Below are 57,671 nucleotides of genomic sequence, written 5' to 3'. Positions count from 1 at the left end.
TTATTTTTGTAAAATATAACCATTTTTAATTTTCTTGATGGAGAAAATAATGAGTAAGCAGTTCCTCTACACGATGTCGTATACGCGGATTAAAGTATTTATGCTTTTCTTCATAGCCATTCATGATAAATAAATACGTCGTAAACCCTTCATCGTGTTCAATTTGCTGTACCTTCATTTTTTCTTTACGTAAATGCTGCTTCAGCTGATAAAGTGCTTTTTGAGCTTCCTGTAATGCAGAGGTGACAAGCCGAATATATGGTTCATTTAGTTTAAATGTTTGATGTTCTTTTAAGTGTGTCAAATCACGATTGAGGATGGAGATGACCATTGGAAGAAAGATGGCCTGTTCCATCATCTGAAGCTGTATTGTTGATAGCCTTGTCATGTCCATACCTGCTTTCTTTATGAATAGAACATTTGTTCTTGTTTATTATATCGAATGAGTCAAAGAATCTCAAGGGGGGGATGGAGAGGGGATTCATTTGTATATTTTTATGTTTTCCATGTAAAATGAAAAGTAGACAAACCTTGAAGGAGTCAAACAAGTTGCCATCATTTCTTTCTATCTTTACTCATGAAAATATCACATCATTTTTTGAGAGCTACAAGGCCTTTGGACCAATTGTGGCTATATTGCTCCCTTTAATAGAAGCATTTCTACCGTTTTTACCTCTTGTTGCGTTTGCTGTGGCAAATGCAAATGCGTTCGGCCTTTGGGAAGGCTTTTTATTGACCTGGATCGGTGCAAGCGCAGGGTCTATCCTTGTCTTTGTACTGATCAGAAAATTTGGGCAGATGAGAATGCTGAACTTTATCAGCAGACACCCTTCCATTAAGAAATTGATGCTTTGGGTGGAAAAGCGGGGATTTGGTCCGTTATTTATTTTACTCTGCTTTCCTTTCACACCTTCTGCTGCCGTTAATGTAGTAGCAGGTCTATCAAGAATTAGCATCTGGCAATTTTCATTAGCTGCTTTATCAGGTAAGTGTGTCATGCTCTTTATCATTAGTTTTATTGGCTATGATCTTTCTGCTTTAGTAAAGAATCCGTTAAGAAGTGTTTTTGCGGTTCTAGTTATCGCTTTATTATGGTATGTTGGAAAGAGAGTAGAAAATAGGTTGAATATTCGAATGAGCAAGCGTGAGGACAAAGGAGGCTCTTAATGAAAAAGAAGCCATTACTATGGTTGATGATGATTACATCCATCGTCTTATTGTTCCAAGTAAAGAATTTCATGTTTGTCACGTACAAAGTAGAAGGGGTTAGTATGGACCCGACATTTACAGATGGAACAGAATTATTAATCAATAAGTTCTCGCCAAAACTCACGAAAATTAACCGGTTTGATTACGTTTTATTTCACGGGCCTAAAAATCAAATTTTGATCAAACGGGTCATTGGGCTTCCAGGAGAAAAGATCAAGTATGAAGATGATCAGCTATTTGTCAACGGAGCAAAGTGGAAAGAACCGTACTTAAAAGAACAGAAAAAACATAAAATGGGGAACGTCCTGACAGGAGATTTTCAGCTGAAAGCCATCACAGGACACGATAAAATACAAAAAAATCATTACTTCGTGGTCGGAGATAACCGAATACATAGCTTTGACAGCCGGCATTTTGGGACCATCTCAAAGGACCAAGTAGTCGGTGTAAAGAGGAATAACGATGAATAAAAAAGAGGCGCTCTGCTCATGCAAAGCGTCTCTTTTTTATTTTGCAGCTTTATAATCAGTCTGTCTTTTTGCCCAGAAATGATGTAAGAATCGAAAAAACGGTGGCAGCATGGCAATCACAAGAATGATTCTGACGACTTGTACAGCGACAACAAAGGTAGAGTCCTCGTGAAGGGTGACTGCTGTTGTCGCCATTTCTGCAATACCCCCAGGCGAAAAAGCAAGAATGGCTGTAATGACAGAAATACCTGTGATTTCTGCAATGGCAATTGAACTGAGAACAGTCGCAGCAATCAGCCCGGCTGAACTGACGACGGCCACAATGAAGGTGTTTTTTAGCCCAACAAACATCTGCTTATTCATTTTTGAACCGATGGTGGCACCTAGAAATACCTGTGAAGCAATATTCGTTTGTGCTGGCCAATAAGGAATCAAATCATGACCTGTGAGCGCACCTGCACCTACTTGAAGAGCTGCGACCCCTAACATGCTGCCGATCAGCCAAGGGGCAGGAAAGTGAAGCCGAACCGCTAGGCGTGACATGAGCCACGCCCCTAAAATGAGCGCGGCGGTCCAAGAGATGTTTGACAGTGTGAAAACGCCTGATGAGAAGGCACTGCCCTGTGCTGCTATAACCGCATCAGATTGATTTTTTGTATTTAAATAGAACACCGTAAATGGGATGGTGAGTACAACCATTAATACACGTATCGTTTGTACGAGACTCACAACAGCTGTATTTGCTCCAACCTCTTGGGCAATCCCCGGCATTGCGGATAGGCCGCCTGGTGCAGTTCCGACAAAGCTGGTCAGCATATCTGTTTTGCTCAGCTTCCATAAGAGAAAGCCGGAGAGCATCGCTAGTAGTATAGAAAAGACGAGCATGAAACTCACTGGGAGCCAATTGTCAGCGAAAATGTGAATGACTTTCATGTTCATTTTCTGTCCAAGTTCGATTCCGAGAATGAATTGACCAAGGAGTAGCCATCTGCTGTGAATACGTATGGTGTTGTTTCCTTTACGCTGAAACAGGGTGGGGCGGCGCATGGCAATAAATGCAGCTGTGATTAACGTACCGACCATCCAGCCAATAGACATTCCTGTTAAAGACAAAAGAAATCCACCTAAACCGCTTATCGCGATCAGAATCAGATCGGCTCGAAGGCTGTTTCCTTGTTTCATCACATGTAAACCTTCTTCCTATATGTTTGTTCAGTAAGTGAAATGTTGTTATATTCACTATAATACAAAAGTCTCTATAAATAAAATACGAATTTTTTCACCATTTTCATAAGATTATCTTATCGTTAATACGCTCTATTTATCTTCATGTAATATAAAGATATCATTTTTACCAAAAGCAACAACAACACACAACGATTTTCCCCTATTTTTGTTATCAGTTGACTATCATTTTCAATTACACTACAATGCTTAGTGTGGGGTGATGACATGAAAATTCCTTCTTTTAAATATAACGAAAAGGGATTGAATCGTTTTTTTGGTCCTTTAGAGGGAAGGATTATGGAGATTCTTTATCAAGGCGAGGATATGCCGATTAAAGAGGTACAGCAGAAGCTGTCAGATGAGAAGCCGATTAATTTCAACACGGTGATGACTGTGCTGAATCGCTTAACCGAAAAAGGAATTGTGGAAAAGAAAACAAAAGGGCGTTCATCTATTTATAATCCCATTTTAACAAAAGAAGAATTTCTAAATGAGCAAACAAAGTGGATTACGCAAGGGCTGATGGATGATTTCGGTCCACTGGCAGTGAATCATATGGTAGATGCGATTGAAAGTGCTGATCCTGAATTACTCAAAGTACTTGAAGCAAGGCTTGCATCAAAAAAAGAGGAGCAGCAAAATGAATAAAATGAAGTCGAGTCTGCTTTTTTTAGGCGGTATATTGATTGGTTTAGCGATTTTTTATCAGATGGGGTATTATGTGCTCTCAAGCTTTTTCGGGTGGAATCAAGCATATAACCTGATCCATGTATGCCAGTCTGTTCTCGAATTCTACGGATTCACTCCTTTAAAATATTTTCTGGATGCTTTAGTTCTCTACACATTGGGATTTGCGGTTTTCTATATGACGAAGCAAATCAGAAAGTACATCCAATTCAAAGGAAATATGATGATGGCAGTCGATCAGGAAACGACCGATTTTCTATCAGAGAAATATGCAAACGACATCATTGTTTTTCATTGTCATGAACCACTTGCTTTTGCAATGGGGATGCTTCATCCAAAGGTTTACTTATCAACGGCACTTATGGACATGCTTGATGAAGGGGAGATTGATGCTGTTGTTCATCATGAATTGCATCACAAATACAGCTATGACCCTTTAAAGGCTTTCGCTTTTTCAATGCTCACAAAAGTGATTTGGTACATTCCAGTGTTAAAGCATATGAGACAAAGTTACTCCGTTTTTCGTGAAGTGATTGCAGATGACTATGCTATTCGGCAGACAGGCACGGAGCTTGGAGTGGGGCAGGCCCTCTTGAAACTCATTAAAAAGAGAACCCAGTTTCAAAAACAAACGAAGTTTGCGGTGTCCTTTGGAGATCGGGCGTTAAATTTAAGAATACAAAAGATCTTAAACCCAACATACAATATTCCTTTCAATGTACCGCTCATTCCAATCGTGACATCAGCCATCCTCATGGTGGTCTTAATGATTATGCTCAACCTAAATTACTAATTTTTTTACTTATTCACATTACATTATGTAGTGTAAAAACAGGAGGAAATCACTATATGAAAACGAATCAAGAAATAGGAACACTTTTCGTACGCGTTATCCTAGGTATTATTTTCTTTTTACACGGGCTTCAGGCTTATCAAGGAGGGCTAGGGGGCACAGCTGCATTCTTTGGTCAAATCGGTGTGCCGGAATTTATGGCCTATATTGTGAAGACAATTGAGCTGGTCGGTGGAATTGCCCTGATTTTAGGTCTAGGAACACGTATTTTCGCAGCTTTATTTGTGCCAATTATGGCTGTGGCGATTATAACAGTTAGTTTTTCCAAAGGATTTGTTGGCGGTTATGAATTTGAACTTTCTTTATTGGTCATGGCGCTTTATTTGACACTTAGCGGCAGTAAGATACTGTCAATTGATGGGTTGTTAAAACATCAGCAGCAAAACAATGAAGCAAAATTTCATTAAAATATCATGAAAAACTCCTCCTGCTTTTTGTAGCAGAGGAGTTTTTTTTGGTCAAATCGCCTTTTTCTCGTTTGAAAAAGTGAAAGAGATGAGAGGTTTTGTTGATGATAGCAGTTTATTTCACATGTTGAACGAAGAAAAAGGGATTTTCATTTTTTGACGGAACGTATGATCTCCTATTAAAATGAGACTACCTAGGAAACATGGTGCGTTAAAAGATATAAAAACCACACCGCATGCTGCTGTTCATCTGAAGCGATACGTTTCATTAATTCTTTTGTTCCTTGATCCCGGACATAGTCTGATATCGATAAGTAAAAATCGACCGTTTTTTGTTCGTCTTTAAAGGCGAAAACAAGGCCTTCTCTGAATTGATCTGGACAAGTTTCTGTCATGCTTGGTTTGTGGTTTTTACCAGTTAAAGAATAGTATAGCTTTGAAAACAGTTGATAGTGTCTGACTTCATCCTGGCGTATTTCTTGAATGATTTTTTTCGCCTCAGGATTATTTGCTTTTTGGGCAAGTTTTTCGTAGCATTGGATCGCAGAATATTCACCATTAAGAGCCTTCTCAAGGTCTGAAATGATTCTTGTGTTTTGGCGAATGTCATAGGGCGAGTAGTCATAGTAACCGTAATACATGATATTGCCAGCTCCTTTTAGATCATGATGGTTTATGATATGAAAAGAGCTAGGAAAGGTGCCTATTTCTTTTCAATGAAGAAGGAGAAAGGGAATATGATAGGAAAATAGCTATTTACCCTTATTTTCGCTAGAATATGAGTACATAAGAAAGGTGTTGTGGAACGTGGAAATTCAGTTTTTAGCAGGCAGATCGGGGAGTGGAAAAACGACTGCAATCTTAGAGGAGATAAAAGAACAGCTTCGGCTTGATCCGTTGGGTCCGCCAATCATTTTTTTAGTCCCGGATCAAATGACATTTTTAATGGAATACGAGCTTGCAAAAACGTCTGAAGCTGGCGGAATGATTAGGGCCAAAGTATTTAGTTTTACTCGTCTTGCTTGGTCTATTTTACAGCAGACTGGCGGAGCGAACCGGCAATTTGTCACAAGCACAGGGATTCAAATGCTTTTAAGAAAAGTGATTGAAGAGCAGAAAGAAAAGTTTAAAGTATTCAAAAAAGCGAGTGATAAGCCGGGGTTTGTTGAGCAAATAGAAAAAACGATGGCTGAATTCAAAAGGTACTGCATGCTGCCGGAGGATATTGAAAAAATTTCAGCGTCCAGCATGCATTCAGAGTATACAGAAGAAAGACGGGCAGCAGAAAAACTGCATGATCTGCATGTTCTTTATCAGCAGATGGAGCAGCATTTACAAGATGAATATGTGCACTCAGAAGATTATTTGACACTTCTTACGCAGCAAATTCCTTTATCTGATGAACTAAAAGGAGCGCATATTTATATAGATGGTTTTTATCAGTTTACCCCGCAGCAGCTTCTCGTCATTGAGCAGCTCCTGCTGCATGCCACAAAAGTAACCGCTGCTTTCACAGTGGATCGTTCATATCATGACACGCAGCCAAATGAACTTGATCTATTTCGCATGACAGGCAAAACGTATTTTCAACTCTATCAGCTTGCCAAAGAGTGCGGAGCGGACATTTCTGAGAACATTTTGGAGAGAAATAAACGGCATCTTCATACACCAGACCTAGCTTATTTAGAAAATCAATATGAGCAGAGACCGCTGCAGCCGTATCAAGAAGAAACGCCTCATCTCACAGTATCTAAAAGTGCAAACAAACGAGCTGAGATTGAGGGAGTAGCGAGAGACATTCTTGATTTAGTGAGAGAGGACGGCTTCAGGTTACGAGATATTTCGGTTGTTGCAAGGCATGTAGACGACTATAAAGATACGTTAAAAGAGGTTTTTCGAGATTACGATATTCCTTTTTTTATTGATGGAAATGAATCGATGCAGTATCATCCGCTCATTGAATTGATTCGTTCGAGCTTGGACGTCATAAAAGGGAACTGGCGGTATGAAGCAGTGTTTCGCTGTGTGAAAACAGAGTTCCTATTTCCGCTAGAACTCGCTAAGAACAAAGCGAGAGAACAGGCAGATCAGCTCGAAAACTATTGTATTGCTTATGGTGTAAAAGGGGAACGCTGGACAAACGGCTCCCGTTTTCATTACAGGCGATTCCAATCATTAGATGAAGATTTTGGACAAACAGATCAAGAAATTGAAATGGAACAAATGCTGAATGACGTGAAAGAATGGATTGTTCCCCCTCTTTTTCAATTGCAAAAAAGATTGAAAAAAGCACAAAAGGTGAGGGATATGGTAGAGGCCATCTATGTCTTTCTAGAGGAAATACAAGTGCCGGATAAGCTTGAAAAGGCAAGGCTTGAGGCTGAAGAAACAGGTAGATTAGCTGAAGCGATGCAGCATGGACAAGTATGGGATGCTGTTATTCAATTAATGGATGAATTTGTTGAAATGCTCGGAGAAGAGGAGCTCTCATTTCCTTTATTCCAACAGATGATGGATACAGGTCTAGCATCTCTAAAGTTTGCTTTGATTCCGCCTTCACTTGACCAAGTATTTATCGGAAGTATGGATCTATCTAGAATGTATCAAGTGAAGTGCACGTTTATCATTGGTGTAAATGATGGCGTTATTCCAGCGCGTCCTTCTGATGAAAGTGTATTGTCTGAGGATGACCGGGAATGGTTAAAGCGAGCAGGAGCAGAGCTGGCAGAGACAGGGAAGGAACGGCTGCTAGATGAGCAATTTTTAATTTACCAAGCGTTATCAAGTCCATCCCGTCATTTGTATCTATCCTATTCGGCTTCAGATGAAGAAGGACGTTCTCTATTGCCTTCGACTTTCATCAAGTATTGCCAAGAGCTTATGCCAAATCACCAGCATGCTCTTTATGTGTTAGATCCAGAACAGCTGGATGACGAGGATCAATTAAAATTTATAGCGAATGAGCATGTCTCGTTATCCTATACCGTCTCGCAGCTGCAGCAATGGCTCAATCAATATCCCATCAGCGATGTATGGTGGAGTGTATATAATGATTTAATGACGTCACCCAATCGGGATGTTTCAAAAAAGATCATGTCAAGTTTGTTTTTTACAAATAGAGCGAAGCGTTTAAAGCCAAATGTCACAAAAGAGCTTTACGGTGATCATATTCAAGGCAGTGTTTCAAGGATGGAGAAATTCAATGCGTGTGCATTTTCTCACTTTGCTTCTCACGGGTTAAAACTAAAGGATCGACAATTTTACAAATTGGAAGCACCCGATATCGGTCAGCTGTTTCACTCAGCTTTAAAACATATTTCAGATACGCTCATTGAACAAAAAAAGGATTGGAAGAACTTAACGAAGGAAGATTGTGTCACCTACTCAAGACATGCGATTGAACAGCTTGCTCCGCGTCTGCAAAAGGAAATTTTATTAAGCTCTAATCGGCATGCTTATATTAAAGAAAAACTTCAGAAGATCCTGATTCGCGTCTCTTCTATATTAAGTGAACATGCCAAAGTGAGTGGATTTTCTCCAGTTGGACTTGAATTAGGTTTTGGAGGTCAAGGGCCTCTGCCGCCGTTTACTTTTCAATTGAAAAATGGCTGTACGATGGAGCTTGTCGGAAGAATAGACCGAGTGGATAAAGCAGAAGGTTCAAAAGGGCTGCTTTTGAGAATTGTCGACTATAAGTCCAGCGAGAAAGGGCTGGATTTAGCAGAGGTATACTATGGCTTGGCCTTGCAAATGCTCACTTACTTAGACCTGACAATTACTTATTCTAAAGAATGGCTAGGCATGGAGGCGACTCCTGCTGGAATTTTATATTTCCATATTCATGATCCTCTCATTCAAGCGCCTATTCCGCTCGCAGAGGATGAAATTGAGCAGGAAATATTCAAGAAATTTAAAATGAAGGGTCTGCTGCTTGAAGATGTAGAAGCAGTAAAACTAATGGATCAAACGCTTGAGTCAGGATTATCCCAAGTCATTCAAGCGGGCTTGAAAAAGGATGGATCTTTCCGTTCGGATTCTGCAGTTTTAAGTGAAGATCATTTCCACATACTCACCAAACACGTTCGGCGCACTTTTGAAGAGGCAGGAGAAAGAATTACGAACGGTGAGGTAGAAATTAATCCATATAAATTGAAGGATCAAACACCTTGCCGCTTTTGTTCATTCAAGTCTATTTGCCAGTTTGATGAATCAATAGAGGACAATGAATTTAGAGTGCTCACATCAGAGAAAGATGATGTCATGATAGACCGGATCAAAAAAGAAGGAGATCAGTATGCAAATACCAAAACCGAATAACAGTACTTGGACGGATGACCAATGGGAAGCCATCGTTTCAGAAGGACAGGATATCCTTGTTGCTGCTGCGGCGGGGTCAGGTAAAACAGCTGTCTTGGTTGAACGGCTGATTCGAAAAATGACCCGGCCTGAGGATCCAGTTGACGTAGACCGTCTGCTCGTTGTGACTTTTACAAATGCATCTGCGGCAGAAATGAAGCACCGGATCACTGAAGCACTTGAAAAAGAGTTATCCAAAAACCCAGGGTCACTTCATATGAGAAGACAGCTGTCCCTCATGAATCGAGCCAATATTTCTACCTTGCACTCCTTTTGCTTGCAAGTTCTACGCACCTTTTATTATGAGATTGATCTTGATCCAGGCTTTCGTTTGGCTGATCAAACAGAAGGAGAATTATTAGGAGATGAAGTGTTAGATGAGCTGTTTGAAGATGAATATAAGGCTGGAAAGCAAGCATTCTTTGAACTGGTTGATCGTTACACATCGGATCGGCATGACTTAGATTTGCAATGGCTCGTGAAAAGAATTTATGAATTTTCTAGGTCTCATCCTTCTCCGGAGCAATGGATGCGGGCATTCCTTTCTCTTTATGATGTGGATGCACAAACAAAAGTAGAAAAATTACCATTTTATCCATATATAAGAGAGGATCTTTCTCTCGTTTTCCGGAGCTGTCAGGAGCTGCTCGAACGAGCTCTTACCCTATCAAAAGAGCCGGGTGGTCCAGCACCGAGAGCAGAGAATTTTATAGATGATTTAGAGCAAGTACATGAATTAATCAGGCATCAAGATGATTTTGAGAAGCTTTATGAGCTCTTACCGAACATCAATTTTAAAAGGCTAAAGACGTGCAAAGGGGACGAATACGACCCTGTTCTGTTAGAAAAAGCCACAGATGCACGCAATCAAGCGAAAAAACAATTAGAAAAGCTAAAAGATGAATACTTTATGCGCAGTCCTGCACAGCATTTAAATAGCTTGGCTGAAATGAAGCCAGTTGTTGGGACCCTTGTGGAGCTTGTCATCCAATTTGGAGAACGTTTCGAAAGAGCAAAACAAGAAAAATCAATCGTAGACTTTTCAGATTTAGAGCATTATTGCTTACGCATTTTAGCGAAGCAGGACGCGGAAGGAAATTTGATCGAAACAGAAGCAGCTAAATACTATCAACAGCAATTTGAAGAAGTGCTCGTTGATGAATACCAGGATACAAACCTTGTACAAGAAACGATTTTAAAGCTTGTGTCTAAAGGGGAACATCCTGCAGAAGGCAACCTTTTTATGGTTGGTGATGTAAAGCAGTCCATTTATCGGTTTAGACTGGCTGAGCCAATGCTCTTTTTAAACAAATATAAACACTTTAAAACAGACGGCAATGAAACAGGTAAGAGAATTGATTTAAATAAAAACTTCCGTAGCCGTTCTGATGTTTTAGACTGTACGAACTTTTTGTTCAAACAGCTGATGGGGGAAACAGTTGGAGAAATTGAATATGATGAACAAGCTGAATTAAAGCTTGGGGCGAGTTATCCGCAAAGCAAAGATACAACGACAGAAATGCTCCTTGTCCATCTAGATCAACATGAAGCGGAAAGCGACGAAGAACGAGAAGAACTAGAGACCGTGCAATTTGAGGCGAGGGTCATTGCAAAGAAAATAAAAGAATTGGTTGAACAGCCTTTTCAAGTGTACGATGCAAAACAGCAAATGACCCGCAACTTGCAATATCGAGATATCGTGATTTTGCTTCGTTCTATGCCGTGGGCCCCGCAAATGATGGAGGAATTGAAGAAGCAGGGAATCCCTGTGTATGCGAATCTTTCGTCAGGCTATTTCGAAGCAACAGAGGTGTCTGTGATTCTTTCTCTGTTAAAAGTAATCGATAATCCATATCAGGATATCCCGCTTGCAGCTGTTTTAAGATCACCTATTGTTCATTTAGACGAAAATGAAATGGCACTTATGAGAACGAGTGATAAAAAAGGCACTTATTATGATGCTGTGAAGGCATTCATGAGTGTAACCCATTCTGATCACCCTACATGCAAAAAACTAGAGAGATTCTTCCGATTTCTGCGTAAGTGGCGTGATTTCTCCATGAATCATTCGGTAGCAGAATTGATTTGGGAAGTGTACCGCGATACCCAGTATGTAGATTATGTTGGCGGGATGCCTGGCGGGAAGCAGAGGCAGGCAAATCTTCGTGCTCTTTATGATCGAGCAAAGCAGTATGAAAAGGCTGCCTTTAGAGGACTGTTTCGATTCCTTCGTTTTATTGAAAGAATGCAAGAGCGTGGAGATGATCTTGGAGCAGCGAAAACGTTCAGTGAAACAGAGGACGTTGTTCGCATGATGACGATTCACAGCAGTAAAGGTTTAGAATTTCCCGTTGTCTTTACCGCAGGACTCGGCAGGAACTTTAATATGATGGACTTAAACCAGTCCTACTTGCTCGATAAAGAACTAGGCTTTGGAAGCAAATATATTCATCCAGAGCTGAGAATTAGTTATGCGACATTACCGCTTGTGGCGATGAAAAAAAAGATGAGAAAAGAGTTATTATCTGAAGAGCTGAGGGTTCTATACGTGGCGCTTACAAGGGCCAAGGAAAAATTATTCCTTGTTGGCTCCGTCAAAAATCAGGTGAAAGCATTAAGTAAATGGCAAAATGCCGCAAATGGAGAAGAGTGGCTCCTCCCTGATTTTGAACGATACCAAGCCAAAACTTACTTAGATTTTATAGGACCTGCTCTCATCCGTCATCAAGCGATGTCATCCATTTTAGAAGAAGCAGGCGATGTTGTTCTCTCGCATCCATCATCATTCACCATCTCATTTACTCAAGCCTCAGATCTTCTAAAAGAAGATGTGTCACTTGAAAAGAAGCAGCATGACGAAGTGGTACAAGCATTAATGGAAGGTCTTCCTGTTGAAGGACGTGGTGATTATGAAGAGGAGGTTGCCGAGAGACTCTCATGGAAATACCCATATGTAGCGGCCTCGCAAGTCGGTACAAAGCAGTCTGTCTCAGAGATAAAAAGGATGAAAGAAGTACAGGATGAGTACAGTGTTCCTGCTTCTATTCGAAAAGCTCGTGCAACCTTGTATGACCGGCCGGCTTTTATGAAGAAAAAAACACTCACTGCCGCAGAACAAGGTACTGCGATGCATACAGTCATGCAGCACATTCCGCTTCCTTCAGAAGAGCCTTATGATGAATCTCGTATAGAGCAGCTGCTCGATTCCTTACAGCAGCGAGACTTACTAACAGATGAGCAAATCCTGTCTATTGATCGAGAAGGGATCATGGCCTTCTTTTCTACTTCTATTGGTCAAAAACTGCGGAAAGCGGACTGGGTGAAACGAGAAGTGTCATTTAGTATGATTTTACCTGTCAAAGAGGTGTACAGCCATATTGATGCAGAGGATGAACCTGTGCTTATTCAAGGAATGATTGATTGTTTGTTTGAAGTAGATGGAAAGCTTTATTTACTTGATTATAAAACAGATAGAGTGCAAGGCAGATATTCTGGCGGACTAGAGGCTGCCGAACCGATTTTGAAAAAGCGCTATGAAACCCAATTAGCGTTATACGCAGCAGCAGTAGAACGTTTAACAAACAGATCATTAGAGGGGAAAATTCTCTATTTCTTCGATGGGAATTTAGAAATTTCTTTATAAAAATAACGGAATGAGAGGTGAATCACATGAGGATTCTGCATACAGCGGATTGGCATCTCGGTAAAACCCTTGAAGGCCGAAGCCGGCTTGACGAGCAAGCTCAGTTTTTAGATGAACTGTATCAAATCGTCAAAGACGAACAAATTGATGTCATTGTGATGGCTGGTGATGCCTTTGATACAGTGAACCCACCAGCTAGAGCAGAGCAGCTTTTTTATGAAAGTCTGTCTGCATTATCTGATAAAGGAAAGCGTCAGGTTGTGGTCATCTCAGGCAACCATGATAATCCAGATCGCTTATCAGCCGCATCTCCTTTAACAAATGATCAGGGGATTCATTTAATTGGCTATCCGACAAATGACATGATCCGCGTCAATGTTCCTTCTTCAAGTGAACGTCTATCCATTGCAGCACTCGCTTATCCGTCCGAGGCGAGGCTAAACGAGGTGCTGGCTGAAACATTTGAAGAGAAACTGCTTCGTGATCATTACAATTTAAAAATACAACAAGCGTTTCAACATTTAAGTGCTCAATTCCAAGCTGATACCGTCAATATCGCAACGAGCCATATTTATGTGGCAGGAGGAAGTCAAACAGATTCAGAAAGACCGATTGAAGTAGGAGGTGCATATACCGTTGCGGCTGAAAGTCTTCCCGAAGCCGCATGTTATGTCGCACTTGGTCATTTGCATCGTCCGCAAACTATCAAACGTGCCAAAACGATTGCCCGCTATTCTGGATCACCGCTTGCTTATAGCTTTTCAGAGTCAGGCTATGCCAAATCAGTCACCATTGTAGATGCAAAGCCTAATGAAAAAGCAAGCTGGAAAGAAGTGTTTTTATCAAGCGGTAAACCACTTGTGAAGTGGAAGGCGACTGAGGGGCTGAGTCAAGTACACGAGTGGCTAGATGAGAAACGGGATCTTCATGCCTGGATTGATTTAGAGATTCATTTAACAGATCAACTGTCAATTGAAGAGATCCATCAGCTCCGAAAGCAGCATAGTGGTTTTGTCCACATTAGACCAAAGTTCAAAGAATTAGAGAAAATAGAAGAAGAAAAACAAGTGGAAAAGCTCTCAATCGAAGAGCGATTCGTGAAATTTTATGAACGCCAGACAGGTGGCGGTCTGCCTGATGAAAAAACAGTCAAGCTGTTTTTAGAGCTTGCCAATGACATGCAAGAGGAGGAAGCGACTTGAAGCCGATCACGCTAACCATTAAAGGACTTCATAGCTTCAGAGAAGAACAAATCATTGACTTTAGCTCTTTATGTGATGCAGGTGTGTTCGGCATCTTTGGACCGACAGGAAGCGGAAAGTCATCCATATTAGATGCCATGACACTAGCACTCTATGGCAAAGTTGAACGTGCGTTAAATAATACACATGGTATTTTGAACCAAGCTGAAGAAAAACTGTCGGTTTCCTTTACATTCGCTTTGCAAAAGGAGCATCACATTTCTTATAAAGTCGAACGTGCTTTCAAGCGAGCAGATGAAATGAAGGTCAGAACGACATTATGCCGGCTGATTGAAATCAGTGATACGCAGACAGTTCTTGCAGATAAAGCGAGTGAGGTCAATCGTAAAATAGAAGAATTACTTGGATTAACAATTGATGATTTTACGAGAGCGGTTGTCTTACCACAAGGAAAGTTTGCAGAATTCCTTTCATTGAAAGGAGCCGACAGACGCCAAATGCTTCAGCGTTTGTTTAATCTAGAAAAGTATGGTGATCAGCTCGTCAAGCGTTTGCGGGCAAAGGCTCAGAACCAGTATGGGCAGAAAAATGAACTGCTGGCTGAACTGAATGGCTTAGGAGAAGCTGGCCCAGAGGCATTAGCGCAAGCGAAGGAAGCCGCAAAGCAGGCAAAGGCCATTTTTCATGAGAAAAAACAAATGCGGGACGAAGCGTTAACTGCTTTTACAAAGGCGCAAGCGATTTGGCAGTATCAAAAAGAACTAGAGGCATATGAGACTGAACAAAACAAGCTCAACCTGTTGGCACCAACGATGGAAGAGAAAAAAACTCAACTCAACATCGCGGAGCAAGCAGAGACATTAAAGCCCTATGCGGATGCATTAACAAAGGCTGAAAAGCAGCTTTCTCAAGCGTCAAAAGAGAAGCAAGAAGCAGAAAAACAGTTACTTCATCAACGAACGATCTATGAACAAATGACGCAGGAGTATGAGCGAGCCCGGCAGACAAAAATAGAGACTGAGCCAGCGCTTCTTCAAAAGAAAGAACAGCTGATTCAGTTAAAGGAAATTGAACGTAAAAAAGAGGCGGCTCTTCAGGAAAAGACGGGGCTAGAGCAGCAAAAAAATGAAAAAGCGCAGCAATTGATACAAAAAAAAGCAGAAGCAGAGAATCTCCAATCTCTATTAGAGCGTGCACTGACGAAACAAACACAGCTGAAGCGTGAGCTGGAGCCATTACAAGTCTCTGTAAAAGAGCGGAAAAGTGTACAGGAGGCTTTGCGTTTAAGTGAAAATGTTCAAAGAATCAATCAGAACATTCAAAAGGAAGAACAAAAGATTGGGGAGCTAAAAAAGCGATCCTCACAGGCTGCAGAAGCTTATGAAAAGCTTCAAAAACAGCAAAAAGACCATCATGAAAAAATAGACCAGTCGTTTCAAGCGATTGAACAACTCTATTTTTATGTATGTGAATTTGAGCGAGCTCTTACAGAATGGAGTAAGAGAGAACAAAATCAGAAGCTCGAAAAATTAAAACAGCGTGATGCTGTAAGGGCAGCAGAATTAAGAAAAGAATTAGCGGCAGAGCTTGTAGATGGTGAGCCATGTCCCGTTTGTGGGTCGATTCATCATGATCCAAAAGCTGCGATAGCCAATGACCATGAAGAAACTGTTACTCAAATCGATGAAGTCATTCAAAGAATAGACAAAGAGCTCAAGCAAGCAGAGGAATATGCTAGAGACATGTATGCCGCAAAGCAGCTGCTAGAAACGTATGCCAATCAATTAGTAAAGCAGTTCGCCTTTTTATCTCAAAAAGCCCCCGGTGCGGAGGTAGCTGCAGCAGTAGAAGCAGTGCAAAATCCGCAGTCCTTGCAGCATCTGATTCAAGAATGGAAAGCCATGAAACAAGATATTCAAGAAGTTGAACGTAAACGTGCTCGTTTAATGGATGAAACCCGTGATCAGGCAGCAGAGATGAACAAAATGGAAGATCAATTGACATTTGAACAGCAGCGTATTCAAGAATTAGAGGTACTGATCAAGGAGCTTCAATCTGAGCTTTCAGAGCAAACAACACAATTTGAGCAGGCCTTCCCGCACTTTATATTGAGCCAAGTGCAAGAGATGCAAAAGCAAATCGATGAAAAGGACCAACAAGCAGAAGGCTATAAAGAGCGTATTGAGAAAAGTATTTCGTTTTTAGAAGAAAAACAGCAGATAAAAGAGCAGCTGCAAACAACCACATACGATTTAGAGAAGGAGCTTGATAAACTAGCGCATCAGCTAGAAAGTCAGCAGCAGCTCATCCATCAATATGAAACAGATATAGGGCGATATCCATTAAAAGCTGCCTCTATTTCTGATGAACTGATCGAGGTTGAACAGTCTCTTAGTCATCTAAATGAAAAAGAACAGCAATCGTACCAGCAATTAAAGCATACGCAGCAACTGTTTAGTGAGGCGCAAAGCCATTTTTCAAGCAGTGAGCGTCAACTCCAAGAGGCTAACCAGCGAAAACAAGAAGCAGAAGCAGCATGGCAAAAAGAAACAGAGACTTCTCCTTTTCATAAGCCGCAGGAGATTGAGTCTGCTTTCATGGATCGAGCAGTACGTCATACGGTCAAACAGGAAATTGAAGAATTTGAGGATAAAAGAAAGCAGTGTGCTGCAAACTTAAAGCGAATTTCTGAACTGCTGAAAGAGGAGTCTCTAGATGAAGAGCAGTGGACAGAGGTTCAATTAAGAAAAGAAGCGGCAGAAAAGGCACTTGAAGAAACAACAGTGATGAGCGGGTCTGCACATGAACACCTGCGTGTGATTGAAGAAAATCATCAGCGCTTTGCAAGTATTCATGAACGCTTGGAAGGACTACAGCAAGAAATTGATCGGCTCGATAAGCTGCAAACTGTTTTTAAAGGGAATACATTTGTTGAGTTCCTAGCAGAAGAACAGTTAGAAAGTGTCAGCCGTGATGCATCAGCCCGTCTAGGCATTTTGACGAGACAAAGGTATGCGATTGAAGTCGACTCAGAAGGCGGTTTTGTGATGCGTGATGATGCCAATGGCGGCGTTAGACGCCCAGTGTCCAGCTTGTCTGGCGGAGAAACCTTCCTGACGTCATTGGCGCTTGCGCTTGCTCTTTCAGCGCAAATCCAGCTGAGAGGTGAGTTCCCGCTGCAATTCTTCTTCCTTGATGAAGGGTTCGGTACACTCGATCAAGACTTGTTGGATACGGTGATTACTGCACTAGAGAAACTACAGTCTCAAAATTTAGCAGTTGGTGTGATCAGCCATGTGGAAGAATTGAAGATGAGACTGCCGAAGAAACTGATTGTCCACCCAGCAGATCCAAGCGGGAAAGGGACAACGGTATCAATGGAATTAATGTAAATGTTGAGGTGATGACAGGGTGGCAAAGCAAACAATTGGATTATGTGAGCTGTGCGGAAGACAAGATGTCCTGCTCACGGAACATCACTTAACGCCAAGAGAAGAAGGTGGGGCATTTTTACCGACTGCCTTCCTGTGCATCCCTTGCCATAAACAAGTGCATGCCCTTTTTACAAACCAGGAGCTTGCCGCACGTTTGAACACGCTTGATGCGCTAAGACAAGATGAAAACCTTGTTCCGTACATCAAATGGATTCGAAAACAGCCGGCAAGCAAGCTGGTCAAAACAAAAAAATCGAGACAACGCAGAAAGAAATAAGCATAAAAAAGCACTCCTCTAAATGAAATGAGCGTAGAGGAGTCGCTTTATGCATTGCCTACCATATTCTGATCATTTAAGTCAGGATCCACATAGTTGGTGGCGCTAATGCCATTATTTAATATCAAGAAATCTCCGGTATTCCCCGCTCCAGAGCCTAAAGCAGATTTTGACGAACTTTTAGGCGAAAGGTAAAATGAGTCACCGACGTTTACGACGCCTCCAGAAATAGAGTTAATGTAAATGGGTCCGACAATTGCTGGCATAATCGACATCCTTTATTCGAAGTCATATCATCATCATATGCGCAGGTAGGTCCACTTGTGAGTTTGGCGGACTTTCGTCGTTGCTAAATACTAAATAATTGTCGAATATGCTTCACTCGCGCAACGCCATTCATTCTACACGTAGAGCCAATTTGAAATACAGAGGATGACGACACCCCTTCTACATGTATCGAAGAAACTTTAATAACCGGCTTTTCATGGTGAAATGCCGTTCTAACTGATCGTTCTGGCAGCATCAATGGAATGGGCTCATAATACACTTCAAATTCTTTTGCATCTAAGTTTTCTGCTTCATTCCCATAAAACAAACTAATCGTTCGTTGAACAGCCAGCACCTTGACCTTCGGGCATAGCTCCTGTGTATCACCAATTTGAACCACACTCGAAATCCCGACAGAATTCACCTTCGTGAACTTCACTTGAGATGTGCGCTTCATCATTATTGAGGTGACAGAGGAACAAACGGGCCGATAATAAGAGATTCTGGCGGTGTATCGAAAATCGAGGATAATTGTACATGGTCTGTGTCCCCGATGATAAATAGAGAAGAGGACGATACCCCAACTACTTTAATGCTTCCGGTCTCGATGTTGCGGTTGACAACTGTGAAATTCATCCGTTTTCCTCTCCTTTCGTTTCACTTGGAATATGGGCTAAAAAATGCTCAATCGCCCGCTTCACATCATGTTTCACATATTCAGCAATTTGCTCTGAACGCTGCAGCGGGGTCATATCTTCCCGTTGTGGCAGCTGTCCCGCATAGTATTTGATTCTGCTGTCAATTTGTTTTCGAATGTCCTCAATGATATGGTGTTTATTGCTTTCATCAAGAGAGCCTTCATATCGCTCCTCTAGTTCTTCAAGAAGTTCTGGTGCTTCTTCATTTAAAAATGCATCGACAAGCTGGCGTGTTTGATTGAAAAATTGATCAGCCATTTCTTGCTGCATCATTCCAATTCCCGGGGTTGTTGTTTGGCCTACTTCAAAATTTTGAACACTGTTTGGATCAGATGGATTGAGGCCAATATTCAATGTACCTTCCAGCCGCTCGATTTTCAGTTGATCAAATTGATAATCAATCCGTTCAATATTCGTTGTCGGTTTATCTTTGATCATTTGTATTTCCTGCTGAAGCTCGTTAAGCTTTTTTTCAAGCATCATGATTTGTTGTGTTTGCTTTTGAATGATGCCATACACTTGTGAAGCGTTGCTTTGATAGTCATACATTTACATACACCTCCGGGGATTGCAGATGAACTTAAGTTGTTGGTGACTGAAGCGGTACAAAAGGTACTGTGCTTGCGCCTTGAGATTCTTCAATTCCTTGTGAGCCTGCTGCGGCAGGTGCTGATTCTACGTAGCTGCCTGTGTTATACAGGTTGGAAAGCGCCTTGATTGATCCAGCACTCCCAATTTGCAGAACAGATGAGTTACTCACAGACTCCACACGTAAATAATTAATTTGTATCGCTTGATTAATATAGAAGTTCAACGGATTCTCACTCCTTACAAGTTACCAACAAGCGGTTGATCAATGACATCACTGTCGTACGTATTTGTCACACTTTTATAGTTGCTAATGCGCAATTGATCACCAGTGTTAAAACTGCCTGCGCCAGCAAACGTTTTAACCTGACTATTTGGAGAAATGGTGATGCAGTCTCCAACATGAACGACTCCGCTCGTTCCGACGGCATTTACTTTAAAGGCTCCAACAATAGCCGGCATAGCGGTGCACATCCTTTATAAAATTAGTGCGCTTTGATTTTGGGCGTTTCACCATAGCTTATGATGGGTCTTTTAATGTGTGATTGTCTTTTTAAAAGCTTTTGATGAGAGGAATTAGGTGTATGGTTTACCCTTTATTCGAGCATTCTTTAGAGGTGTATTTGCTGCCTTTATTTAAGAGTGTGTCAAGCTCTTGACTGCACCTGATGGTTTCTTCAGCATTCATACCGAATTTTTTTGCAGTCTCAATTAAATGTAATCTTTTTTGTTCAATTTCATAATTGATCATAACGGACGCCAACTCTCACATTTTTTATCAAATAGAAGGATATGGTTAGTATACTCTATTTTTCTATAAAAAAAGCTGTTTCGTCAATATGAGTAATAAAGTGACAAAATTCGAAAAAGTTCTTACGTGCCAGAGGTCTCTTTTCTAATCTTAGCTTGTAAATAACGTCGTCTTTTGTTGATATACTGCCGAATTAACTCTCGCTCTGACTGTAGTACTTCTTTTCGATCTTTCGTATATGGGTCGTCTGCGATTCGGTGCTCAATAGAGTCATGCCATTTCTCGATCATTGGACAGAGGCGGTCCTGTGAAAAATGTGTATCTAGTACATGCTGGAAAAGAGCATAATAGGCTCTCTTGAACGAAGGAATATCTAGTAATCTAGCGGTTAATGTATTAAATCCGCTTACTGGAATATAATCGAACGCCATTTCTTCTCCATGAATGTCACGGCCCCATGTCGCATCATAATCCCAAGGAAGCACTTGAAACCGCCCTTGTTCATTCACATAAAGAGCGTAGTTATGAACAAAGCCATCAAAATTTTGGGTGCACACTACACCAATGAGCCAGCGGAAATATTGATTGACATCAAGGTATTGCTCAATCTTTTCTGCAAAAATGTCGTCTGTTGCTGTATTCAGAAAGTAAATAAATTCGCTCAGTTGCTCGTCATGTCTTGATGTACCCGTTTTTTTCTCGTACCCGAGAAGAAGGTGTTTTTTGGGCTTTTTATCAAATGAACTTAAAAGGGAGAAATTGGCGTCGTCATCTACTGCATAATAAATACCGCCTCCTGATAGTTGCCGTTTTTGAAGAAATAGCTCATCCACGGATTCTATTTTTAAATAAATGCCTTCTTTTCTTCCATTGATGGTCAAGAATACATGAGAAGCGGCAGGGCTTAGCACCCCCATCTGTTCGAAGAAATAAAAGGACAGCCTGTTTCGAATAAAAGAAGGGTCATTGTACTCTGCATTTAAATGAAAGATGGCTTCGCCTTGTCTTTTTTTGGGTTTTCTATATTCAATTTGATAGGACTTTTTCTTGAGCTTTCTAATGTGTGATCCGCGGTAGGAAGCATAAATATGTGATTTGGTCTTGCCGGTTTTAAGAATGGCCTCAACAGGTTCATCGTTCCAGACGTCTTTTCTTAATTCAATAAGATCCTTTGGGTGAATCCAAATATCAAGTTGCTTTAAAGGTTCTGTGGTCATGTGTTCATCAGCCTCCTATGATCTTCTTTACTATATGAAAATGAAGGAATGTCCTGTACCCCTGCTGATAGGTAATCATGGAGTTTTGAAAGAAAGAGGCATTCGCCAAGAACACTTGTCTACCCAGTCTCGTAACATAAAGCAGAGAAGATAAACAGTTTTGTCTGTTTGTTTTGTCAAAGCATAGACTGGGGAGGGGAATTGTTCGTGAGCACATTTGATCATTCACATATTGAACATGCAGTTGATTCACTTCGAAGTGAGGGACGTGATCATCACTTAGATCGTGAACCAGAATCGAGACATTCGCACAAATCAGATCGTTCTCGTCATTCAAAACGCCGTCATTGGTTCTTTGGTGGAGGCGGCTGCCGTAAGTCACACCGCAGTAAAAAAAGCCACAAAAGCTATCGCTCTAAAAAAAGCCGCTGTTCAAAGAAAAGCGTGAAGAGTGAGAAGCCATGCAAAAGTAAAAAGTCGTGTAAAAGTAAAAAATCATGCCGAAGCAAAAAGAGTGAACCGAAAAAATCATGCCGTAGCAAACACAGATCCCATCATAAGAAAAGCTGCCGCAAGTCACACCGCAGCCATCGATCTAAACGTTCTCATCATCACAGACGAAGTCATTCTTGCCGAAGATGCGGAAAGAAAAAGCATCATTCTCGAAGCAGAGGAAATGTTGATCGTAAATGGGATCAAGGGAATATGTGGGAGTATCGACGCTACCGCTAAACATGAGGTCATCATTTTTGAAACCCTTTTTAAAAGAGAGTATGATAAAAAAGGGTTTTTTTTATTTCGTAGAGAAATAAAATGAGACATCATAACTTAGCGAATGAAGATTGTGAGGGGAAGACATGAAGTTTTTTACAGGTGAGATACATCACAGGATGTTTATTGGGGTAGTCATTGATGATGAATGGGTGATGGACGTTAAAAAGGCCGAGGCTAAATTATTTGAGCTGGAGACACTGCCAAACTCTTTAGCTGAATGCATCAACATGGGGGACAAGTTTGTCGAACACGTCAAACAGCTTCTTGATTGGGCTGAGAAAAAAGAGGAAGACCGCGGCTCTTATGTATATCCGCTTTCTGACGTCAAACTCCATGCACCGATTCCAAAACCAGCTAAAAACATCATGTGTGTTGGAAAGAATTATCAAGATCATGTCATGGAGATGGGAAGTGCGGCAGATATTCCTAAAGACGTGATGATTTTTACAAAGGCGCCTACTTCAGTGATTGGACACGAAGCGGATATTCTTCTTCATGAAGGTGTGACAAGTGAATTGGATTACGAAGGTGAGCTTGCCATCGTCATAGGCAAATCAGGGAAGAATATTGCACCTGAACAGGCACGCGATTATATCTTCGGTTACACCATTTTAAATGATGTAACGGCAAGAGATTTGCAGAAAAAACATAAACAATTTTTCATAGGCAAAAGCTTAGATACATCCTGTCCGGTGGGGCCTTATATCGTTCATAAGTCAGTGATCGAGGATCATGGAGCGCTCCATGTGGAAACAAAGGTAAACGGAGAAGTTCGTCAGTCTGCCAGTACGGAACTAATGATCTTTCCGATTGAGGACATTGTTTCAACTCTTTCAAAAGGGATGACGCTAGAAGCAGGTGATATCATTGCAACGGGTACACCTTCTGGGGTTGGCAAAGGCTTTGAACCGCCAAAGTTTTTAGCTTCAGGAGATCATATTGACATCACGATTGAACCGATTGGGACGTTATCGAATCGCGTCAAATAAAGGGCATGTTGACACAGGATTGTCGCTTTGTGTTCGACTTATTTCGTGGTACGATGAGATGGTACTTGTTCTGATAAAGGGGGAAATAACAAATGGGAACACATTTACATATTACAGCGTGGGTACTAGGGATTATTTTATTCTTCGTAGCCTTTGCTCTAGCAGGTAAAAACGACAAAGGTGCTAAAATTGTGCACATGATCGTCAGACTATTCTACTTGCTCATTATCGCAACAGGCGTAGAGCTGTATGTCCGCACAGGAATGAAAATTCCAAGTTTCGGGGGCGAGTATATCGGCAAAATGGTACTCGGTATCCTTGTGATCGGTTTCATGGAAATGGTTCTTGTACGCAAGAAAAAAGGAAAATCAGTGACGGGTGTGTTGATTGGTTTTATCGTGTTTGCGATTGTGACCATTCTTCTTGGTTTACGTCTGCCGATCGGTTTCCATATCTTTTAATATAAAAAGGGCATTGCTTATATGAAGCAGTGCCCTTTTTTATGTGACATCAAACTTGGAAACCGACCGGTGACCGTCAGAAGTGGTCCATTCAAAACGAATTTGACCGGCGGCAGGCTCATGGTGACATTGTAGTGCTAGCGATTGTGTATCTGCTGAAAACTGAAAGAAAGAGACGCATTGAAAAGGATGAAAGGAAGAGAAGACACAATCGTAGACGGAAAAGCCAAACTGTTCTACTTGTTCAATGATTTGATAAAAAACGTTTTCAGGTACGAACATGAGTAAGTCAAGCCACCCTTTGGCAAGAGATGCTGTATATTGAATCATTTCACCGCCTTGTACTTCCAGCAACTGCCCGTTTTCATGAAGAATCATAGACCCGAGCAATTCTCCTTTTGTCCATCGGTCATTCTCTTCCAAACAGATCATAGAGCTTTGAAGACTTTCTGGCAGCATGATCTCTCCTTCTTCATCTTCGATTAAACAATGCCCGTTTTCAATCAGTAAATACCCGTTACACCACCTTCGGCTGCAGCGCTCGAGATGCTTCATTCGTTTCTCCATTTGCAAAAGCTCCTTTCCTCTTTCTTTTCTTACCAAATGATGCTTGTCCTATACGCCGGAAAAAAAGGACAAATCAACTATCAAGGAGACGATGCATAAACTAAGAAAGGCTGAAAGAGAACACTTGATGAAAAACGGATGGGAGCTGATGATGATGTGTGGAATAACAGGCTGGGCAGACTTTAAAAAGCAGCTCATCCAACAGGATCATGTAATCAATCAAATGACAGAGACATTATCTAAAAGAGGGCCAGATGATACAAATACGTGGAAAAGTGAGCATGTGCTTTTCGGGCATAAAAGGTTAGCGGTTGTAGATGTAGAAGGCGGAAAGCAGCCGATGACATATACACATCAAAACCATGATTATACGGTTGTATACAATGGAGAGCTCTATAACACGGAGGATATAAGAAAAGAATTATTAAAAAAGGGGCACCGCTTTCTTGGGCATTCTGATACAGAGGTTCTTCTTCACGCTTACACAGAATGGAAGGAAGAGTGTGTCACCCATTTTAATGGTATTTTTGCATTTGTGATCTGGGATAGTGAGCGTGAATTATTATTTGCAGGGAGAGACCGGCTTGGTGTCAAGCCATTTTTCTATACAGAACGTCATCATTCCTTTTTATTTGGTTCAGAGATCAAAGCACTTCTTGCTCACCCTGATATGAAAGCAAAAGTCGATCATGAGGGGTTATCAGAGATCTTTGGCTTAGGACCGTCTAGAACACCAGGGCAAGGGGTATTTAAAGGTGTAAAAGAGCTGAGACCTGCACATGCTTTGACCTTTTCAAAAGATGGCCTGCGTGTGTGGAGGTACTGGAATGTCAAAAGCGAGCAGCATACAGACTCACTTGATGACACCGCTCAGCACGTCAAACATCTCTTTACAGATGCTGTCACAAGACAGCTCGTCTCTGATGTGCCTGTTTGTACATTTCTATCTGGTGGCGTTGATTCTAGTGCCATAACCGCTATTGCCGCCAAGCACTTTGAGAAAATAGGGAAAGCGCCGCTTCATACGTATTCCATTGACTACGAAGGAAATGATCAATTCTTTGAGGCAAGTCAATTCCAGCCGAATGCTGACGGCCCTTGGATTGATCAAATGACCAAAGCATTTCAAACGAATCACCACAGCTGTGTCATCGGCCAAAAGGAACTGGCTTCTTATTTGAAGGAAGCAGTTGAAGTTCGAGATTTACCGGGCATGGCAGATATTGATTCATCCTTACTTTGGTTCTGCCGAGAAATGAAAAAGGATTTCGTTGTCGGCCTTTCAGGTGAATGTGCTGATGAAATATTTGGAGGCTATCCGTGGTTTCATATGGCAAATGAAACGAATGGTTTTCCTTGGATGAGATCGACTGAAGCCCGCACGCAGCTTCTTCAAGACTCGTGGCAAAAGAAACTATCACTGAAGGAATATGCGCACAGCAAATATGAAGAAACCGTGGCAGAAACACCTCTTTTAGATGGAGAAACTGGAGTAGATAAAGCCCGGAGAGAACTTTTTTACTTAAATATGATCTGGTTCATGACAACGCTGCTAGATCGAAAAGATCGAATGAGTATGGGCGCGAGCCTTGAGGTGCGTGTGCCATTTGCAGATCATCGCCTTGTCGAATATGTTTGGAATATTCCTTGGGAAATGAAAATGCATGGAAATCGTGAAAAAGGGGTTTTGCGAAAAGCATTAGAGGGAATTTTACCGAATGAAGTGCTTTATCGCAAGAAGAGTCCTTACCCGAAAACGCATCATCCAGCCTATACCCAGGCTGTGAAAGAGATGTTAACAGATTGCCTTGCGCAAAAAGATTCTGTGCTTCATGAATTTTTAGATCCACACCAATTGAAACAGCTGATTGAAACCGAAGGGGCTTCCTTTCAAGTGCCTTGGTATGGCCAGCTCATGAAAGGTCCGCAGCTAATCGCCCATCTGGCGCAGATTCATCATTGGTTTGAAACATATCGAATTGATATAGACGCGTAATAAAGGGTCGGCTTTCTTGCACTTGTTGAAAGGAAGCCGGCTTTTTTGATACATAGCAAGAGACTTTTAGAGCACATCGAAAGTTGATCTAACCTTTCTAATTTGTATAATTAACTTAAAGTGAATTAATTTGGAGGAAAAAGGATAATGAAAATCATTGTGATCGGAGCAGGACCAGGGGGACTTGCGGCAGCTATGATGCTGCAAAGCAAAGGACATGACGTTCATGTATACGAAAAACAGCCCTTTGTTGGCGGACGTAACTCTAAGTTTCAACTTGGTGATTTCACGTTTGATACAGGTCCTACCTTTCTCAGCATGATTCATATTGCAGAGGAGCTGTTCACCTTTGCTGGCAAAAATCTTTATGACTATATCGATGTCATTGAATTAAAAGAAATGTATAGACTAATCTTTCAAGACGAGCAGCTTGATATGATTCGAGATCGAGACGAGATGTACAAACGGTTAGAAGCCTTTGCACGTGGTGAGGGCGAAGGGTATGTACGCTTTATGAACGATACAAAGCGCAAAATGGACCGCCTTACGCCAATTTTACAAAGTAAAATGGACCGTTTTCATCACTATTTGCGTCCGAAGGTGATAAGAGCACTTCCACAGCTTTCGTTAAATAAGAGTTTATATGATGTGCTCTCAGACTATTTCTCGAATGAATCGGTGAAATACGCATTTACGTTTCAATCAAAGTATTTAGGAATGTCACCTTGGGAATGCCCTGGAGCGTTCTCGATCCTTTCGTTTATGGAGCATGATACAGGCGTTTTCCATCCGAAAGGCGGCGTGAATCAGCTGTCAGAAGCGATGGCAAAGGCGGCAATTGAATCTGGAGCAGCTATTCATCTGTCATCTGGCGTCGAAAAGCTGCTCACTAAAGGCAGGAAAGTAAAGGGCATTCGCTTAGAATCTGGGGAAGAAGTACAGGCAGATGAGGTTGTCGTAAATGGAGACTTTGCACATGTGATGACAAAGCTGGTAGAGCCAGGTCTCTTAAAGAAATATAGTGAGAAAAAATTGAAAAAGAAAAAATTCTCATGCTCCACCTTTATGCTTTATTTAGGATTAGATACAATTTATGATGAGCCGCATCATACCATTGTTTTTTCCGATGATTACGCTAAATTCGTCAAAGGAATTACGAAAACGTATGAGCTGCCAGATGACCCGTCCATTTATATTCAAAATGCAAGTATAACAGATGACTCGCTTGCGCCAAAAGGAAAGTCAGCTCTGTATGTGCTGGCACCCGTTGCCAATAATCAAAGCGGTATTGACTGGGAAGCGCATCAAGATGAATTCAGAGAACTTGTGCTGGACACACTGGAGCGGAAAACCGGCTTTAACAATATTAGACAGCATATAGAAGTCGAGCGGATGATCACCCCGAAGCATTGGGAGGAAGACCTTTACGTATATGAAGGAGCTACATTTAACCTTGGCCATCAGCTTACGCAAATGATGGTGCTAAGGCCGCACAATGAATTTGACGAATTGAAGCACTGCTGGCTCGTTGGAGGTGGAACGCACCCAGGAAGCGGCTTGCCGACCATTTTAGAATCAGCACGCATCACGACGAATGCGATTCTTTCAAAAGAGAAACATACGCACAAAACGATACCTCATCACGAAAAGGGGAGCGCCTCATGAAGAAACATATATTGATTGCAGGTGGCGGTATTGGCGGAATGATCTCAGCGCTCTATTTAAAAAAAGCTGGACATGATGTCACCCTTGTCGAAAAAAATGAACGGCTTGGCGGGAGACTTGCTTTTGTACGTGAGAAAGGATATAAAGTAGATGAAGGTCCGACCATTGTCCTACTTCCTGATATGTTAAAAGGCATTTTACATGAGGTAGGAATTGACGAAACATCTCTTGATCTCTTGCAGCTTGATCCGCTGTACACGATCCAATATCAGGATGGAACCTCCTACACGAAGTACTCTGATTCACTGCGCCAGTTAGATGAAATCAGACGTGTATTTCCAAAGGAAGATCAAGGGTTTCTGAAATTTATGGAAGACATGACGAATCGGTTTCAAGAAGGGCAGCAAGCTTTTCTAGAAAAATCGTTTCATGAAAAACGCACATTTTTTACAAAAGCAAATATGAAGATTTTAATGAAATTAAAAGCGTACCGTACGGTTCAAAGCGCTCTAAAAAAATATTTCTCAGATGAACGCCTGCGAGATGCATACGCACTTCAAACCCTCTATGTCGGAGGAAATCCGTATGAAGCATCTGCTATTTATTCGCTTGTTTCATATAGTGAGCACGCCCACGGAATCTACTATTTAAAAGGCGGATATGCCAGTTTAGTAGATATATTGGAGAGACAACTCATAGAGAAGGGTGTGCATGTAAGACGAAATGAAGAAGTAGCGCAATTGGAGTTTGAGGGGAAACAGGCGGTCAAGGCAAAAGTAAATGATGAAAACATAGCAGCTGATGCCTTTGTAATCAACGGGGATTATCCAGCGGCGTTAAAAAAGCTTGGGTTAGATGAGCAAGACCGGCGTAAATACGTTCCATCCTCTGGCTGCGTGATGGTGTATCTCGGTTTAAATAAGGTGTACCATGAAGCACCTGTTCATCAATTTTTTATGGGAGAACACTTTGATCAGCATATGAAAGAGGTCTTTCAAACGAAAACAGTCCCTCAAGACCCGTCATTTTATACATTTAATCCATCCATCATTGATCCATCTCTTGCCCCAGCAGGCTGCAGCGTTTTGTATATGCTCATTCCTGTTCCTTCAGGAGATCACATCAATTGGGAAGAGGAGACAGACTTTGTGGAAAACATGCTGAAACGTCTTGAGAAAAGAGGCTTTCCGCAATTGCGAGAGTCGATTGTATGGAAAAAGGTAAGAACACCAAATGATTCAATGCGAGAAGGATTGTTTGAGGGAGGCAGCTTTGGACTTGCGCCTAATTTGTTTCAATCAGGCGTCTTTCGCCCGCAAGTGAAGGTGGCAGAGACAGACAATCTTTATGCGGTAGGTGCCTCCATCCATCCTGGCGGCGGGGTACCGATCGTCATGCAAAGTGCGAAGCTCATGGCTTCTGTGCTACTAAAAGATTTGAACGACAGAAAGGAAGTGAAGCTAAGTGGTTGATGTGCAAACAGCATTGAAAGTATGTGAGGAGACCATTCAAACCCATTCAAAAACGTTTTATCGCGCCTTTTCTATGCTGCCTAAAAAGAAAAGACAGGCAGTTTGGGCTGTTTATTCCTTTTGCCGGAAAGCGGATGACATTGTAGATGAGTCTCCTTCACCAAAAGAGGAGTTAACATCCTTTCGGGAGGCGTTTGATCGATTCTTACATGGTGAGGTAGACCGGAATGATCCGATATGGGTGGCGCTAGAGCATACATTTCAAGAATTTCGTATGGATGAAGCCCCGTTCCGTGACCTGCTCCAAGGACAGGAGATGGATTTAGAGCAGCATAGATATGAAACGTTAGATGAACTGCTCATCTATTCCTATCATGTAGCGAGTACAGTTGGACTCATGCTGCTTCCGATTATTGCGCCGCGTAAAAAGGAACAACTAAAAGAAGCAGCCATTTCGTTAGGGATTGGCATGCAGCTCACCAACATCCTTCGTGATATTGGTGAGGATGCAGCTGAAAGAAATCGCATTTATTTGCCTAAGCAAGTGATGGAACAATTTGGGTATACAGAGCAAGAATTGCAAGAAGGTGTGATCAATCAAGCATTCAAGCACGTATGGGAGTACATTGCCTTTGAGGCAGAGGCGTATTACGAGGAATTTTTTGACCATCTTCATGAATTTCCGCTTTATTCACGTATGCCGGTGAAAGCAGCTGCTCACTTTTATAAAGCCATTTTAGATAAAACTAGAGAAAATGAATACCGCGTCTTTACGCAGCGATCATTTCTTTCAAATCAGGAAAAAGCACTTATTTTAGAAGATATTACGTAATGGAAAAAGGACTGCACCCGCAGTCCTTTTAGCGTGTAGACAAAGACAAACCCCCGCATTCTGTGTCAGGTCTACGCTCCGGTGCTCACGCATGTCAAAATCGCTCCGCTCCGTTACTTGTTAAAGGTTTTCTATCACGCTGAAAAGAAGACAAAGAGCTAAAATAAAGATCATTTTAGCTCTTTGTCAACAATCTGAATGGACTGCACCCACAGTCCTTTTTATGTGGAAGAAAAACGATACTCCGTCCATACCTTTGAACGCCACCGCCTATACATGAAGATGCCTCTTACCCATTCATCCACGATAAAAGAAATCCAAACCCCAATCAGGCCCATCTCAAGCTGAATGCCTAATATATAAGCGATCGGAAGCCCGATCCCCCACATTGAAATCATCGCCATATACACAGGAAACTTCGCGTCACCAGCAGCCCGCAAGGAGTTAATGATGACCATATTAAAAGAACGTCCAGGTTCTAAAATGATCGTCAATAGGAGGAGTAGGCCGGCGATTTGAATGATCTCGCTGTTGCTAGTGAAAAAAGCAAGCAAATGCGTCGATGATAAAGATAAAGCAATGGAAGAAAGAAGGGAGACGGCAATGGCCCAGTATAAACTTTTCATGCACCTGCGATAGGCAGCATCGAATTCTTTCGCCCCAATATGGCGTCCGATTAAAATTTGAGTCCCTTGGCTAATGGCTGCACCAAACAACATAATGAACATCATCAAGTTCTGAGTATATACTTTTGCTGCTAGTGCCTGCGTTCCCATAAATGTAATAAACAGCGTAATGACCATCTGAGAACCGTTATAAGAGAGCTGCTCGCCAGCAGAAGGAATCCCGATTTTTAGCAGCTTTTTTAAATGCGTCCGCTGGATGTGAAACATGTTCTTCAGTGAAAACCGTAACCCAATTCGGCGGCGAACAATCAGGATCATCGCTATTAATCCGATGAACCGAGCAAGTGAGGTTGAAAGGGCAACACCCATCACGCCTAACACTGGGAAGCCAAACGGACCGAAAATGACGAAATAATTACCGGCAACGTTTAACAAGTTCATTCCGATGGTGACATACATCGTGTCTCTTGTATATCCATAGCTTTTTAAAATAGCACTATAGGTCATAATGAGCGCTTGAATAAAAGAAAGCAGGCCGACAATTTGTAAAAAGACCGTTGCATCTGGCATCAGCTCACTTGATAACCCCACCATGTGTAAGATTGGAACAGCTAACACAAACATGAGGAGACTAATGACAAAGCTAATCAGGAAGTTGGTTCCTAGTGAAACATAGGCGACTTGAGCCGCTTCCTGCTCGCGGCTCGCTCCTAAAAGCTGAGCAATTACAATCGTCGTACCTGTTGTAATGAAGCTGAACATGACAATCAATAAATTTAGCAGCTGGTTGCTTACACCTACTGCGGCAACGCTGTTATCGGAGTATTGGCTCAGCATGAGTGTATCCGCACTTCCCATGAGCATATATAAAGAGATTTCGATAAAAATAGGCCAAGTTAACGCAAATAATGAAGGGTGGGATCTTTCACTTTTGGCTTGAATCTTTTGAAATGACAGTGCTTGAGGTTTCATCACATAGCCCCCTTTCGTATAAATCCGATTTATAGTGTACCTTGCTTCGACTATAATAAGAAGAGATGAAACCGAAACTTATTGGAGAAATCCGACTTCATAAGGGGATGAATATGGATCTATTTATTACATTTACTGTACCGCCGTTTCCGGTTTATATTGCTTCAGGCAAAGGCGTATTTCATCAAGGAGAAAGACATATCTCTAGAATCTTCACTGTATTTGATCTTCTCTATGTCACAAAAGGTAAACTATGGATAACAGAGGATGAGGCGGCTCATCACGTAAAAGAAGGAGAATATATCATTCTATCACCCGGCCTGTCTCACGGTGGACATCTGCCATGCGAAGAAGAAACCCATTATGAGTGGCTGCATTTCTCAATTGATCCATTTGAGTTTACGAACCGGCCGAGAGAACACTGGTTTGATATGAAACAAAATCAAGCCACCTTTGAAAAACCCGCAAAATATGAATTTAGCCTGCCACGTCAAGGAAAAGTGAAAGGAAGAAGCGTGTTAGAGAAGCACCTTTCAGCTATGAGGGCATTGAATGATGACGCGTCTGAACTTCCGTTAAAAAAACAGCTTCAATTTGAGGAGCTGCTCATTCATTTACAAAAAGAAGCATTTCATATTCCAAGTGCAAAGGAGACCGTCGCATCAGAAGTGGTTCACTATCTCGAGCGCCATTTTATGAAAAAATTACAAATGGAGCAGCTGGCAGAGAAGCTTCATTATCATCCTGATTACATCACACGATGCATGCAGACGGTGTATGGACTGACTCCTAACCAGTACATCAATCGTCTCAAAATCGAAAAAGCCAAAAGCCTGCTTGCCTCAACGAATGAAAAAATAGCGGCCATTGCAGAACGTGTAGGTATTGACGACCCTACTTATTTTTCTAAGCTGTTTCGGCAAAATGAAGGCATGCCGCCTATCCAATACCGTCATCTAGCAAGAAGAACGACAAAGTAAAGGAACGTGAAATGATGAAAGGGAGAAAAGAGGAGTTTGTGAGCATACGCCCATTAGAAGAAACTGATTTAGAGGTCGTGTGGCATTTAAAGTTTAAAGCATCAGACCAGTCCTATCGAAAGTGGAATGCACCTTATTTTCATGAACACGAGATACCGCTTGCTGCATTTAAGAAACGATATGTACAGGATGATGCCATTCCGCCAAAGCTATATGGCATTGTCATAGGTGGCGAAATGAAAGGCACCGTTTCTTATTATTGGGAGAATGAACGAACACGCTGGCTTGAATGCGGGATTCTTATTTATGACTCACGCTTTTGGAATGGAGGAGTTGGAACAAAGGCGTTAAGTCTATGGATAGATGAGCTATTTTCATACATTGATATCCCGCGAATCGGTCTCACCACCTGGTCTGGTAATGAACGGATGATGCGGTGCGCGGAGAAATGCGGGTTTACCCTTGAGGGAAGACTGCGAAAGGTCCGTTACTACCAAGGAGAGTATTATGATTCTATGCGTTACGGGATGCTGAGAGAGGAATGGCAAAGCCTCCCGCGCCATACCACTGAATAATTATTTTTATTTTTAGGACAAAAGTAGCGTATAATTGAATAAACTAAAAAAGAAGGGTGGCGAATGAGTTGCGCTGGATGACCGGATGGTTTGTGTCGATTATAGTGGCCATTTATCTATTTGTAGATGCGCCTAAACATGGGAAGAATAAATGGCTTTGGGCGGTTTTAGGTCTTTTATTCGGGCTCTTTACACTTGGAGTATACCTCATCAAAACAGGAAGAAAAGGGTTGGGCTGGACGGTTCTGATCGTGTCCATTATCATCTATTCTATTTTCATTCTAGTCTATGTCTTTTACTTCTTATTGCTGATCATTGGATACTCAAATGCATAATAGAGAGCACGCGTGTACATAAGGGGGAGTTTGATCTTGAGAATTACGGGTTTATTCGTATCACTTGCTGTTGCCATTTATTTATGGTTTGATGCGCCAAAGCATGGCAAAGACAAATGGCTGTGGGCCATTTTAGGCGTGCTATTTAGTACAATCGTTCTTGGTATTTACTTGATCAAGACAGAAAGGAAGGGACTCGGCTGGACGATTCTCATTTTAACCATCTTGTTTTACCTCATGCTGCTGATCTCTGTTTTGATCGGTATGATTCTTTTTTATCAGAGTCCTTCATGAAGAAGGGCTTTTTTCTTTTACCTTTTGAGCAGGCACACCTGCAATGATCATCTGCTCTTCATGAAAGGAACGATTCACCACTGCATTTGCTCCAATTGAAATATGATTCGCAATATAGATGTTTCCAAACAGCTTAGCACCAGGGCCAATCCATACATGATCTCCGATGGTTGGGACATCATTTTCATGATGGTTTTGACCGATATTCACCCCTTGATGAATATCACAAAATGCCCCGATTTTTGCATGCTTGTTCACAATCAAAAGACCAGTATGATTGATTCTGAGCCCAGGGCCAAAGACGCCAATCGGAATATCAAAGCCAAGCTGCATGCCTTTCTTTTTATGTAAATAGCGGTAAAACCATTTGCGTAATGTGGCTCCGCTATTTGTATAGTATTCATATTTTCGTAAATACCTCTGATATTTCCATATATCATCCCCAAACCACTTTGGTCTTCTGTGCGTGATGGCTAATGCTTTCTTATCCTGTGCCAAGTAGTGGTGAAGATCATGCTTCGTTACAATCATCAGATCTCCCTCGATTCCCTTTCGTTTCAGAGAAATTATACCATTAAAACCATTTATATCAATAAAAATTGTGTTATTGCTTTTTTTCTACATTCATTTCATCCAGCTTTCTGTATAAAATAAGCACTCAGTGACGAGTAGAACAAAAGAACCAGGAAGAATGATTTGTCATTTTTTTCAACATTTTCACGATCAAGCGTTCATCTCCTTACGGCAGTAGATGTTTGTAAAAGATACACGAAAATACTCGTAAAAAAGAAAATATTGCATTCATATGATTTTCGAATCATCTTTTTGAATACAATTGACTTTCATATCGCATATCCTCTAGTCTAGTAAATGAAAATGATAATCTTTATCAATTGGAGGAGTGTTTTATTATGTCCATCAAAACCGTTTCTAAAAATCAGCAGTTTTTAGAGCAGCAAAATCAAAGAGAATCTAATGCAAGGTCTTACCCGAGACGGTTCCCATTAGCCATGCAAAAAGCCGAAGGTATGATCGTGACAGATGCGGATGGCAGAGAGTTTTATGACTGCCTGGCAGGCGCAGGAACACTTGCACTTGGTCACAATCATCCTGTTGTTATAGAAGCTATTGAACGTATGCTTCATGAAAAAAGACCATTGCATACGTTGGACATAACCTCAGAAATTAAAGAAGAATTTGTGAATGAGATTTTTTCTCACTTGCCAGAGGAGTTTGCAAAAAGAGCGAAAATCCAATTTTGTGGACCTACTGGTGGTGATGCGATAGAAGCAGCCATTAAATTAGTCAAGACAGCGACAGGAAATCGTTCGATTCTCTCCTTCCACGGGGCTTATCATGGTGCGACACATGGCACGATGTCATTAAGCGGCAACTTATCTCCAAAGGAAAGAGTGCAAGGTTTAATGCCAGATGTTCATTTCCTGCCTTATCCATATGAATACCGCTGCCCATTTGGGATTGGTGGTAAAGATTCGCACCGCATTTCCAGCTCTTATATTGAGCGTGTATTAAATGACCCTGAAAGCGGCATTCTTCCGCCTGCAGGTATGATCTTTGAAGCCGTGCAAGGCGAGGGCGGCTCAATACCAGCATCCATTGAATGGATGAAAGAAATGAGACGAATCACAAAAGAAAAAAGAATTCCGCTCATTATCGATGAGGTTCAATCAGGCATTGGCAGAACAGGGAAGATGTTTGCCTTTGAACATGCAGGAATAGTGCCAGATGTCATTGTATTATCAAAAGCAATTGGTGGAAGTCTGCCGCTTTCAGTTGTGATTTATGATAAAGACTTGGATCAATGGAATCCAGGAGCACATATTGGCACATTTAGAGGAAATCAAATGGCGATGGCTGCTGGAACCGCTACGCTGAAATTTATAAAAGAATCCAATCTGCTTGATCATGTAGACCAATTGGGTGATCGTATGCAGGCTCATCTAAAAGACATCCAAAAACAAGTGCCTGCACTCGGTGATGTACGTGGAAGAGGTTTAATGATTGGCGTTGAAGTCGTCAATCCAAATGAGAAACAGGATGTGGACGGAAGCTATCCAGCGAATCCAGAGCTAGCCAGTCTCATTCAAAAGAATTGCTTCGATAAAGGCTTAATTGTGGAGACAGGAGGCCGTTTCGGAAGTGTAATTCGGTTCTTACCACCATTGATCATGACAGAAGAACAGCTTGAAAAAGTCATCGCTATTTTTAAAGAGGCAGTTTACGATGCAATCAACTAAGCCTTCTGTTGATTCATTATTTATTAATCAAAGCCAGCTTGGGAGAGAGTCCTTCCAAGCGGCTCTCCATACATCCATCGACAGCTTACTGGCCCAGTGGCAAAAAGACACAGGACCGTACAGCGGAATATTGCCTGGGAAATTAGCGGCTAGTGTCGAATCGTTATTTCAATTTCAACCGTCTGGTGAATCAATTGATTCTGTCTTTCGAGATATAAAAGAACACCTTTTGCCTCATTTGGTTGATGTGTCACATCCTAAATGCTTGGCACATCTTCATTGCCCGCCCCTCATTCCTGCACTTGCAGCAGAGGTGATGGTAAGTTCCTTTAACCAATCGATGGATTCCTTTGACCAAAGCGGCATTGCTTCTTTGGTGGAGGAGGAAATCCTAAAGTGGCTGTGTGCGAAGTTTTCTTATGGAGATCTAGCAGATGGGACATTTACGAGCGGCGGAACCCAATCTAACTATATGGGACTGCTGCTTGCGAGAGATGCATTTTGCGAAAACACATGGCAATGGAATGTTCAGCAGAAAGGTTTACCGAGCGAAGCTCACCGTATGCGGATTCTCTGCTCTAAGAATGCTCATTTCACTGTGAAAAAATCAGCATCCCAGCTAGGTTTAGGGGAACAGGCAGTCGTACTGGTAGAGACCGATGAGCATCACCGAATGGACCTCAATGATTTGAAGCAGAAGCTGGTTGAGTTAAAGGAGCGTGATCTGCTGCCATTTGCGGTAGTGGCGACTTGCGGGACAACTGATTTTGGCAGTATTGATCCGGTTCGAGATGTGTATGACATCGTCAAGCCATACGGCCTGTGGATTCATGCAGATGCTGCATATGGCGGAGCACTTGTGTTAAGCGAAACCTACCGAAGTAAATTAGACGGTATTGAGCTTGCTGATTCGATCACGATCGACTTTCATAAACAATTTTATCAGCCGATCTCCTGCGGGGCATTTTTGCTAAAGGATAAAAGACATTTTGGTTTGATTGATTATCATGCAGATTATCTCAATCCAAAGGAAGATGAGCTGGAAGGAATTCTACATCTCGTGAATAAATCTGTCCAAACAACGCGCCGATTTGACGCACTGAAATTACTTCTCTCACTTCGTCTTATTGGAGAAGAAGGGTTTGGCGACATCATAGACCATACGATCCTTTTTGCGAAGGATGTGGCTGCGCTCATTGAAACAAATGCTCACCTTGAGGTGATCAATCCTGAGCCAGAGATCAATGCGGTTGTGTTTCGATTTATAGATGATCATCGAGAGGATGACATCAATAAGATCATTCACCGGACATTATTCCAAACAGGTACTGCTGTCGTTGCAAAAACAGTGGTTGATGGTCAAACATGCTTGAAATTCACTTTGTTAAATCCGAGAACGACAATCACACATATTGAGGAAATCCTTTCTGACATCATTGATATCGGGATCGCTCATATTCAATCCGGGAGGGTACTACGTTGAGTCAATATAAACAAATGGCTGAAAATGCAACCATGCAAAGCTTTTTAAACTGTTTTTTACGTGAAACAGGAATCGATCGATCTGCAAAAAAAGAGACCAAAGTAGATGGCTCACTTGTATTCGTGGCAAAACTAGCAAAGCAAGATCTTGAGCTTGTGATTCCGATCCGATATTTTTCACCTGTAGGCCGTCATCTATTTGATTTTCCGATTCGCTTTCGCCCGCAAGGTAGTGAAGAAGAAGGCACGATTGTCGATTACACAACACTTGTTGCTTTATGTTCTAAGGAGCTTCTCATTGAATATGGCCGGACAGATGCAGAGGATGAATTCATGCTTCGCATCATTTTAAGCTGCCGGAATATTGAACGATTCTTAAAAGAGAGAGAAAGTGATCGAACGGCTCTTTCTCAAGCTGATTTTGAGTATATTGAGGCGGAGCAGTCACTTCTCCTTGGACATTTAACGCATCCTACACCAAAGAGCAGACAGGGAATGACAGAAGAGGAGGAAGCGGTTTATTCTCCTGAGCTGAAAGGGTCTTTCCAGCTTCATTACTTTAAAGCGCACCATTCTATCGTGCTTCAGGATTCTTCTATTTCACAGTCTGCCGCAAACCTCATGCTAGAGGAGCTCTCACGCCAGGTGCCAGAAGAAAAAGAGAGACTGCATACATTAACAGAAGACGGAGAATATGTCCTCATTCCGATCCACCCGCTACAAGTCAAAGTGGTCATGGAGAAAGCGTTCGTAAAGCGTTATGTGGATGGAGGGAAACTGACTTATTTAGGGCCGCTAGGGTCTGAATACACAGCGACCTCTTCGTTTAGAACCGTTTATCAAAAGGACTCTGCTTACATGCTCAAATTCTCTGTTCCTGTGAAAATTACGAACTCCTTACGTGTGAACAAACAAAAGGAACTTGATCGCGGAGTTGAGATGTCTCGCATTTTAAAAACTGAATTGGGCGTTTCTTTATATGACAAATTCTCTGGATTCCGGGTGATTGAAGATCCAGCGTATCTATCCATTCAAGGAGATGAGGCTGAATCTGGCTTTGAAGTGGTCATTCGTCAAAATCCATTTTTGCATCATGAAAAAGGGGCAAGCTTAATTGCTGGGCTATGCCAGGATCATGCGTATGGAGGAAAATCGCGATTAGCAGGGATCATTCATGAACTTGCAGACGCAGAAGGCCGGTCAACGGAGGCTGTCAGCCAAGATTGGTTTAGACAATATTTAACCATTTCGTTAGAGCCGATGCTCTGGCTGTTTGAAACGTATGGTCTTGCGCTGGAAGCCCATCAGCAAAATGCTGTCGTACAGCTGAAGGCTGGTTATCCAGACACATTCTATTATCGTGATAACCAAGGCTACTATTATAGTGAATCGAAAAAGGATAAACTCGCAAATCTTGTCCAAAACTTGAGCGTCAGAAGTGAAACCATTTGTGCTGATGATGTTGCCGTTGAGAGACTGCGTTATTATTTCTTCTTTAATCATTTATTTGGTCTCATTAACGGCTTTGGCACAGAGGGGCTGGCAAAGGAAGAGGTTTTGCTGGCACTTGTTAGAGACACATTGCTCGCTCATGAAGAGAAATATGGTGCATCTGACCTGACAAACAGCCTTCTCCGCTCAAAGGAACTGCCTTCAAAAGCGAATTTGCTGACAAGGTTTGAAGATATGGATGAGCTGACGGGGTCTCTGGAAACACAGTCTCGATACACATCTGTATTGAATCCGCTCTTTTTACATAAGGAGGCGCTGATTGGATGAGGCATCGTATTAAGTTCATTCGCGCTGAATATGAAAGGGACGTCCGGCTTGTCCATAAGTGGATGCAAGAAGAGTACGTTCACCCATTTTGGCATTTGAATATTCCGTTTCCTGCTTTTGAAAAGCATTTTTATCAGGCGATTCATGATCCGCATCAGACCCTTTATTTAGGAACCATTGACGGGACGCCGATGAGTTATTTTGAGGCATACAACGTCAAAGGTGATGTGATTGAATCCTACTATCAGCCTTCTCCGCATGATCAAGGAATTCATCTGTTAATAGGGGAGCCAGATTATGTCGGAAAAGGATTTGCTGCGCCGCTGCTTCAGGCGATGACAGCATTTCAATTTGAGCAGAACAAAAGAACAGAAAAAATTGTTGCTGAACCGGATATTCGCAATGAAAAAATGATTCATGTATTTGAAAAATGCGGCTTTGAACGTGTAAAACCAGTTACTTTACCTGATAAAACAGGGCTTTTGATGTTTTGTGATCGAGATCGATTTGAAAGGAAGTATAACCATGACGTGGTTCAACAAGCAAAATAATGTAGTGGATGTAATTGGGATTGGCATTGGCCCATTTAACCTAGGGCTTGCCGCACTATCTGAAGAAGTAAATGAAATTGACGCTTTGTTTTTTGAAAGAAGTGAAGCCTTTCATTGGCATCCAGGTATGCTCATTGAAGGGACGACACTTCAAGTCCCATTTTTAGCGGACCTTGTCAGCATGGCAGATGTGAAAAGTAAATATAGCTTTCTCAACTATTTGCAGGAGCAAAACCGTTTGTATTCATTTTACTTCCTAGAGGACTTCCATATCCCGCGCAAGGAATACAGTCATTATTGCCGCTGGGTCGCTGACCAATTAGACTCTTGCCGGTTTGGTATGAATGTTGAATCTGTCTCATTGATCGAGAAGGCAGGAGAAAAGCGATATGAAGTGCATGTCCGTCATGTGAAAGATCAAACCGTAGAGGTGTTTGAAAGTAAGCACCTCGTCTTAGGAATTGGCACGCAGCCGGCGATACCAGCATCGCTCCAGCCAGCTTTAGGAGATAAGGTGTTTCATTCTGCTGACTATTTAAAACGCAAGAAAGAAGGCTGTTTCAAAGGAAAGTCTGTGACGGTCATCGGCTCTGGTCAAAGTGCGGCAGAAGTGTTTTATGACATTTTATCAGATGATGAGGCGAAGGATATTCACTGGTTCACACGGTCTAAAGGGTTTTTCCCAATGGAATATTCTAACCTTGGACTTGAGTATTTTTCTCCAGACTATATTGATTTCTTTTATGAGCTTCCGCAAACAAAAAAAGACGCGTTATTAAAGCAGCAAGACTTGCTGTATAAAGGCATCAGCTCTGCGATGATCCGTGATATTTATCACTTGCTTTATGAACGTTCTGCCTGCGGAGAACAGTTGAACACGGTGCTGCAAGCGATGACCGAGGTCAACTTGATTGAGGAAACAGCGGATGGCTTGTCGATTTCCTGCTCTCAATGGGTAAAAGAGGAATCCTTTACTCATGAGACGGATATTGTCGTCTTGGCGACTGGCTACCAATCGGTATTGCCGCCGTTCATTGATCCGATTGCCCACCACATTGAGTGGGATGATCAAGGACGATTCCAAGTTGAACGTGAATATCGCCTGAAAACAAACACAATGGGTGAAAATGATATTTTTGTGCAAAATGCAGAGCTTCATACACATGGGGTCGGCGCACCAGATTTAGGGCTTGGGGCTTACCGAAACAGTGTGATTATCAATGAACTTGCCCGAAAAACCGTGTATCCACTATATCAAAAGCACGTCTTCCAGACATTTGGTACACACAAGAACGCAAACACATTTGAAGAAATCAAAGGTTAAGGAGGATGAAGCGATGAGTGTACAAGATGAATTGAAAAAAGCGGTGAATCCTGCTGCTTGGAAAAAGGCAAACCAGCGAATGGTGGCAAAAATGCTGTCTGAATACATGTATGAGGACATGCTTCATCCCGTTCAGCTAGATCGTAAGGATGGCATCGCTCAATATGAATTAATCATTCATGAACATAAGAAATATCGCTATCTCGCAAAACCTCGTTTGTTTGATAGTTATGATACGATCGCTGAATCGATCGAGTGCTGTCAAGACGGGAAATGGACAAAGGATGTCAGTGCCATTGTGTTTTTACTGGACATCCAGCCGATCATTCCAATGTCTTCTGACACAACAGGCCATCTGATCAAAGAGCTTCATCATACCCTGCTCGCAGATGTTCATTTGCTGTCGAAAAAAGCACTTCGTGCGGATGAACTGACAGATACAGATTACGCCTGGATCGAAGGAGAAATGACAGGGCATCCTTGGATTGTGTATAACAAAGGGCGCATTGGATTCAGTTACGATGATTACTTAGCCTATGCACCTGAAAGGCAAGAAAGTGTGCAGCTGTCTTGGATTGCTGTTCACAAAGAACTTGCGACATTCCATGCGGTTGAACATGAAAACTATGAACAAGTGATCGCAAAAGAATTAGATGAAGTGACCATTCGTCAGTTTCACCGCGTCTTAAAGGATGAAGGGCTGAATGCGGCTGATTATTATATGATGCCTGTTCATAAGTGGCAGTGGACTCATATGATTATTCAGCATTTCCCAGAAGATTTGGCCATGCGCCGCATTGTGTATGTAGGAGAGGGGCTTGATCAATATATTCCGCAGCAGTCGATCAGAACCTTTACGAACATTTCAAATAAAGGTAAGCATCATATTAAACTGCCAATGAGTATTTTAAATACACTTGTGTACCGAGGACTTCCGTCAGAACGTACAGTCATCGCCCCTCGTATTACAGCGCATATTAAAGGGATTGCTGATCAAGACTCATTTTTATCTGACGTATGCCGCGTGATTTTACCAGGTGAGAATGCAAGTATCAATGTCGATCATCCATACTACAGCAAATTGTCTGGTGCGCCGTATCAATATCTTGAAATGCTCGGTGTGATTTTTAGAGAAAGCATTTATACGTACTTAGATGAAGGGGAGTGCCCTGTTACACTTGCGGCACTCACTTATGAGGATCATGAAGGAGAGCCGTATATTAAACAGCTCATTGAAAAATCAGGTCTCTCAGCAAAAGAATGGATGGCGAAATTTTTCCATGTCGTGATGCCGCCGCTGCTGCATTTTATGTATCAATACGGTACAGTCTTTTCACCGCACGGGCAAAATACGATTCTTGTGTTAAAAGATCATCGGCCGCATCGTTTGGCGATCAAAGATTTCGTTGACGATGTGAACATTAGTGATCAGCCGCTGCCTGAATTAGCTTCACTAGAAGGAGAGTTAAAAGAAGTGCTGCGCAGTGAGCCGCCGGAAGGTCTAGTACAATTTATCTTTACAGGATTGTTTATTTGTAACCTGCGTTACGTATCAAACGTGTTAGACAATCATCAGCTGTTAGATGAAACCACTCTTTGGCGCTTGCTTGCAGAAGAAATTCAGCATTATCAAGAGCAATTCCCGCAGCTAAAGGACCGTTTTGAATTATTTGATCTATTCCAGCCTCAGCTGACAAAGCTTTGCTTAAACCGTAATCGAATGATTGATTATGGCTATGGAGATGGAGACGACCGGCCGCATGCGTCAGAGCATGGGAAGGTCACAAATGCACTCGCTCATGTTCTTTCATCCGTTGGCGAGAAGTAAAAAAGAAAAGCTGTAGACATCCTTTGTCTACAGCTTTTTGGTTGTTTAAGAAAATGCTTGAGAAGCAAGGAAATAAAGAAGCGCCGGATCGTTTTGCTTTTCTTTTCCGCGAATCATCATAAAATGCGCTTTGTTTGTTTTCGTAAACCCTGCTTCTATAAGTGATGTATGCAGGCGCTCAGCTGTTTCCTCCTGCATATCTAAACGAATGGCACCAGAATAAGACGAGATGAGCGATTGGATGAGTGAAAGCGCCGTTTGTTCATCGTTTGCTGCAAGCGGGCCAATCATCAGATTGGCTGGCGTTTCGACGCCAAAGGCAAAGCCGGTTATTTCGTGATGTTCATCCTTTGCGATCAGCCGGAACGCTGCTCGTTCCATTCGTTTTTTTAAAAAGCTTGCTCGATTGGTGCCTGCACCTTTCTCGTCAAGTGCTTCAATGGACGGAAGGTGCGTTTCACCAGCAGGAGAAAGGTCGATCTTACCTGACACGCGAAGTGCCGAAGGGTTTGTTTTCTGTGCTTTGTATGTATGAATGTAACCGGCCGTGTGAAACCCGATCTTTTCGTAAACCGGCTGCCCCTGTGCAGTAGCCGTTAAAACGACAGGAACGCTCTGATCACTTTGACGAAGCAAGGTGTCAATCATTTTACGTGCAAGGCCTAAGCCGCGATGTGTCTCCGATACAATGACAGCCCCAATTGACGCGACTCTGTCATATTGGAAAAGTCCAGCACATGAGATCACTTGTCCGTCAGTTGTTGTAAAACCTGTAAAATGTCCATTTGTTAAAAGAGATGTGAGTTCTTCTGCATTGTAATCAGGCCAGTCTACTTCTTTTGACAATGCGATGAGATCTGGTATGTCACCAAGTGTTAATGATCGTTGAATAACGTTTGCCAATACTCGCAACCCCTTCTTAGCTGAATTGATCTATCTGTATCGTACCATAAGAAGTCATAAGAAAAAGGAAAAGGGGGCTCCTTTTCCTTTCAGCGTGTAGACAAACCCTCGCATTCGGTGTCAGTCCTGCGTGCCGGTGCTCACGAATCTCAAATTCGCTCCGCTCCGGTACTCGTCCTTCCTAGACTGCAAAGGTTTTCTATCACGCTGAACAGAAGACAAAGGGCTAAAATAAAGATCATTTTAGCCCTTTGTCAACAATCTGAAAGGAAAGGGAGATCCTTTTCCTTTTTGTCAGATTAATAATTCAGGTCACGGTTGTATTCATATTCAAAGGTGAGCTGCAAGTTTTTAATCGACACAACGCCCACTTTGATTAATCGTCCACCAATCAACTGAGGAACCTCTGTCGCATTGAAAGACACAAAAAAGCGATCTTTTGCCGGAACCTGACTTGTTCTATAAGAAGAGATGTCCACTTTTTGTCCATTCCAAGCTACGTTCACTGTCCCGCCTTTTAAGGAAGAAACGGTGAATACATAATTGTGTGCGTTTGTACTGCCTTTTTCAGCCTCTAAGGAAAGACCAGTCACAACGGCATCCTGAGGCAAGCTGCTTAAATCAAAAGAAGAATTTGGAGAACCGGATTCATTGAAGCTGTTAAGTGTGGCAGGTGATCCATATCGTTTGGTTGTGCCTTTTTCAATGCTTTTATCAAACACAATACGATACATGTTATCTTCTTCATTTAATAATCGTTTTGGTTTAACGGCTAGGTAGTAATCAGTGCTGGCGGCAATTTTCGGCATATGAATGATCTCGTTTTGGTTGTTTGTCCGCACAGAGGAAGACACAAGTGACCCGTTCTTATTGTAAAGGTAGAGGTCCAAATCATTTCCAGACTTCACATTCACGAGTTTAATAGAAAAGCGGCCATCTGCTCCATCAAATTTGGAGCTGGTGAAACGGTAAAAATCGATGTCATCCATAGAAGAGATACTGCCCTCATGATATAAATACGTTTTACTCAGATGAAGGGAATGCTGTAAGAATTGAGCTTTTTCCATCGTATCATTGTTTGCATAATCACTGTCAGGGTACAGGTGCTCTAATTCTTCTGTATAATATTTTGTTTGTTTCGTAGAGGCTTCACTTGCTTGTGCAGGTGATTGAAAGAGAGGTGTAGCGATGAAGAGGCCGGTAAGCAGTAAAATCCCCATTTTCTTTTTGAACATGACAAACATCTCCTTTTGAGTGAATGACTTTCATTTGTAATATCGGTAAATAAGAGTAAATATTGATATTTATCCCAATATTTATCAAAAAAGGACCTCCAATCACGGAGGTCCTGCATTAATGAACATTAAAATATCGAGCTTCAGGATGAGAAACGACGATCGCTGAAACAGATGCTTCAGGTTCCATCATGAAGCCTTCTGTCAGATAGATGCCGATTTTTTCAGGCTGAAGCAGGTGGAACAGCTTTTCTTGGTCTTCAAGATTTGGACACGCTGGATAGCCAAAGGAATAGCGCTGCCCTTGATATTTGGCCTGGTACCGCTTGTCCATTGTGAAATCGACTGGGTCAGGGAAGCCCCATTTGTCACGAATCACTTGGTGGGTTCTTTCAGCTAAGCCTTCTGCAAGCTCAAGCGCCAGTGCTTGGACAGCATGCATTTTTAAATAATCACCTTCTTGCTTAAATTGCTGCGCCACATCACGTATGCGCGCACCAGCTGTGACGGCAAATAAGGCGATATAATCTTTCTCATTTTCTTCGCTTTTCCGCACATAGTCTGAAATGGAGCGGTATGGAAGTTTCTCCTGTCTTGGAAATTGAAATGTTTCAATGATGCGATCAGGCGCTTCCGGATCATAAATATGCAGATCATTCTCGTTTGAACTGGCAGGGAAGAATTGATAAACAAATGCCGGTGCAAACCAGCCTTTCTCTCTGCCTTCCTGAAGAAGGTCTGTGACAAGCTGTTTTAGCTCCAATGCTTTTGGGTGCTGTTCAGCTAATAATGTTTTGACCTTTCCTTTTAAGCCGAGGTGATGACCAATAAGCATTTGCTCATTCACATAGGGCATAATATGATGCAAATCGATGTCACGCACATAATGGCGTTTTGTATTTTCTGGCGTGAAAACCGGCGCCTGCGGGAGTGCCGCGCGTTTTTCCAGTAATTCAATGACGGCTTTCGGCTGTTTCACTTCTTTCTCTTTGATAAGTGCCTCTTGTTCCGCTGAGGGCTTTGTTTGAAATTGAAGAGGGTTTGCTTTTAACTCATTGGCTAATGACAGGCCGTCCATTGCATCTTTTGCATAAAGGACGGGTCCGTCATAATGAGGCGAAATTTTCATCTTCGTAAATTTCCGTGAAAGAGCAGCACCGCCGACCAAAATGGGAACGGAGATGTTCGCTTTTTGTAAATCTTGAGCGGTCAGTACCATTTGCTGTGCTGACTTGACAAGTAATCCGGATAATCCGATCATATCTGGTTTTTCCTTTTGCACAGCTTCGATCAATGTTTGAGGTGTGACTTTGATCCCGAGATCGACCACTTGAAAGCCATTATTGCTCAAAATGATGTCGACAAGGTTTTTCCCGATATCATGGACATCTCCTTTAACCGTCGCAAGGAGAATCTTCCCTTTGCCGCTTGCATGCTGCTTTTCCATATATTGCTCAAGATACGAAACAGATGCTTTCATGACCTCTGCCGATTGAAGCACTTCAGCCACAATCAATTCGTTTTGATTAAAAAGACGTCCAACTTCAGCCATTCCCTGCATCAAGGGTCCATTGATGATATGAAGAGGTGATTCGAATTGGTCTAAGGCAAGGGACAGATCATCAATCAGCCCTTCTTTTGTTCCTTCGACGACGTATAACGCCAGCCTCTCATCAAGCGATAAGGAGACCTTTGGTTTTTTCTCCGTTTTCTTTTTCCCGCGGTAAAATTGGGTGAATTCGGCAAGGGTTTGATCATTTGTTTCATAAAGTAATGTTTCAGCTAGCTTGATTTCTTCCTTTGGAATCGAAGCGAAACGTTCAAGTTTTTCAGTATTAACGATTGCATAATCAAGTCCTGCTTGGACGCAGTGATACAAATAGACGGCATTCAAGATCTCTCTGCCAACAGGCGGGAGTCCGAAAGACACGTTACTAATGCCTAAAATCGTGAGACAATCAGGCAGTGTTTCCTTGATCATTTTGATGCCTTTGATCGTTTCTTCGGCAGCGCCAATATACTGCGCGTCTCCAGTGCCTACCGGAAAGACGAGTGGATCAAAAATGATGTCACTTGAGGGAATTCCATATTTCTTCGTTAAGAGATCATGAGAACGTACGGCAATCTCGAGCTTTCGTTCTGCTGTTACAGCCATCCCTGTTTCATCGATCGTCCCGACAACAAGTGCGCCGCCATATAGTTTCACAAGCGGAAGAATTTCTTCAAACCGTTCTTCGCCATCCTCGAGATTAATGGAATTGATGATGGCTTTCCCTTGGGAGTACGTGAGTGCCTTTTCAATCACGTGTTTATCCGTTGAATCAATGACAAAAGGAGCTTTGACTTTTTTCATGGCCTCTTGTAAAAAGCCTTCCATGTCTGCTGCCTCGTCACGGTCTGGATCAGCGAGACACACATCAATGACGTGAGCGCCATTTTTCACCTGTGCACGAGCAATTTCTGACGCTTCTTCAAACTTTTGTTCCGCAATCAGCCGTTTGAATTTCCGGGAGCCAATGACATTTGTCCGTTCACCTACAAAAAGCGGACGCATTGCTTCTTCATAAATAAGGGGGTCAATTCCTGATACGGTATGCTGTGACGATTCATGAACCATGCGGCGCGGCTGGAGCGAGCGCACTTCGTCTGATAATGCCTGAATATGTGCAGGTGTTGTTCCGCAGCAGCCCCCGACGATATTTAACCAGCCTTCCTGTGCGAAGGCGGCGATTTTTTTAGCAAGGGAAGCAGGGGATTCGTGATATTGTCCTTCTTCATCTGGGAGACCAGCATTTGGATAGCAGCTAACAGCTGACTTTGCGATGGAGGAGAGTGTGCGGATATGGTCTGTCATAAATTCTGGACCAGTTGCACAGTTTAGGCCAACGCTAATTGGTTTCATATGCTCAAGAGAGATATAAAAGGCTTCAATATCTTGACCGGCAAGGGTGGTGCCCATTGGTTCAATCGTACCTGATACCATGAGTGGTAATTGAATGCCGGTCGCGTTAAAGGCTTTCTGAATGCCCATGAATCCAGCTTTTACATTCAGCATGTCTTGGCTTGTTTCTAAAAGAAGGGCATCACATTTGCCATCAATGAGTGCGCGAGCCTGCTCTTCATAGTTTCTGGCGAGCTCTTCAAAGGTTGTGCCGCCTGTCACAGATAATGTTTTAGTTGTAGGTCCCATTGCGCCTACAACAAAACGAGGCCACTCCGGTGTGGAGAAACGATCTGCTTCATTCTTTGCCAGCTGAGCAGCTCGTACGTTGAGTTCATAGGCGAGATGGCCAAGCCCATATTCATCAAGGACGAGCTTTGTAGCGCCGAACGTATTCGTTTCAATGAAATCCGCACTTGCTTCAAGATATTCCCGGTGGATTGTGGAGATGATGTGAGGGGCTGTCATGTTCAAATATTCGTTACAGCCCTCATACTCTTCTCCGCCAAAGTCCTCTGCTGTGAGATTGGCGTTTTGAATCATTGTGCCCATTGCACCATCAAGGACAAGGATGCGTTTCTTGAGCTGTTCAGTGATAGTTGACATGTACGTTTGGCTCCTTTTCTTTCTGATGGATGTAGGTTGTCAGTTCTGCTGTTAAATCTGATCGAAGGAAAGGGGTAATTAAATAAATGCCATTAAACAATTCGCAGGCCGTATCTAATAAAGACCGGGCAATCGCTAAGCCTTCTATTCGCTGCTTTTCCTTATCCTCGCCTGCTTTGGCCATGATGTCACGAATCGAATCAGACAATTTGATGCCCGGAATTTCATGGTGAATAAACTCTGCATTTCGGCTGCTTGTTAACGGCATAATGCCGATGTAAATCGGTTTATCCAAATGACGGCTTTCCTCATGAATTTTCACTAGCTGTTCCTCTGAATAAACAGGCTGTGAGATGAAATAATCAGCCCCGTATTCTATTTTTTTCTCAAGACGTTTTACTGCTTTATCAATATGACGTACATTTGGATTAAACGCGCCAGCCACTGAAAAATTGGTCTTTTTACCAAGCGGCTTCCCTGAGAAAGAAAGTCCTTCGTTAAACTGTTTGATGAGACGGATCAAATCAAAGGAGGTTAAATCATAAACAGATGTTGCACCTGGGAAGTCACCAATTTTAGACGGGTCGCCTGTAATGGCTAAAATATCGGTTAATCCGAGAGTGTCGAGTCCCATCAAATGGGATTGTAGCCCAATTAAATTACGATCACGACACGTGATATGGACAAGTGAACGCATATCAAGCTGCTGTTTCAATAATGCACCGCAAGCCACATTGCTAATGCGCGGAGTCGCAAGAGAATTATCAGCTAACGTCAGGGCATCAATGCCTGCACTCTTTAATTCATTTGCTGCGACAAGGAATTTTTCAAAGTTCAGCTTCTTTGGCGGGTCCAGCTCTACGATAATCGATCGTTTTTTAACAGCCAGCTCGTCAAGACCAGGTTCAGTGCGCTGGTCTTGGATCGAAATGATTTCTTCTTTTAATACTTTCACTTCTTTTTCAGTGATCGGTGCTAAATCTTTAACTGCTTCAGCCATTGCGTTAATATGCTGAGGCGTCGTTCCGCAGCAGCCTCCGATAATGCGTGCGCCTTGATTTCTAAACTCTAGTGCACTTTTTCGGAAATAATCATTATCTGTATCATAGACGAGTCTGCCTTCTTCAAGAGACGGGAGACTGCTGTTAGGATAGACAGATAAATGAGAATTTTCCAAAATCGGAACGCCTTCGAGTGCCTGAATCATATGATAAGGGCCCAGCCTGCAGTTGATCCCAACGACATCAGCGCCAAGAGAGGATAATTCAGATAAACCGTCCTTCAGCGGTGTACCGTCCTGCAAAACACCTTGCTCGTGCATGGATACGTTCATGACAATCGGGAGAGTCGTTTCTTTGCGCGCAATTTCGAGAACGGCCTTCGCCTCTTCCATATCATAATACGTTTCAAGCAATAATCCGTCAGGCTGTTCATTTAATAGGATGTACAGCTGCTCTCTAAAGCTTCGTTTGATCTCGTCTATCGAGTAGGCATTTTTGTTAAACGTTCGAATGCCGCCAATCGTTCCGAGTACATAAGCTGAGCCAGCGGCAGCTTTTGCAATTTGTACCGCTTTTGTATTGATGCGTTTTGTTTCTTCCTCTAAGCCGTAGCGGGATAGTTTAATATAATTCGCACCGTACGTGTTCGTTTGGATGATGTCAGCTCCAGCCTGCACATACGCCTCATGCACTCTTTTCACTTCATCTTCTTTTGATAAATTTAGTTCTTCAAAGCACCGGTCAATGCCGTAAGAGTATAAAAGTGTTCCCATTGCTCCGTCAGCAATCAATACGCGATTTTGTAAGTCTTGTAATAGGCCCATTGTATTCCTCCTTATTTCTATGTAACAAAAAAAGCCTTCTGATAAGAAGAAGACTTTTTGGCTGTATCGTAATTCTTCTCCTTATCTTCCAAGCAGTTGCTTGCTGGATTTAGCACCTTGGTCATAGAAAATACATTTCTACTACACCGGTTGCTGAGGCTTCACAGGGCCAGTCCCTCTGCCTCTCTTGATAAGAAAGCGATATGAACATGTCAATGAATTGAACTTCCATCAACTGTAACGAAAAAATCGAAAATAATCAATGGAAAATTTAAAATTTATCGAAAATTTATAAATTGGACGTCAATCGGCAAATCTGCTTTGCGCATGAGTGAAATGACCTCTTGTAAATCATCTTTATTTTTCCCTGTTACACGCACTTGGTCATCCTGAAACTGCGACTTCACTTTGATCCCAGATTGCTTAATGAGTGCGTTGATCTTTTTGGCATTGTCTTTATCGATACCGCTAATCAGCTTGGCACGCTGGCGTACTGTTCCGCCTAGGGCATGTTCGGTTTTTCCGTAGTCGATGTTTTTAGTTGGTACATTTCGTTTAATCAGCTTTGTCACAAGCACATCTTTTAGCTGTTCAAGCTTGAAGTCATCATCTGAGATGAGAACGAGCTCTTCTTTTTCAAGTGAAATATCACTTTTACTTCCTTTAAAATCATAACGATTTTTAATTTCTTTTAGCGCTGCTTGAATGGCGTTTTGCACCTCTGGCAGTTCCACCTTCGATACAATATCAAATGAACTTTCTTTTGCCATAACACATGACCTCCAAGTATAGATATTGCGTCTATTTTATCATGCAAACAGGGCAAGAAGAAGCTTTATCATATAGACAAATCAAAGAGTTCAGCCGCTTGCGGTATAAATCAAGGGAAGTTTGTCCACTTTAGCTAACAGAACTAGAGATGTTCATGTTGAAAGAAGTATAGTAGAATAAAGTGAATCAAAAGATGAACGAACGCTCTTTTATGGGCAGATAGGAAGGAAGAGAACATGAGACCAGGTGAGCAATTGACCTTGCAAATAGAGAACGAGATGGAGTACGGCTACTTTTTGACAGATGGTGAAGATTCTGTCCTCTTGCACCGCAGTGAGATGACAGAGGATATTGATGACAGGGATGAAGTAGAGGTCTACTTATATGTAGATCATGAAGAAAGACTAGCAGCTACGATGAAAATACCTACAATTAATGCACATACATATGGCTGGGTAGAAGTCGTAGACGTTGTAGAAGACATGGGCGCATTTGTCGATGTCGGGCTATCAAAGGATGCACTTGTTGCAACAGAACACCTCCCGCCTTTTGAGGAAGCATGGCCGAAAAAAGGAGACAAACTCTACTGTATGCTGAAAGTCACAAGCTACGGTAGAATGTTCGCAAAGACAGCCACTGAGGATGTGATCAGTGAATTGTTCACTGAGGCGCCAGAAACCTTAATGAACAAAGAAATCACTGGGACAATTTATCGCTTAATTGCGACAGGCTCTTTTATGCTGACAGATACAGGGGTGAGGGGATTTATCCACCGCACAGAACGAAAGGAAGAACCAAGATTAGGATCGGAAGTGACAGGCCGCGTCATTGCGGTGAAAGAGGATGGAACCGTGAACGTTTCTTTGCTTCCTAGAAAGCAGGACGCGTTATCTGTTGATGCAGAAGAAATTTTAACCTATATGAGAACGAGAAATGGCGCCATGCCTTACTGGGATAAAAGTGATCCAGAAGATATTCGTGAACGATTTCAAATGAGCAAGGCGGCCTTTAAACGCGCATTAGGTCATCTGATGAAAAATGATCTAGTCTATCAAGAAGAAGGCTGGACCTACGAGAAAAAGTGAGCATTTGCTCACTTTTTTTATTTTTGTCATAAATAATGGTTTTTTTCAGTGAAAAAAGTCATGAAAAAAGCTGAAAAACCTTCCCTTTATCATTGAAACAACGCCACTCAAATCCGATAAGAAAGGAGTAAGGATGATAAAAGGAGTGTGTTTTTGGATGAAAGTGAAGGTGTCAATACTTCTGATGGCAGCCATGCTCATGGTACTCGCCTCATGCAGCAATCAACAGGGAGGACCACCGAAGTCAAATGTGAAGCATATTGGCGTCATGCTGACAGACGATGGTCTTGGTGATCAATCATTTAACGATTCATCATTTAAAGGTTTAGAAAAAGCACGTGACGGGCTTGGCATTGAATTTGATTATAGAGAAATTGCAGAAACGGATACATACGAAAAAGGACTGGCAGAGCTCGTAAAAGATGGCAATGACCTGATCATCGGTGTAGGCTTCAGTATGCAAGAAGACTTAGAAAAAGTCGCAAAAAAATATCCAAAGAAGCAATTCTTGCTGATTGATGCCGTATCTGAGCTGAAAAATGTGACCTCCGTGACGTTTAAAGAAGAGCAAGGCAGCTATTTAGCAGGGGCACTTGCTGCCATGACAACGAAAAGTGATGTCATTGGATTTGTTGGCGGCGTCGATGCGGATGTCATTCATCGTTTTGAAAAAGGATTTCAAAAAGGTGCCAAATCTGTGAATCCGAAAATCAATATCTTATCCACCTATTCAGGTACATTTAGCGACGCAGGCAAAGGTAGTAAAATTGCCAAAGAAATGATCAAAAAGAAAGCAGATGTTTTATATGCCGCAGCCGGCTATACGGGTGTTGGTGTATTAAAAGAAGCACAATCACAAGGCAAATATGCAATTGGCGTAGACAGCGATCAGTACTATACGGCTGAAAAAGCTGTGATTTCATCCATGGTCAAAAAAGTCGATGAAGTGGTCTATCAATTCAGCGAACAGCTCGTAAAGAACAATCAAATCAAAAGTGGGCATATCGTCTATGACTTAAGCAATGACGGAATCGATATGGCCAGAATCCGGGTGCTCAAGGATGCTGAGAAATTGACCAAAAAATTAAATGGACTGAAGCAGACGCTTCTGAAAGAAGAGGGGGCAGCATCATGAGCTTACGTGTCAAAATCTTGCTCAACTCACTCATCTCACTTCTTTTAGCGGTTGGTGTCATCGCCTTTATCATTGTCAGCATGACAAAGATCCAATCATCGAATGAAACAGAAGTTCAAACCTTACTAAACGTACAAAAAACGAAGGCGAGCTTTGAAAGTGTCGAACAAGCCATGACCAATTATTCCATGACACTTTCAGATGAACAGCTAGAGGTCGTTCAAACCGATATCTCTACAGCAAAAAAACAACTCCAAACGTTAAACAAAAACGCAGGGAATATGAACAAAGAAACATTAACGAGGTTAAATTCAAAGTTTGACACGTGGACCAAGGAAGCGAACAATGCCATTGGTGAAAAAAATGCTTCTGATGCAAGACGTGTGGCAGCAAGAATTGATGGTGTCTTAAACGACGTGCATACGATGAATAAAAGAGCACAAGAAGCGTATGAACAAAATCAAGAGAATGCAGCAGAAAATGTGCAGTGGATCATCACAAGTGCGTTAGTCGCAGCCCTCACACTGATTGTCATCGCCGTCTTTTTAAATATTGGTTTAACGAGATCCATCGTGACACCAATCAAATCACTCTCCTACCGGGCAAAACAGATTGCAGCAGGAAACCTTGCTGTGGAGCGGATGGACATCCGGCGTAAGGATGAAATCGGCGGCTTAAATGAATCATTCAATCAAATGACAGATCAGCTGATTAGTCTGATTAAAGAAATCAGCAATGTCTCAAGTCAAGTGGAGACATTCTCGATCCAGTTAGATGATGAAAACAAAAAGCTGATGGAATCTGCAAATCAAGTATCTGTCTCGACAGACGAAATGGCAAATGGGTCACAAGCCATTTCAGAGGATCTCCAGCATGGCGTTAGCTTGATTGAAAAGATGGATCAGCATGGACGTAAAAATTCCGAACGTTCACAAACAGTCATCCAAAGTACAGAGGATGCGATAGAAGCAGTGGAAAGTGGAAAGCACACGTTAACAGAAACAAAAACGGCGATTGAAAAAAATACACATGCCACAAGGCAAATCGAGCAGTCGGCAGGAGAATTCACGCAATATGCTAGCGGGATCTCGGCTATGGCCAAAACAGTTTCTGACATTGCGGATCAGACAAACTTACTTTCGCTAAATGCGGCGATCGAAGCGGCAAGAGCAGGTGAGGCTGGAAAAGGCTTTGCCGTTGTAGCAGATGAAATTCGTAAGCTTGCCGACGAATCATCTAACGCTACAAGACAAATCTTTGATATGGTCAGTCATATTGAAAGAGGCATTCAATCCATTAGTCAAACTGTCAAAGAAGGGGTCAAGCTTTCTCTTCAGCAGCAGGATGCGATGGACAAAACCTCACACTCCTTTGAAGATATAGAAACAAAAGCACAGCATATTAAAGAAGAAATGGCATGTTTAAATGACCAAATTATTCAATCGACAGAGCTTGGCGGACAAGTGCTGCACTCGATTGAAAATATGAGTGCGGTTGTAGAAGAAACAGCAGCAGGCAGTGAAGAAATTTCTGCCTCGGCCAATGAACAGCTGCAATCGTTCCATCAAATGAACAAACAGGTAGAAGAACTGATGAGTATGACGGCTAGGTTAAATGAAACCGTTCATCGATTTAAACTTTCATAAGAAAAGCACCCTTCCCTATATGTTGAGGGAAGGGTGCTTTTTATGATGGTTTGCCTGTAAAGAAGATCGCAAGCGTGCTAGGACCTGAATGGGACCCGACAGCAGCACCGATGATATGAATATCTATTTCTTTTGGGTGGAATTCGGTTTCGATCAATTGTCTCATGTCTTCTGCAAGTGCAGGATCATCTCCATGACTAATGCCAACCGTTTGGTTCGACCAGTCCGTTCCGCGCTCTTTCATCAATTCAATAATGCGTTTCAGCAGTTTTTTACGTCCGCGAATTTTTTCAAGTGGTATCAGTTTTCCATCCTCGACGTGTAAAATGGGTTTAATGCTTAATAAACCGCCAACAAATGCAGAAGCTTTACTGATTCTTCCGCCTCTTGCTAAATACGATAAATCGTCTACAGTAAAAATATGTTGTAAAGATTCACAAAAATGCTTTACAGACGTTTCAATTTCTTGTATTGTATTTCCGTCAATGGCAAGTGATTGTGCGTGTTTAACAGCAAGTCCATAGCCAAGTGAAGCACATTTAGAATCAATGATTCGTAAATCGAAATCAGGGTATTCTTCCTTCACTTCGTTTGCCATCATCACAGCTGTTTGGTATGTACCTGAAAGCTCTGATGAAAAGGCGACATAGATGGCGGACGTATGGGTTTGTGCAACAGAAACAAAGGCTTCCTTGATTCGGTTTGGTGAAGCTTGTGACGTTTTTGGACTTGCGCCTTGTCTCATCGCATCAAATACTTGTTTTGGTTCAATGGTGATCAAATCCTCAAATTCCTGCTCGCCAAGTAACACACGCAGCGGAATGAGTGTCATGTTATGTTCATCATAATATGAAAGAGGCAGATCAGCAGCACTGTCTGCTATGATATGAACAGTCATCAAAATCCCTTCTTTCTAAAAAAAATCAGCCATATTTTACATCTTTTTAGCCTAACTATATCATAGAAATCAACTTTTCGTGTTCAAATTCTAAATTTTAGGGAAAACCATAGAGAGAATGGTAGTGGAGGAATGACAACATGTTCATTGGAGAAGCAAAAAAACTCATTGTCGTCGTCATTGGTGCATTACTCAATGCGATTGGACTGAATTTATTCTTAATCCCAGCTGACGTATATGCGAGCGGTTTTACAGGGGTAGCGCAGCTGTTATCCAGTTTAATCGATCAATATGCGCCATTTTATTTATCAACAGGGATCCTATTATTTATTTTAAACATTCCAGTCGGCATTTTAGGCTGGATGAAGGTTGGCCGTTCCTTTACTTTGTATAGCATTATCAGTGTTGCACTGACGACCATTTTCCTTGGGATTTTACCAGAGACGAGCGTTTCTGAAGATATTTTATTAAATGCTGTGTTTGGCGGTGTGATTTCTGCACTTGGGATTGGAATCACGCTGAAATACGGGGCATCAACCGGCGGTCTCGATATCCTTGCGATGATTTTAGTAAAATGGAAGGATAAACCAGTCGGAACGTATTTCTTCATTTTAAACGGAATCATCATTTTTACAGCAGGATTATTACAAGGTTGGGAGAAAGCATTATATACCCTTGTCACATTATATGTGACCACTAGGGTCATTGATGCCATCCATACAAGACACGAGAAGCTGACGGCGATGATTGTGACGAAGAAAGCAGATGAAATCAAAGAAGCTATTTATGGAAAAATGGTCAGAGGCATTACGACTGTACCAGCGAAAGGCGCGTTTACCAACGAGCAAAAAGAAATGATGGTGGTTGTTATTACAAGGTATGAGCTGTATGAACTTGAACAAATTATTAAAGAAGTCGATCCAAAAGCCTTTACGAATATTGTTCAAACAACCAATATTCTTGGATTTTTCAGACGAGATTAAAAGGTGGGTAGAAGATGAAAAAAGGTGTGGTGCTTCTTCTCGTTCTATTGGTTTTAGCAGCTTGTGGACAACAAAAAAAGGATGAACCAAACAAGGAGGTATCCGGTCAAATGGGAGAGAAAACGGTTGTACTCACAGTAGACCCCGTCCAAAAAGGTTCTTTGGTTCAATTTAACATGTCACTGAAAAATGAATCAGATCGAGATATTGAATTTACATTTAACACAAGCCAGAAATTCGAGCTAAGTGTGTATGACGAAAACGGGAATGAACAATACCGCTATTCGAAAGACCGAATGTTCACACAGGCCATCCAATCCTTTGTGCTGAAGAAAGATGAGGCGTATGATTTTCAAGATACGTGGTCAAACGGTGTGGAGCCGGGAACGTATGAAGCGGTCGTCACATTTAAAGGAAAAGCAGAAGGGCTTAAGCAAATCACGGAAAAGAAAACATTCCATGTGAAATAAGTGCTTCCTGCTTCATGAGAAACAGAAAAAGCTGTCCAGATAGTGGACAGCTCAGCTTGTAGACAAAGTCTACAAGCTTTTTTGTATAATAAGGGTAATAACACGACTCTGTGGGGGATGAACATGT

General features: G+C 42.0%; 51 protein-coding genes, 2 pseudogenes and 1 riboswitch. Of the genes and pseudogenes, 33 read left to right on the top strand and 20 right to left on the bottom strand.

The window, feature by feature from the left end; all coding sequences use genetic code 11:
* Positions 1–25 precede the first annotated feature (25 nt).
* Positions 26–388, bottom strand: coding sequence for a YhjD family protein (locus R0K30_RS13380; RefSeq protein ID WP_410611183.1), 363 nt, complete (start codon positions 386–388; stop codon positions 26–28).
* Between the two features lie 161 nt (positions 389–549).
* Between R0K30_RS13380 and R0K30_RS13375 the strand changes: the two genes are divergently transcribed.
* On the top strand, positions 550–1,167 hold the full coding sequence (locus R0K30_RS13375; protein ID WP_099728132.1) for a TVP38/TMEM64 family protein: 618 nt from the start codon (positions 550–552) through the stop codon (positions 1,165–1,167).
* The gene (lepB, locus tag R0K30_RS13370) at positions 1,167–1,679 is read left to right on the top strand and encodes a signal peptidase I (protein ID WP_410611180.1); all 513 of its coding nucleotides are present in this window, start codon (positions 1,167–1,169) and stop codon (positions 1,677–1,679) included. Before R0K30_RS13375 ends, lepB begins: the two co-directional genes overlap by 1 nt.
* A gap of 36 nt (positions 1,680–1,715) precedes the next feature.
* On the opposite strand, the gene R0K30_RS13365 is transcribed toward lepB, so the two are convergent.
* Complete coding sequence (locus R0K30_RS13365) at positions 1,716–2,861, bottom strand: AbrB family transcriptional regulator (RefSeq protein ID WP_099728134.1); 1,146 nt, start codon at positions 2,859–2,861, stop codon at positions 1,716–1,718.
* A 270-nt stretch (positions 2,862–3,131) separates the two neighbouring features.
* On the opposite strand from R0K30_RS13365, the gene R0K30_RS13360 reads away from it, so the two are divergent.
* From R0K30_RS13360 to R0K30_RS13350, 3 genes are read left to right on the top strand one after another with little or no spacing between them, the layout of a single operon-like run.
* On the top strand, positions 3,132–3,554 hold the full coding sequence (locus R0K30_RS13360; RefSeq protein ID WP_024425495.1) for a BlaI/MecI/CopY family transcriptional regulator: 423 nt from the start codon (positions 3,132–3,134) through the stop codon (positions 3,552–3,554).
* The gene (locus tag R0K30_RS13355) at positions 3,547–4,386 is read left to right on the top strand and encodes a M56 family metallopeptidase (RefSeq protein WP_230030943.1); all 840 of its coding nucleotides are present in this window, start codon (positions 3,547–3,549) and stop codon (positions 4,384–4,386) included. Before R0K30_RS13360 ends, R0K30_RS13355 begins: the two co-directional genes overlap by 8 nt.
* A gap of 56 nt (positions 4,387–4,442) precedes the next feature.
* Complete coding sequence (locus tag R0K30_RS13350) at positions 4,443–4,853, top strand: DoxX family protein (RefSeq protein ID WP_099728136.1); 411 nt, start codon at positions 4,443–4,445, stop codon at positions 4,851–4,853.
* A 194-nt stretch (positions 4,854–5,047) separates the two neighbouring features.
* Here R0K30_RS13350 and R0K30_RS13345 read toward each other — a convergent pair whose 3' ends face one another.
* Complete coding sequence (locus tag R0K30_RS13345) at positions 5,048–5,494, bottom strand: ferritin-like domain-containing protein (RefSeq protein WP_099728137.1); 447 nt, start codon at positions 5,492–5,494, stop codon at positions 5,048–5,050.
* Between the two features lie 166 nt (positions 5,495–5,660).
* On the opposite strand from R0K30_RS13345, the gene addB reads away from it, so the two are divergent.
* Genes addB through R0K30_RS13320 form a run of 5 tightly spaced genes read left to right on the top strand, consistent with a single transcriptional unit; the run spans position 5,661 to position 17,765 of the window.
* Positions 5,661–9,170, top strand: a complete 3,510-nt coding sequence (gene addB, locus R0K30_RS13340; RefSeq protein ID WP_410611176.1) for a helicase-exonuclease AddAB subunit AddB — start codon at positions 5,661–5,663, stop codon at positions 9,168–9,170.
* Positions 9,148–12,852, top strand: a complete 3,705-nt coding sequence (gene addA, locus R0K30_RS13335; RefSeq protein ID WP_410611174.1) for a helicase-exonuclease AddAB subunit AddA — start codon at positions 9,148–9,150, stop codon at positions 12,850–12,852. Before addB ends, addA begins: the two co-directional genes overlap by 23 nt.
* Before the next feature lie 26 nt (positions 12,853–12,878).
* Positions 12,879–14,054, top strand: coding sequence for an exonuclease subunit SbcD (gene sbcD, locus R0K30_RS13330; RefSeq protein ID WP_099728140.1), 1,176 nt, complete (start codon positions 12,879–12,881; stop codon positions 14,052–14,054).
* Complete coding sequence (sbcC, locus tag R0K30_RS13325; RefSeq protein ID WP_410611172.1) at positions 14,051–17,446, top strand: exonuclease subunit SbcC; 3,396 nt, start codon at positions 14,051–14,053, stop codon at positions 17,444–17,446. Before sbcD ends, sbcC begins: the two co-directional genes overlap by 4 nt.
* Positions 17,447–17,465: 19 nt before the next feature.
* Positions 17,466–17,765, top strand: a complete 300-nt coding sequence (locus R0K30_RS13320) for an HNH endonuclease family protein (protein WP_099728142.1) — start codon at positions 17,466–17,468, stop codon at positions 17,763–17,765.
* Positions 17,766–17,812: 47 nt separating this feature from the next.
* Here the strand turns inward: R0K30_RS13320 and R0K30_RS13315 are convergent, their stop codons facing one another.
* The 8 genes and pseudogenes from R0K30_RS13315 to R0K30_RS13280 all read right to left on the bottom strand — a co-directional run bounded on the left by R0K30_RS13315 (position 17,813) and on the right by R0K30_RS13280 (position 21,286).
* Positions 17,813–18,031: a spore germination protein gene (locus R0K30_RS13315; protein ID WP_003211468.1), complete on the bottom strand. Its 219-nt coding sequence runs from the start codon at positions 18,029–18,031 to the stop codon at positions 17,813–17,815.
* Positions 18,032–18,053: 22 nt separating this feature from the next.
* A pseudogene (locus tag R0K30_RS13310) lies at positions 18,054–18,492 on the bottom strand (spore germination protein GerPE).
* Positions 18,492–18,668, bottom strand: coding sequence for a spore gernimation protein GerPD (locus R0K30_RS13305; RefSeq protein ID WP_099728144.1), 177 nt, complete (start codon positions 18,666–18,668; stop codon positions 18,492–18,494). Before R0K30_RS13305 ends, R0K30_RS13310 begins: the two are co-directional and overlap by 1 nt.
* Positions 18,665–19,279: a spore germination protein GerPC gene (gene gerPC, locus R0K30_RS13300; RefSeq protein WP_099728145.1), complete on the bottom strand. Its 615-nt coding sequence runs from the start codon at positions 19,277–19,279 to the stop codon at positions 18,665–18,667. The genes R0K30_RS13305 and gerPC overlap by 4 nt, the downstream gene beginning before the upstream one ends.
* 31 nt (positions 19,280–19,310) lie before the next feature.
* A complete protein-coding gene (locus R0K30_RS13295; RefSeq protein WP_099728146.1) occupies positions 19,311–19,544 on the bottom strand; it encodes a spore germination protein GerPB in 234 nt (77 codons plus the stop codon).
* Positions 19,545–19,558: 14 nt separating this feature from the next.
* Positions 19,559–19,780 carry a spore germination protein gene (locus tag R0K30_RS13290; protein ID WP_003211745.1) on the bottom strand — a complete coding sequence of 74 codons (222 nt, stop codon included), beginning with the start codon at positions 19,778–19,780 and terminating at the stop codon, positions 19,559–19,561.
* A 127-nt stretch (positions 19,781–19,907) separates the two neighbouring features.
* Positions 19,908–20,069: an aspartyl-phosphate phosphatase Spo0E family protein gene (locus R0K30_RS13285; protein WP_099728147.1), complete on the bottom strand. Its 162-nt coding sequence runs from the start codon at positions 20,067–20,069 to the stop codon at positions 19,908–19,910.
* A gap of 122 nt (positions 20,070–20,191) precedes the next feature.
* Entirely contained in the window at positions 20,192–21,286 is a 1,095-nt protein-coding gene (locus R0K30_RS13280) for a CotH kinase family protein (RefSeq protein WP_410611168.1), read from the bottom strand.
* Positions 21,287–21,493: 207 nt separating this feature from the next.
* On the opposite strand from R0K30_RS13280, the pseudogene R0K30_RS24060 reads away from it, so the two are divergent.
* The 4 genes and pseudogenes from R0K30_RS24060 to R0K30_RS13265 form a co-directional block, all read left to right on the top strand.
* A pseudogene (locus tag R0K30_RS24060) lies at positions 21,494–21,568 on the top strand (CotG/ExsB N-terminal domain-containing protein); the annotation flags it as partial.
* Between the two features lie 169 nt (positions 21,569–21,737).
* Positions 21,738–22,103: a hypothetical protein gene (locus R0K30_RS24055; protein ID WP_486304018.1), complete on the top strand. Its 366-nt coding sequence runs from the start codon at positions 21,738–21,740 to the stop codon at positions 22,101–22,103.
* 40 nt (positions 22,104–22,143) lie between these two features.
* Positions 22,144–23,049 (top strand): fumarylacetoacetate hydrolase family protein, encoded by a 906-nt coding sequence (locus tag R0K30_RS13270; protein ID WP_249705435.1) that lies wholly within the window; start codon positions 22,144–22,146, stop codon positions 23,047–23,049.
* Positions 23,050–23,141: 92 nt separating this feature from the next.
* The gene (locus R0K30_RS13265) at positions 23,142–23,510 is read left to right on the top strand and encodes a YisL family protein (protein ID WP_099728150.1); all 369 of its coding nucleotides are present in this window, start codon (positions 23,142–23,144) and stop codon (positions 23,508–23,510) included.
* Between the two features lie 39 nt (positions 23,511–23,549).
* On the opposite strand, the gene R0K30_RS13260 is transcribed toward R0K30_RS13265, so the two are convergent.
* Positions 23,550–24,077 (bottom strand): DUF2777 family protein, encoded by a 528-nt coding sequence (locus R0K30_RS13260; RefSeq protein ID WP_099728151.1) that lies wholly within the window; start codon positions 24,075–24,077, stop codon positions 23,550–23,552.
* A 154-nt stretch (positions 24,078–24,231) separates the two neighbouring features.
* Between R0K30_RS13260 and asnB the strand changes: the two genes are divergently transcribed.
* From asnB to R0K30_RS13240, 4 genes are all read left to right on the top strand, one after another.
* On the top strand, positions 24,232–26,073 hold the full coding sequence (gene asnB / locus R0K30_RS13255; protein WP_099728169.1) for an asparagine synthase (glutamine-hydrolyzing): 1,842 nt from the start codon (positions 24,232–24,234) through the stop codon (positions 26,071–26,073).
* A gap of 147 nt (positions 26,074–26,220) precedes the next feature.
* The gene (locus R0K30_RS13250; protein WP_099728152.1) at positions 26,221–27,738 is read left to right on the top strand and encodes a phytoene desaturase family protein; all 1,518 of its coding nucleotides are present in this window, start codon (positions 26,221–26,223) and stop codon (positions 27,736–27,738) included.
* Entirely contained in the window at positions 27,735–29,210 is a 1,476-nt protein-coding gene (locus tag R0K30_RS13245) for a phytoene desaturase family protein (RefSeq protein WP_410611164.1), read from the top strand. The genes R0K30_RS13250 and R0K30_RS13245 overlap by 4 nt, the downstream gene beginning before the upstream one ends.
* On the top strand, positions 29,203–30,042 hold the full coding sequence (locus R0K30_RS13240; RefSeq protein ID WP_410611161.1) for a phytoene/squalene synthase family protein: 840 nt from the start codon (positions 29,203–29,205) through the stop codon (positions 30,040–30,042). Before R0K30_RS13245 ends, R0K30_RS13240 begins: the two co-directional genes overlap by 8 nt.
* 221 nt (positions 30,043–30,263) lie before the next feature.
* On the opposite strand, the gene R0K30_RS13235 is transcribed toward R0K30_RS13240, so the two are convergent.
* On the bottom strand, positions 30,264–31,640 hold the full coding sequence (locus tag R0K30_RS13235; RefSeq protein ID WP_099728155.1) for an MATE family efflux transporter: 1,377 nt from the start codon (positions 31,638–31,640) through the stop codon (positions 30,264–30,266).
* Positions 31,641–31,753: 113 nt separating this feature from the next.
* Here R0K30_RS13235 and R0K30_RS13230 point away from each other — a divergent pair, with 113 nt between their 5' ends.
* From R0K30_RS13230 to R0K30_RS13215, 4 genes are all read left to right on the top strand, one after another.
* On the top strand, positions 31,754–32,620 hold the full coding sequence (locus tag R0K30_RS13230; protein ID WP_099728156.1) for an AraC family transcriptional regulator: 867 nt from the start codon (positions 31,754–31,756) through the stop codon (positions 32,618–32,620).
* Positions 32,621–32,634: 14 nt separating this feature from the next.
* Positions 32,635–33,195, top strand: a complete 561-nt coding sequence (locus tag R0K30_RS13225; RefSeq protein ID WP_410611159.1) for a GNAT family N-acetyltransferase — start codon at positions 32,635–32,637, stop codon at positions 33,193–33,195.
* 77 nt (positions 33,196–33,272) lie between these two features.
* Complete coding sequence (locus R0K30_RS13220) at positions 33,273–33,530, top strand: hypothetical protein (RefSeq protein ID WP_249705461.1); 258 nt, start codon at positions 33,273–33,275, stop codon at positions 33,528–33,530.
* A 36-nt stretch (positions 33,531–33,566) separates the two neighbouring features.
* Positions 33,567–33,824 (top strand): hypothetical protein, encoded by a 258-nt coding sequence (locus tag R0K30_RS13215; RefSeq protein ID WP_099728158.1) that lies wholly within the window; start codon positions 33,567–33,569, stop codon positions 33,822–33,824.
* Here R0K30_RS13215 and R0K30_RS13210 read toward each other — a convergent pair.
* Complete coding sequence (locus R0K30_RS13210; RefSeq protein WP_099728159.1) at positions 33,819–34,355, bottom strand: serine O-acetyltransferase; 537 nt, start codon at positions 34,353–34,355, stop codon at positions 33,819–33,821. The two genes, R0K30_RS13215 and R0K30_RS13210, sit on opposite strands and share 6 nt — an antisense overlap.
* Before the next feature lie 380 nt (positions 34,356–34,735).
* On the opposite strand from R0K30_RS13210, the gene R0K30_RS13205 reads away from it, so the two are divergent.
* Genes R0K30_RS13205 through R0K30_RS13180 form a run of 6 tightly spaced genes read left to right on the top strand, consistent with a single transcriptional unit; the run spans position 34,736 to position 43,046 of the window.
* Positions 34,736–36,082: an aspartate aminotransferase family protein gene (locus R0K30_RS13205; RefSeq protein WP_099728160.1), complete on the top strand. Its 1,347-nt coding sequence runs from the start codon at positions 34,736–34,738 to the stop codon at positions 36,080–36,082.
* On the top strand, positions 36,069–37,565 hold the full coding sequence (locus tag R0K30_RS13200; protein WP_230030929.1) for a pyridoxal phosphate-dependent decarboxylase family protein: 1,497 nt from the start codon (positions 36,069–36,071) through the stop codon (positions 37,563–37,565). The genes R0K30_RS13205 and R0K30_RS13200 overlap by 14 nt, the downstream gene beginning before the upstream one ends.
* Positions 37,562–39,343: an IucA/IucC family protein gene (locus R0K30_RS13195; protein WP_410611154.1), complete on the top strand. Its 1,782-nt coding sequence runs from the start codon at positions 37,562–37,564 to the stop codon at positions 39,341–39,343. Before R0K30_RS13200 ends, R0K30_RS13195 begins: the two co-directional genes overlap by 4 nt.
* Positions 39,340–39,894 carry a GNAT family N-acetyltransferase gene (locus R0K30_RS13190; RefSeq protein ID WP_099728163.1) on the top strand — a complete coding sequence of 185 codons (555 nt, stop codon included), beginning with the start codon at positions 39,340–39,342 and terminating at the stop codon, positions 39,892–39,894. Before R0K30_RS13195 ends, R0K30_RS13190 begins: the two co-directional genes overlap by 4 nt.
* The gene (locus tag R0K30_RS13185) at positions 39,869–41,218 is read left to right on the top strand and encodes a lysine N(6)-hydroxylase/L-ornithine N(5)-oxygenase family protein (protein WP_099728164.1); all 1,350 of its coding nucleotides are present in this window, start codon (positions 39,869–39,871) and stop codon (positions 41,216–41,218) included. The genes R0K30_RS13190 and R0K30_RS13185 overlap by 26 nt, the downstream gene beginning before the upstream one ends.
* A 13-nt stretch (positions 41,219–41,231) precedes the next feature.
* A complete protein-coding gene (locus R0K30_RS13180; RefSeq protein ID WP_410611151.1) occupies positions 41,232–43,046 on the top strand; it encodes an IucA/IucC family protein in 1,815 nt (604 codons plus the stop codon).
* A 45-nt stretch (positions 43,047–43,091) separates the two neighbouring features.
* Here the strand turns inward: R0K30_RS13180 and R0K30_RS13175 are convergent, their stop codons facing one another.
* The 5 genes from R0K30_RS13175 to R0K30_RS13155 all read right to left on the bottom strand — a co-directional run bounded on the left by R0K30_RS13175 (position 43,092) and on the right by R0K30_RS13155 (position 51,326).
* Positions 43,092–43,949, bottom strand: a complete 858-nt coding sequence (locus R0K30_RS13175; RefSeq protein WP_099728861.1) for a GNAT family N-acetyltransferase — start codon at positions 43,947–43,949, stop codon at positions 43,092–43,094.
* Between the two features lie 299 nt (positions 43,950–44,248).
* A complete protein-coding gene (locus R0K30_RS13170; protein ID WP_410611149.1) occupies positions 44,249–45,184 on the bottom strand; it encodes an anti protein in 936 nt (311 codons plus the stop codon).
* 118 nt (positions 45,185–45,302) lie between these two features.
* The gene (metH, locus tag R0K30_RS13165; protein WP_410611147.1) at positions 45,303–48,731 is read right to left on the bottom strand and encodes a methionine synthase; all 3,429 of its coding nucleotides are present in this window, start codon (positions 48,729–48,731) and stop codon (positions 45,303–45,305) included.
* Positions 48,715–50,556 carry a bifunctional homocysteine S-methyltransferase/methylenetetrahydrofolate reductase gene (locus R0K30_RS13160; RefSeq protein WP_410611145.1) on the bottom strand — a complete coding sequence of 614 codons (1,842 nt, stop codon included), beginning with the start codon at positions 50,554–50,556 and terminating at the stop codon, positions 48,715–48,717. The genes metH and R0K30_RS13160 overlap by 17 nt, the downstream gene beginning before the upstream one ends.
* A gap of 78 nt (positions 50,557–50,634) precedes the next feature.
* Positions 50,635–50,753, bottom strand: a riboswitch (SAM riboswitch).
* Positions 50,754–50,834: 81 nt separating this feature from the next.
* Positions 50,835–51,326: a YajQ family cyclic di-GMP-binding protein gene (locus R0K30_RS13155; RefSeq protein ID WP_034324959.1), complete on the bottom strand. Its 492-nt coding sequence runs from the start codon at positions 51,324–51,326 to the stop codon at positions 50,835–50,837.
* Positions 51,327–51,563: 237 nt separating this feature from the next.
* Here R0K30_RS13155 and R0K30_RS13150 point away from each other — a divergent pair, with 237 nt between their 5' ends.
* The 3 genes from R0K30_RS13150 to R0K30_RS13140 all read left to right on the top strand — a co-directional run bounded on the left by R0K30_RS13150 (position 51,564) and on the right by R0K30_RS13140 (position 55,193).
* Positions 51,564–52,412 (top strand): CvfB family protein, encoded by an 849-nt coding sequence (locus R0K30_RS13150; RefSeq protein ID WP_410611143.1) that lies wholly within the window; start codon positions 51,564–51,566, stop codon positions 52,410–52,412.
* 157 nt (positions 52,413–52,569) lie between these two features.
* Positions 52,570–53,547 (top strand): BMP family lipoprotein, encoded by a 978-nt coding sequence (locus R0K30_RS13145; protein WP_410611141.1) that lies wholly within the window; start codon positions 52,570–52,572, stop codon positions 53,545–53,547.
* On the top strand, positions 53,544–55,193 hold the full coding sequence (locus R0K30_RS13140; RefSeq protein ID WP_410611139.1) for a methyl-accepting chemotaxis protein: 1,650 nt from the start codon (positions 53,544–53,546) through the stop codon (positions 55,191–55,193). The genes R0K30_RS13145 and R0K30_RS13140 overlap by 4 nt, the downstream gene beginning before the upstream one ends.
* A 40-nt stretch (positions 55,194–55,233) precedes the next feature.
* Here R0K30_RS13140 and R0K30_RS13135 read toward each other — a convergent pair whose 3' ends face one another.
* Positions 55,234–56,091 (bottom strand): DegV family protein, encoded by an 858-nt coding sequence (locus R0K30_RS13135; protein ID WP_099728296.1) that lies wholly within the window; start codon positions 56,089–56,091, stop codon positions 55,234–55,236.
* A gap of 140 nt (positions 56,092–56,231) precedes the next feature.
* On the opposite strand from R0K30_RS13135, the gene R0K30_RS13130 reads away from it, so the two are divergent.
* Together R0K30_RS13130 and R0K30_RS13125 are read left to right on the top strand one after the other, a co-directional pair.
* A complete protein-coding gene (locus tag R0K30_RS13130; protein ID WP_410611137.1) occupies positions 56,232–57,074 on the top strand; it encodes a YitT family protein in 843 nt (280 codons plus the stop codon).
* Between the two features lie 14 nt (positions 57,075–57,088).
* Positions 57,089–57,544: a BsuPI-related putative proteinase inhibitor gene (locus R0K30_RS13125; RefSeq protein WP_410611135.1), complete on the top strand. Its 456-nt coding sequence runs from the start codon at positions 57,089–57,091 to the stop codon at positions 57,542–57,544.
* Positions 57,545–57,671 lie beyond the last annotated feature (127 nt).

This window comes from Bacillus sp. SIMBA_154 (genome assembly GCF_046536015.1).
GTDB lineage: Bacteria > Bacillota > Bacilli > Bacillales > Bacillaceae > Bacillus > Bacillus pumilus_P.
Note: the sequence above shows the minus strand (reverse complement) of the source record. Positions and strands in the feature narration are given on the sequence as shown.

What these genes read in the sequence shown, in the direction of transcription:
- R0K30_RS13380 (WP_410611183.1), bottom strand. Translation starts at nt 388, where the DNA reads ATGACAAGGCTATCAACAATACAGCTTCAGATGATGGAACAGGCCATC.
- lepB (WP_410611180.1), top strand. Translation starts at nt 1,167, where the DNA reads ATGAAAAAGAAGCCATTACTATGGTTGATGATGATTACATCCATCGTC.
- R0K30_RS13365 (WP_099728134.1), bottom strand. Translation starts at nt 2,861, where the DNA reads ATGAAACAAGGAAACAGCCTTCGAGCCGATCTGATTCTGATCGCGATA.
- R0K30_RS13360 (WP_024425495.1), top strand. Translation starts at nt 3,132, where the DNA reads ATGAAAATTCCTTCTTTTAAATATAACGAAAAGGGATTGAATCGTTTT.
- R0K30_RS13355 (WP_230030943.1), top strand. Translation starts at nt 3,547, where the DNA reads ATGAATAAAATGAAGTCGAGTCTGCTTTTTTTAGGCGGTATATTGATT.
- R0K30_RS13350 (WP_099728136.1), top strand. Translation starts at nt 4,443, where the DNA reads ATGAAAACGAATCAAGAAATAGGAACACTTTTCGTACGCGTTATCCTA.
- R0K30_RS13345 (WP_099728137.1), bottom strand. Translation starts at nt 5,494, where the DNA reads ATGTATTACGGTTACTATGACTACTCGCCCTATGACATTCGCCAAAAC.
- addA (WP_410611174.1), top strand. Translation starts at nt 9,148, where the DNA reads ATGCAAATACCAAAACCGAATAACAGTACTTGGACGGATGACCAATGG.
- sbcD (WP_099728140.1), top strand. Translation starts at nt 12,879, where the DNA reads ATGAGGATTCTGCATACAGCGGATTGGCATCTCGGTAAAACCCTTGAA.
- R0K30_RS13315 (WP_003211468.1), bottom strand. Translation starts at nt 18,031, where the DNA reads ATGCCAGCAATTGTCGGACCCATTTACATTAACTCTATTTCTGGAGGC.
- R0K30_RS13305 (WP_099728144.1), bottom strand. Translation starts at nt 18,668, where the DNA reads ATGAATTTCACAGTTGTCAACCGCAACATCGAGACCGGAAGCATTAAA.
- gerPC (WP_099728145.1), bottom strand. Translation starts at nt 19,279, where the DNA reads ATGTATGACTATCAAAGCAACGCTTCACAAGTGTATGGCATCATTCAA.
- R0K30_RS13290 (WP_003211745.1), bottom strand. Translation starts at nt 19,780, where the DNA reads ATGCCGGCTATTGTTGGAGCCTTTAAAGTAAATGCCGTCGGAACGAGC.
- R0K30_RS13285 (WP_099728147.1), bottom strand. Translation starts at nt 20,069, where the DNA reads ATGATCAATTATGAAATTGAACAAAAAAGATTACATTTAATTGAGACT.
- R0K30_RS13280 (WP_410611168.1), bottom strand. Translation starts at nt 21,286, where the DNA reads ATGACCACAGAACCTTTAAAGCAACTTGATATTTGGATTCACCCAAAG.
- R0K30_RS13270 (WP_249705435.1), top strand. Translation starts at nt 22,144, where the DNA reads ATGAAGTTTTTTACAGGTGAGATACATCACAGGATGTTTATTGGGGTA.
- R0K30_RS13265 (WP_099728150.1), top strand. Translation starts at nt 23,142, where the DNA reads ATGGGAACACATTTACATATTACAGCGTGGGTACTAGGGATTATTTTA.
- R0K30_RS13260 (WP_099728151.1), bottom strand. Translation starts at nt 24,077, where the DNA reads ATGGAGAAACGAATGAAGCATCTCGAGCGCTGCAGCCGAAGGTGGTGT.
- asnB (WP_099728169.1), top strand. Translation starts at nt 24,232, where the DNA reads ATGTGTGGAATAACAGGCTGGGCAGACTTTAAAAAGCAGCTCATCCAA.
- R0K30_RS13250 (WP_099728152.1), top strand. Translation starts at nt 26,221, where the DNA reads ATGAAAATCATTGTGATCGGAGCAGGACCAGGGGGACTTGCGGCAGCT.
- R0K30_RS13245 (WP_410611164.1), top strand. Translation starts at nt 27,735, where the DNA reads ATGAAGAAACATATATTGATTGCAGGTGGCGGTATTGGCGGAATGATC.
- R0K30_RS13235 (WP_099728155.1), bottom strand. Translation starts at nt 31,640, where the DNA reads ATGAAACCTCAAGCACTGTCATTTCAAAAGATTCAAGCCAAAAGTGAA.
- R0K30_RS13230 (WP_099728156.1), top strand. Translation starts at nt 31,754, where the DNA reads ATGGATCTATTTATTACATTTACTGTACCGCCGTTTCCGGTTTATATT.
- R0K30_RS13225 (WP_410611159.1), top strand. Translation starts at nt 32,635, where the DNA reads ATGAAAGGGAGAAAAGAGGAGTTTGTGAGCATACGCCCATTAGAAGAA.
- R0K30_RS13220 (WP_249705461.1), top strand. Translation starts at nt 33,273, where the DNA reads ATGACCGGATGGTTTGTGTCGATTATAGTGGCCATTTATCTATTTGTA.
- R0K30_RS13210 (WP_099728159.1), bottom strand. Translation starts at nt 34,355, where the DNA reads ATGATTGTAACGAAGCATGATCTTCACCACTACTTGGCACAGGATAAG.
- R0K30_RS13205 (WP_099728160.1), top strand. Translation starts at nt 34,736, where the DNA reads ATGTCCATCAAAACCGTTTCTAAAAATCAGCAGTTTTTAGAGCAGCAA.
- R0K30_RS13200 (WP_230030929.1), top strand. Translation starts at nt 36,069, where the DNA reads ATGCAATCAACTAAGCCTTCTGTTGATTCATTATTTATTAATCAAAGC.
- R0K30_RS13190 (WP_099728163.1), top strand. Translation starts at nt 39,340, where the DNA reads ATGAGGCATCGTATTAAGTTCATTCGCGCTGAATATGAAAGGGACGTC.
- R0K30_RS13185 (WP_099728164.1), top strand. Translation starts at nt 39,869, where the DNA reads ATGACGTGGTTCAACAAGCAAAATAATGTAGTGGATGTAATTGGGATT.
- R0K30_RS13180 (WP_410611151.1), top strand. Translation starts at nt 41,232, where the DNA reads ATGAGTGTACAAGATGAATTGAAAAAAGCGGTGAATCCTGCTGCTTGG.
- R0K30_RS13170 (WP_410611149.1), bottom strand. Translation starts at nt 45,184, where the DNA reads ATGTTCAAAAAGAAAATGGGGATTTTACTGCTTACCGGCCTCTTCATC.
- metH (WP_410611147.1), bottom strand. Translation starts at nt 48,731, where the DNA reads ATGTCAACTATCACTGAACAGCTCAAGAAACGCATCCTTGTCCTTGAT.
- R0K30_RS13160 (WP_410611145.1), bottom strand. Translation starts at nt 50,556, where the DNA reads ATGGGCCTATTACAAGACTTACAAAATCGCGTATTGATTGCTGACGGA.
- R0K30_RS13155 (WP_034324959.1), bottom strand. Translation starts at nt 51,326, where the DNA reads ATGGCAAAAGAAAGTTCATTTGATATTGTATCGAAGGTGGAACTGCCA.
- R0K30_RS13150 (WP_410611143.1), top strand. Translation starts at nt 51,564, where the DNA reads ATGAGACCAGGTGAGCAATTGACCTTGCAAATAGAGAACGAGATGGAG.
- R0K30_RS13145 (WP_410611141.1), top strand. Translation starts at nt 52,570, where the DNA reads ATGAAAGTGAAGGTGTCAATACTTCTGATGGCAGCCATGCTCATGGTA.
- R0K30_RS13140 (WP_410611139.1), top strand. Translation starts at nt 53,544, where the DNA reads ATGAGCTTACGTGTCAAAATCTTGCTCAACTCACTCATCTCACTTCTT.
- R0K30_RS13135 (WP_099728296.1), bottom strand. Translation starts at nt 56,091, where the DNA reads ATGACTGTTCATATCATAGCAGACAGTGCTGCTGATCTGCCTCTTTCA.
- R0K30_RS13130 (WP_410611137.1), top strand. Translation starts at nt 56,232, where the DNA reads ATGTTCATTGGAGAAGCAAAAAAACTCATTGTCGTCGTCATTGGTGCA.
- R0K30_RS13125 (WP_410611135.1), top strand. Translation starts at nt 57,089, where the DNA reads ATGAAAAAAGGTGTGGTGCTTCTTCTCGTTCTATTGGTTTTAGCAGCT.